Below are 44,190 nucleotides of genomic sequence, written 5' to 3' on the forward strand. Positions count from 1 at the left end.
CCTTCCGCCGCGTAGCGCGCGAGGACGCCCCCGGTCCCGGTCGCCTCGTCGTCGGGGTGGGCGTGCACCGCCATGAGCGTCAAAGGCCGGTCAGTCATGCAGTCCTCCTGTAGGCATACGTCCTGCTCCTCGGTCGGTCCAACTCGCCGGACGGACCGGCTGTTCCCGGCACTCGGAGGACGTCCGTGACCGGGCGGTGTGCCGCTGCGGTGGTGCGGGGACGCGTCAGGAGGGCTTCCCCGGTGCCGCTGCGACGCCTGTGGGGCCGTCGCCCACGGCCACCGTGTCCGTCACGCGGGCTGTCGGGGCGTCGATGACCGACAGGCTGTCCGAGTCGAAGTTGCTGACGTGGACCAGGGAGCCGTCGGGGCTGACGGCGAGTCCGTTGGGGCCGTGGCCCACGGCGACGGTGTCCGTGACGGCACGGCGTCGGGTGCTGATCACGGACACGGTGTCGGACCCGATGTCGGCGACGTACACCCGGCGGCCGTCCGGTCGGACCCCGATCCCCGCGGGCCGGTCCCCCACCGGGATGCGCGCGGCTTCCGTGCCGGTGCGGACGTCGACCACCGACACGTCGTCCGACGTCAGGTTGGTGACGTACAGCTCACGGCCGTCGGGGGTGAGCACCAGGGCGGTCGGGCCGCTGCCGACGGGGATGGTTCGGGTGACGGTGCCGCTCGCGGTGCGGACCACCGCGACGGTGCCGGAGGCGGCGTTGGCGACGTACAGGGTGCATCCGTCGGGCGTCACCGCCAGGCCCAGCGGTGCGTCGCCCACCGCGATGGTGTCGGTCACGGTGCGGGTGCGGGTGCTGATCACCGACACGTCGTCCGATGCGACGTTGGCGACGTAGACGTTCCGGTTGTCCGGGGAGACCGTCACCCTGCTCGGTTCGTCCCCGACGGCGACGGTGTCGATGACCTTCCTGGTCCGGGCGTCGATCACCGACACGGTGTCCGCCGCGGAATTGGTGACGTAGAGACGGGATCCGTCCGGGCTGACCGCCACGCTGTCGGGCCCGTCACCGACCGGAACGCTGTCCACGACGGTGCCGGTGCCGGTGTCGACGACCGATACCGTGTCGGAGTGGAGGTCGGCGACGTATACGAACGCGTCGGGCCGCGGGGACGGCGGTCCGGCCGGCCGCGGCGCGGCAGATGCGCCGGCCGGGTTGCCCGGCCCCACGAGCGCCGCCGTCACGCAGAACACCGCGGCCGCTCGCAGCCTCCTGTACTGGTTCCTCGTCATGGGGTTCCTCGTCATGGGGCCACGCTAGGCCGCCGGAACGGAACGGCCCGTGAGGCTCGCGCGCAGCCTGACCGCAGGCGCACCCCGCGCCGGTCGAGCCTGCCCGCGGTCCCGAGGAGGACTGTCAGTGCTGTCTGCGAGCGCCGGCCTGAGGGGCTCGCGCGGCCGGCTCGTCGTGCAGGAGAGGGGTCGGCGGGCGGTTCTGGGGGAAGCCTGCTCGCGATCGCCGCCGTCGTCCTCGGCGGCGCGGTCGTCGAGGGAGAACGCTGACGTGCGCACTTTGACCTTCGTCGTCGGTACGGGCCGTAGCGGTTCGACCGCGCTGTCGGGCATCCTCAACGCGCACCCGGAGGTGCTCAGCCTGAACGAGCTCCTGTCGTCCGTGCAGAGCCGGGGCTTCCCCGAGGGCCTCTTGGGCGGTGGGGAGTTCTGGCGGCTGCTCGCCGATCCCAATCCGCTGTTCGAGCGGATGATCCGCAACGGCGTGCCCATGCCGGAGTTCGTCTACACGCGCCGTCCCGGACGCTTCGCGACCGACACCACCGGCATCCCCGCGCTGTCCCTGATGGTGCTCCCGCACCTGAGCGACGACCCGGACGGCCTGTTCGACGAGCTGGAGAAGCAGGTGTCCGGCTGGCCCCACCGCACCGCCGCCGGCCACTACGAGGCCCTGTTCGGCATGCTGTGCGCGCGATTCGGGCGCACAGCGGTGGTCGAGCGGTCGGGCTATTCGCTGGAGCGGGTGCCGCTGCTGCGCAGGGTCTTCCCCGAGGCGCGCTTCGTGCACCTGTTCAGGGACGGGCCGGACTGTGCGCTGTCCATGAGCCGGCACACGGGCTACCGGTTGATCTTCCTGCTGCGGGACATCCTCGCCCGGACCGGCGCCGACCGTGTCGAGGAGCTGACCGAGGACCAGATCCGCTCGCTTCCGCCCGAACTGTCGCCGCTGCTCGGTGAACGGTTCGATCCCGGCCTCGTGCTGGACCGGGACCTGCCCCTGACCGGCTTCGCGGCACTGTGGTCGCAGCTCGTCGTCCAGGGTGTGGCTCATCTCGACACGGTGCCCGCACCGGCACGCACCACCCTCGCCTACGAGGACCTGCTCGACGATCCCCGGGAGGAGCTGACCCGGCTGGCCGGCTTCATCGGCGTCGAGCCGCTCCCGCACTGGCTCGACGCCGGGGCCGCACGCCTGGACGGCAGCCGCCGGGGCGCCTCGCGGCGGCTGCCGGCGGCGGAACTCGCCGCGCTGCGGGAGTCCTGTGCCCCCGGTGCACGGGCCCTGGCGGACCGCCACGGGCGGCGGACGCCGTGAGGCTCCACCGCCGCGGACGCGGCCGATGCCCGGTGGGGCGCAGGCCCCGGATCCGGCGCCACCGGGCCGCCACCGCCCCCGCCACCGCCCCAGCCCCCGGCCGTGGTCCCGTTCGTCCGTCGGGTCGGTGATCCTTGGAGGATGCGTGCCGCCCGTCTGATCCGTATGGCCCTCCTGATCCAGTCGAACCCCGGCCTGACCGCGTCCGCGCTCGCCCGTGAGCTGGAGATCTCCGAGCGGACCGTGATCCGCGACGTCCAGGCGCTGCAGGAGGCCGGTGTCCCCGTCCGGTCGGAGCGGGGGCGGGTGGGCGGCTACTTCCTCGCCGCGGGATACCGGACCCGGCTCACCACGCTCCATCCGAGCGAGGCGGAGACGCTCTTCCTGTCCGGTCTGCCCTCGGCCCTGCGGGATCTGGGGCTGTCGGACGCGGCGCAGACCGCCCGGCTGAAGCTGAGCGCGACCCTGCTCCCGTCGGTACGCCAGGCAGCCGAGTCGTCGGTGCGCCGCTTCCACCTCGACGCCCCGGCCTGGTTCCGTGAACCCGCCACCCCGGAACTGCTGCCGGAGCTTGCCCGCGCGGTGTGGGCGGACCGGGCCGTCCAACTGTCGTACGCGCGGCCGGGGCGGGGCGGTGCACCGTCCGCCGTCGTGGTGCGGGTGGTCGAGCCGTACGGGCTCGTGCTGAAGGCAGGCAGCTGGTACGCCGTCGTCCGCATCCCCGGTGCGCAGGGGGAAGAAGCGGAACACGACGGCGGCTGGCGTACCTACCGCGTCGACCGGATCACCGCTCTCGGTCCCGCTGCCGGGGCGGAGGAGCCGTTCGCGCGCGACCCGGACTTCGACCTGGCCGCGCACTGGGATGCCCGCTCGGCGGCCTTCGCCCGCTCCCTGCTGCGCACCACCGTCACGATCCGGCTGACCGGGCGGGGGCTGCGGCGGCTGCCCGCTGTCGTCGACGGGGCCGCCGTCGCGGACGCCCTCGCCTCCGCGGGCGCCCCGGACCCCGCCGGCCTGGTCACCCTCGACCTGCCGGCGGAGTCCGAGGACGTCGCCTTCGACCAGTTGTCCCGGCTCGGGGCGGACGCCGAGGTCCTGGCCCCGGCCGGCCTGCGCGCCCGCTTCCGTGAGCACGCCGGGGCCCTGGCCGCTCTCTACCGGGCCGACTCCCCGTAGCGCTGCCCGAGGAACGCGGCGAGCGGGTCGAGGGTCAGCGGTAGTCCTCCGGGGAGCCTTCCTTGCCGCCGAAGGTGACGTCCTCGAAGTACGCCCAGGCGTCCGGCCGGCTGCCGTCCACGTCCGTCACCCCGTACGCCCTGGCCAGTTCCGCGCTGGAGGTGGACTTGCCGTTCCACCTCTGGGCGCGGTCCGGGTCGGCGGCCAGGGCCGCGACCGCTCGGGCCAGGTAGTACGGGGACTCCGCGATCGCGAACGCCGGCTCCTGGGCGATCGCGTCACGCCAGTTCTCCTCGCTCACACCGAAGTGGGCGAGCATCTGCTCCGAGCGCAGGAAGCCCGGGGAGACCGCGACCGCCGTGCCCCCGTACTCGGCGAGTTCCTGTCCCAGCCCGAACGCGAGGCGGATCGGGGCGTTCTTCGCCAGGTCGTAGTACATGTTCTCCCGGTAACGGCGGTTGGAGTGCGCGGTCCCGTCGGTGACCTCGACGTGCAGCGGCGCGTCGGAGCGGATCAGCAGCGGAAGCAGCAGCGCCGCCGTGATCACGTGCGAGCGCACGCCGAGCTCCAGGATCCGCAGGCCGTCCGCGAGCGGCGTCTCCCAGCTCTTCTTCCCGAACACCGAGGTGGCCAGGAGGTGCTCGCCGCCCCACAGGTCGTTGACGAGGATGTCGAGCCGCCCCTGCTCCCGGTCGATCCGCTCGGCGAGGGCGCGTACGCGGGCTTCGTCGAGGTGGTCGGTGGGGATCGCGATCCCCGTGCCGCCCGCCGCGGTGACCAGTTCGGCGGTCTCCTCGATGGTCTCGGTCGTCCGGCCGACCTCGCTGGCCCGGGCCCGGGTGGTACGGCCGGTGACGTACACGGTCGCACCGGCCCGGCCGAGCTCCACGGCCTGGGCCCGTCCCGCTCCGCGGGTGGCCCCCGCGACGAGGGCGACCCGGTCGGCCGGCGGCGCGGCGGGGTGGTGGGTGGTCCGGGCGTTCTCGATGGTCCGGGTGGTGTTGTCCTCGATGCTCATGTGATCCATCGTTCCTGCCAAAACTGACAGAACGCGTCACCTTTTACCGGAGGGAGGACGAACTCGCCGAGCTCCGACAGCATCTCGGGCTCGGCCCCGAGCCCGGGATCCTCCGGATCGTGACCGGGTTCCCGTTTGGGCGAGGCCTGGAAGGTGGGGGGCGAGCTCGTCTCGACCCTGCTTCGCCGGGAACACGGCGCGCGCGGCGTATGGGCCCTGACCAGTCGGCAGGAGATCCACCCCGACCAGTTCGACCTCACCGGTGAACTGCTCCGCCGGCTCGCGGCCAGGACCGACGACCGCCACCGGCACTCCGACGGCAGCGTGGAGCTGGGGTGGACACGGTTCCATGAATCCAGCCGCACGGAGCCGCTGGTCGTGCGTGACGGCGCGGTCATCCGGCCGTCGTAGTCAGCCCCGCACGGCAGCCGCGTGCCGGGGTGGCTCGCGATAACCCGTTCGCGTCGTGTGCGCCCGGCCGCGTACGTTCCGGGTATGACGAGGACGACGCCGGCCAGGCCGGTCGCGGTGGAGGCCGTGTTCCCGGAGCTGGCGGCGTACCGGGGGCGGACCACGCGCCTGCATCCGCGGCCGGGGGCGCCCGGGCGGCACGACAGCCATGTCGGCGGGCCCTTGCTGTGGCCGGGCGACGAGCCGTGGCCGGTCTGCCACGAGCCGCACGAGACCGAGACCGAGGGGTACGCGCCGGACGACATCCGCGCCGCCCGGGCCGCGGGCGTATGGCCGCGGAGCCGCCCGTGGCCCGACGCCTGCAGCCCCGGGAAGGACGGGCCGGTGCCGTTCATGGCGCTCGCCCAGTTCTTCGGCCGGGACGTCCCCGGCCTGGCCGCGGGTCCCGGCGGCGCCGACCTGGTGCAGCTCTTCCGCTGCCCGTTCACCCACGGCCCGCACCTGGAGCGCCGGTATCTCCTGCGGTGGCGGAAGGCCGCGGAAACCGAACGTGCGAGCCGATTCCTCGACGCCGCGCCCGAAGTGCCGTTCGTCGGTTGGGAGCACGAACTCCCCGAACCCTGCGTCGTGCATCCGGAGGAGGTGGACACCTATCCGTGGGCCGAGGACGACACGCTGCCCGCGGCCCTGATCGCGCGCATCGACGCCTGGGACGACGCCCGGACGGCGGAAGACGGCAGCGACGCCTCGGACTACCAGGGCGCGCTCTCGATCCCGCCCGGCTGGCGGGTCGGCGGCTTTCCCAGCTGGGCGTCGACGGGCCCGATGGACATCACGTGCGCGTCCTGTGCGACCCCGATGCGACTCCTGCTGACCGCCGGGGGCGAGGAGATGGACCGCGGCTCGCACAGCTGGATGCCGCTCGAAGACCGCGATCCTTCCCTGCGGGGGATGGGCTCGATCCGGGGCGGCCGGTCGGTGGCCCAGCCCACCCGCCTCCGCTTCGGCCGCGACCGGGACCTCCACGTCTTCACCTGCCCGGCCGACCCGGGACACCCGCCCCAATGGGTGCTGTCCTGAGGTCCTTCGGGCGCATTTGATGATCGACTTCGGGATGACGTCGGGGTCGCCGGACGTTGTCGCGGCAGTGGTAGGCGCGAGGAGGGGGACCAGGAGTGCAGACGGTGTTCGACGAGTCCGAGCGGCGGGCGGGGGCGGGGCAGGCCGATGCCTACGCCGCGAGTTTCGCCAAGCTCTGCGCGTATCCGGTGCCTGAGCTCCTCGACGCCGCGGGGGTCGGCGAGGGTGTACGGGTCCTCGATGTGGGGACGGGTACGGGCGGCGCGGCCGCGGCCGCCTGTGCTCGGGGGGCGAAGGTGTCGGCGGTGGACGCCGAGCCCGGCATGGTGGCCCGGGCGGCACTGACGGCCCCGGAGGCCGACGTCCGGCTTGCCGCTCTGCCCCGCCTGCCGTTCGCCGACGACGAGTTCGATGCCGTGGTCGGCAACTTCGTCCTCAATCATGTCGGGCGGCCCCGGCAAGCCCTGAGAGAGCTGCGGCGTGTGACGCGGCCCGGCGGCCGGTTGGCCGTCACCGTCTGGGCGGTTCCCACGGCTCCGGGGCAGGCGTTGCTGGGCAGGGCGATCCAGGCCGCGGGCGCCACGCGGCCGGCCCACCTGCCGGCTCTTGCCCCCGAAGACGACTTCCCCCGTACGGAAGAGGGCTTCGCCGCGTTGCTCGGTGAGGCCGGTCTCAAGGACGTCGTATGCGACACCGTGGCATGGGACCACCTGACGACGCTTGAGGAATGGTGGAGCGGACCGGCCGCCGGTGTGGCGACGATCGGCCAGATCGTCACGAGTCAGGAGCCGGCGGTGATCGCCGGGATCAGGAGCCACTTGGAGGTGCTGTCCTCGGAGTTCGCCGGGCCTGACGGCGTCCTGCGGTTGCCTCACACCGCGTTGCTGGCCCGCGCCCGGGCATGAGGCGTCCCTCCGGACCGGCCGCCGGTTCACGGCAGGCTGGTGAGCGGCCACGGGTTCGGGGCGTTGCGGCGGATCGCCGCGGCTATGTGGACCATGGCCAGGACGGCGCTCATGTCCGTCTTGCCCTCCGTGTACCGGACGTGGTCCTGACAGAACCAGAGGGCGTTCTCCGGATGCCCCTCGTGTCCGAGCGGTGGCTCCACCGCCCGGAAGTACACGAGCGTGAAGGTCTCGTAGTCACGGTTTCTGGAGGACGCGCGGCAGACCGCGCAGCTCGGGGGCATCACGGCCGGTCGCTCCACTCCGCCGGAGGAATCATGATCGCAAGCCTACGCTCGCCGTCGGCGTCGGCGGGCGTCTGTCACAGACTCCGTGCCGCCCCGCGCTCCGGCGCCTTCCGCAGTCTCACCCCGCCTGCGATGAGCGCCGTCCCCACGGCGAGGATGCCCAGGTACGCGGGGGACGGAAGGTCGACGATCTTGTGGATCCAGCCCCACTCCGTGCCGAAGAAGGTCTGCGAGGCGAAGCCGACGAGCCCCTGGGCTCCTACGACGTAGCCGAGGCTCTCGATGGTGTATCCGATGGTTGTCCGCACGGATCGATCTTCCCGCGGCGGGGCCTCACGATCGTCCTCCGCAGGGCCGAGATCACGGTAGGCCGAAGGATGCAGTGACGATGCACCACGCGTCGCCGACGCGTCGGAAAAGTTTGACGCGTCGGAGATTTCCGACGCATACTTCCCTCATGCCTACGGATGTGTTCGGCGTGCTGGCCAATCCGGTGCGCCGCAGACTGCTCGAGAGCCTGCGCGAAGGTCCCCGCTCCACCGGTGAGCTGGCCGGAATGTTCGAGCTCGGGAGGCCCGCCGTGTCCGAGCACCTGGCGGTGCTGCGCACCGCCGGACTGGTACGGGAGGAGCCGCGCGGCAGACACCGCTTCTACCACCTCGAACCGGCCCCACTGGCCGAGGTGAGCGCATGGCTGCATCCGTTCGAGCACTACTGGAAGCAGCGCCTGGAGGCGCTGTCCGATCTCCTGGACGAGGAAAACGGGACATGACCGTCGAGAACGACACGATCACCTGCGAGAAGTTCCTGCCCCACCCCCCGGCCGCCGTGTGGAAGGCCCTGACGGACCCCGTGCTCCACGCCCGCTGGTGGGCCGCCGGCGACATCAAGCCCGTCGTCGGGCACCGCTTCACCCTGGACATGGGCAACAACTTCGGCCTTCAGCCCTGCGAGGTGACCGAGGTGGACGAGGAGCGCCTGCTGGCCTACCGGTTCGCCGAGGGCACCCTCGACACCACCATCACCTGGACCCTGCACCCGCAGGACGGCGGCACCCGCCTCGTCCTCACCCACGCCGACTTCGACCTCGACTCCCCTATGGGGCGACAGGCCATCGCCGGCATGGGCAAGGGCTGGCCCCATGTCCTGGACAACCTGGCCACGACCCTGGCCGCGGCCTGAGTCCTCCCGGCGGATCCCGGCCGCACGCGGCGGGCGGGATCCGGCCGATGCCGTCCGGGGGGCGGCGCATCGCGGGTGGGCGCGCTACCCTCCCCGCCATGATTGACATGGACACGACTTACGGAGGTGCCGCCTTCGGGCGTCCCGGCACCTCAGCGGCCCGCAGAACCGGCCTCCGCCTCCTGGTGTGCCTCTTCCTGCTGACGCTGCTCGGCGCGTCGGGCACCGCCGCGGCCATGCCGCCGCCCCGCTCCCCCGCCGCCGCCTCGGCCCCCGCCTCCGCCCCCGCACGGGCGGCCGAGGCCGCCGCGCGCTGGGGCGACCGCCGCCTCGACGAGGTCTCCTTCCTGACCACCCACAACGCCTTCACCAACTACGAGGACTCCCGCTGGAGTTCGGTGAACCAGTCCGAGTCGGTGCGCGCCCAGCTCGACAACGGCGTCCGCGGCCTGAGCCTCGACACGCACTGGTACGAGCACAGCACCTGGCTCTGCGTCATCAGCTTCGGCAGCGACTGCTACCCGAGCGACGTGTACCTGTGCCACGGCGACTGCAAGACCTTCGCCGGCGCGACGTACGCGCTGCCGAGGCAGTCCTTCGCGGGCACCATGCAGACCGTGGTGGACTTCCTGGCCTCCCACCCGCAGGAGGTGGTGACCGTCTTCCTCGAGGACTACGTCAGCGCCGAGCAGCTGGGGCAGTCCCTCGGCAGGGTGCGCGGGCTCGACGAGCTGCTGTTCCGGGCGGACCAGTGGGGCGTCCGGCAGAAGGGCTGGCCGAAGATGGCCGACCTGGTCAACGCCGGCAAGCGCCTGCTGGTCTTCTCGGACAGGTCCGACCGCGAGCAGCTGGGCGTCATGTACGACAGGTCCTGGACGGTGAGCAACTACTGGAGCCTCGGCGACCTGGGCAACGACCTCGGGTGCGTCACCCGCTGGCCCGACGTGCCGCTGGACCGGCAGGAGCCAGGCTTCCGGAGGCTGTTCACGATGAGCCACCACCGCAACGTGCCCACGGTCCTCACGGCGGCCCTGGACAACGGCGCCAAGCTCCGGAACCGCATAGCGGACCAGTGCCGGACCGCGACCGGGGGCCGCAGTCCGAACTTCGTCTCCGTCGACTTCCACCGCCTGTCCGACGGCAGCGGACACACCCCGGCCTCGGTCGTGGCGGAACTCAACGCGGGGCCCTGAGCCAAAGCCCCGCCCCGGCCCCGGCCCCGCCCCCGGCCCCCGCGGCGGCCCGGCGCACTGCCTCACATGTGCGGCATTCCGCCGTAGTAGCCGCCGATCTGGTGCCGGTAGTCCTGGTCCTGCAGGTGCTGGTCCCGCACGAACTCGGGCGCGTTCTTGATCTGTTCCTTGGTCAGCCCCACGTGGATCTTCTCGTCCTCGGTGTCGATGCCGACGACGGTGCTCGCCGGGAGGAGGACCTCCTTGCCGAAGATCCACGGCCCGGTGTCCACGACCAGGTAGGCGGATCCGGCCTCGTCGGAGTGCTTGTCGACCTTCCCGATGCTGCCGTCGGTCGCCTCCACCTTGTAGCCCGACAGGTCCGCACCCGCGATGCGGCCGACGGTCGCCCGGTAGCCCCAGACGTCTTCAGTCATGGCGAACAGCTCCTTCGTCGTTGCCGTGTGCGTTCATCGCCCGCCTGCCCGGACTGACCGGGGATACGCACACGGCGGCTCGACGGAGTCAGCGGGCGCGTTCGACGAGGGTGACCTGGAGCTCGCCCACCTGGGTGGTCTCGACCGGCTTGTAGCGGTCCTTCAGCGCCTTCTCCCGGTCGGGCGGGAACTGGCTGAACGGATCCGGGGTTCCGCTCCCGGTGACCAGCCATATCCTCCGGGTTCCCTCCAGGCACGGCTCGGGCCGGGCGCACTCCACCGGGAAGAGGTCGGCGTTGGCCACAGCCGCACGCTCGACGAAGACGTCCTTCGGCCGCACGCGCCGGGGCAGGTAGTACTCGACGATCGCATCGACCATGTAGACCCGGCTGGCCGCCACCGCGATGCCGTCACCCGGTGCGTAGTGCGCGGCGATGACGGCGGCGACCTGCTTGCCGTCCGGCCCTCCCTTGGCGTACTCGGTACGCAGCTGCCGCTGGTCGGTGGCGCCGAGCAGGGCGAGGAGCACCAGGCCCGCCGCGCCCAGCGGCCGTGGACGCAGCGCGCCGAGGCCCGCGGCGGCCAGGACCACCCAGGCGGGCAGCGTGAAGAGCAGGTAGCGGTCGAGGAAGTACGAGGTCGTGCCCTGCGAGAGCAGCCAGGCCAGCGGGATCGGCAGCGCGGCCACGACGCCGATCTCCACGGCCGGCCGCCGGCCCCGGGGCCAGGCGAGCGGCAGCGCGGCCGCGGCGAGCAGGGGCAGGGAGAGCAGCAGTGATGCGCTCAGGGTGGTCCACAGGCCGGCCAGGTCGCGCAGGTGGGGGACGGCGAGCCAGCTGATCTGCCGGCCCACCTGGCGCCTGCCGAGCACGAGCAGCGGGATCACCGGCAGCAGGGCGGCCAGGACGGTGACGGCGTACGACACCAGCAGCCGCCGGGAGCGCGAGTCCCGCAGGCGCCCGAGCACGATCACGCCGTGCGGCACCAGGAAGAGCAACGACACGACGTGGAAGAGCCCGGCGGCGGTGACGGCCAGCGCGTACGGCAGCCAGCGGCGCGCGGTCGGCCTTTCCAGCGCGCGCAGCAGCAGCCAGGTGGCCGCCGCGGCGGCCAGCACCACGAAGGCGTAGGACCGGGCCTCCTGGCCGTACTTGGACACGGCGGGCACCAGGGCGAAGAGCACTCCGGCGAAGACGGCGGTCCGGCGGTCGAAGAGCCTGCGCGCGGCGAGCACGACGAACGCGGCCGCACCGGACATGGCCAGCGCCGAGGGCATGCGCAGCGCGGCCGGTGAGTCGCCGAGGACGGAGACCCACCCGTGCAGCAGCAGGTAGTAGGCACCGGATACGGCGTCGACGTTGCCGAGCATCGCCAGGAGGTCGCCGGTGCCGCGTTCGGCGGCCCTCCAGCTGGCGAGTTCGTCCCGCCAGGGCCGGGCGCGGCCGATGCCCGTGCAGGTGACGGCGAACGTCAGCAGGGCGGCCAGGAGCGGGTCGAACCGGGCGGGCAGCCTGCGGGCCGGGGCGCTGCCGGGGCCCTCTGCCGCCGGGATCGCGGGGGTCGGCCGGCGCGGTGGCGCGGAGCTCCTCACCTGCGGGGTCCGCAGGCTCGGTCCGCCGGACGGGAATCGTCCGTCTTCGACGTCGTGGCCGGGCCCTCGTCCGAGGGCTGCGCGAGCGTGGCCGGCCGCGGACGGGAGGCGGACCGGCGGAGCTTCCACGGCATGACGACGGACTCCAGCTGCACCGCCAGGTTCATCTTGGACTCGCCGATGGTCCGGTCCTCGAAGTGGATCGGGACCTCCATCACCCGCACCTCGCGCCGCAGGGCCGCGTACTTCATCTCCACCTGGAAGCTGTAGCCGGCGCTGCCGACCGACGCGAGGTCGATCGCGCGCAGGACCTCCGCGCTCCACAGGTTGAACCCGCCGGTGATGTCCCGGAGGCGGCTGCCCAGGACGGTGCTCGCGTAGGCGTTGGCCCATCGCGAGAGGAGTCTGCGGTGGACGCCCCAGGCGTCGGACAGGGTGCCGCCGGGGACGTAGCGGCTGCCGACGACCAGGCCCGCGCCGGTGGACAGGGCCACGCCCAGCATTCCCGCGATCCTGTCCGCCGGGTGCGAGCCGTCGGCGTCCATCTGGAGCACGTACTGCGCGCCGTCCTCGACCGCCCTGCTCATGCCCGCGGCGTAGGCCCGGCCCAGCCCGTCCTTCGTGGCACGGTGCATCACCGAGATCCGGGCGCTGCCGTCCTCGGCCCGGAACTTCTCCGCGAGCTCCTCGGCGATCCGTCCGGTGCCGTCCGGGGAGGAGTCGTCGACGACGAGCAGGCGCAGGCCGGGCAGGCCCAGGTTCATCAGCAGGTCGGCCATGACCGGCAGATTGCCCGCCTCGTTGTACGTGGGCATGACGACGACCAGAGGGGCACGCGCCCAGTCCTCGGGGAGCGCTCCGGGCACCACGTCGTACGCGCCCTGCGCGCTTCGCTCGGCTATCACTTGTTTCCTTCCACGAGGACGGCGTCTTCAGGCGGAACGGGCCGTGCGGAGAGGGGCCCCACCGACGGGTGGGCTCTCAGCGAACCCCGGGGCACACCGTCGGGAGACAGCGGGCCGGCCACGGGTGTTCGCGGTGGTGGCCGGCGGTGGCCGGCTCGCACGCATGGTGCGGCCGCCCACGTCAACGGCCTCTCGCCGGCGACCAGAACCTGTGGGCCTGGGGCTGACGGGACGCCTTCTCGCGCGACGTGATCGCTCCGGGTGTTCTATTACACATCACGCACCGGGGCCCCCGGTGTGCGGGGCGTGCACGAAGACGACGCAGGCCCTGCACGGAGTGGACCGCTCCGCTGGTCAGGGGGCTGCGGCGCCCGGCGGGCCGTCGGCGAGGAGGCGCCACGCAGTCAGGGCGAGCCCGGCCCGGGCCGCTCCGGCGGGCGCGGTGAGGTCCATGCCGAGGCTTCGGCCGATGTGTTCGAGGCGGCGGGAGACGCTGCTGTGGTGGAGGTGGAGGAGCTCGGCGGCGCGCCGCAGCGAGCCCGTGGCGCAGTAGGCGTCCAGGGTTTCCAGGTCGTGCCCGTCGGTGGCGAGCCGGGCGACGGCGGCCACGTCCGGGTTGTCCCGTACGGCCTCCTCAGGGATCTCCGCCAACAGGGCGAACGCGCCCAAGTCGGCGTAGCGGACGACGGGTTCGCGCGGGCCGGTGAAACGCAGGGCCGCGCGGGCCTGGCGCCAGGAGCGGGCGGGGCCGCCGTCGCTCCCGATGCCCGCGCGGGCGTCCGCCGGGAGCCGGGCCGGGTCGACGCCGGTGGCCAGGATGACGCCCACGTCGCCGATGAGCGCCGCCTTGACGGGGCCCGCCGGGCACACCAGCGCGCCGATCCGGTCGAGCGGCAGCGGCGAGCGGACGGCGAGGACCCGGACCGGCACCCCCGCCGCGAAGCCGAGCAGCCGTAACGCGCGGGCGCGGTCCGCCTCGTCGGCGTCGGCGCTGACGACCAGTTCGACGAGGGCCGGGTCGGCCATGGTGGTCCGGGCCGGACCGTAGCGCTCGACGACTCCGGCGGCGGCGAGGGCCAACCGGTCGAGGAGCAGTTCGTCGAGCGGGCCGGCGGGGCCGGGGCGCTCCAGCCACACCGTGCCGATCTCCTCGTCGTCGAGCGTGATCGGGACGGTGGTGGACGCGGGCGCGGGAAGGGCGGGGGCGGGCCGGCCGTCGGGGGTCGCGCGGACGACGCCGCCCGTGCCGTGGAGCCGCAGCCCCACGACGCATTCGGCGAACGCGGCCGAGGCCCGGCCGAGGGCCGGCAGGTCCACCCGGCGGCGCATGAGCGTGTCGTAGAAGGCCACGATGCGTATCGCGCCGTCCACGTACGGATCCAGTCCTGACAGTCGTACGGCCAATGCCTCCATGCGTGAAGGATAGGAGGAGGGGCCGCGCCGTTCGGTGCGCGCGCGGGGTGCGATGCGCGACGGTCGGCGGGCGACGCCGCGGGGCGCGGCCGCCAGGATGGTCGCCATGGACCCCGAACTCGAAGCTTTCGTACCGCTGTTCCCGCTCAGCGACTGGACCGATCCGGTCGCCGACCGCAAGATCTACGCGGACATGGCGGCCGCACGGCCGGCCGTGGACCCCTCCGGCCTGCTCGTCGAGGACCGCCTGGTGCCCGCCGACCCGCCCGTGCCGGTCCGCCTCTACCGACCGCAGCGGCCGCAGGGCGCCGTCGTGTGGATGCACGGCGGCGGGCACATCGTCGGCGACCTGGACACCGAGGACAAGTGGGCCGTCCGGATCGCCGTGGCCACCGGTGCGGTGGTGGTCTCGGTGGGCTACCGGCTTTCGCCCGAACACCCCTATCCGGCCGCCCTGGACGACGTCTGGGCGGTCCTCGGCTGGACCGCGGACCAGGCGGCGGACCTCGGCGTCGACCCGGCGCGGATCGCCGTCGGGGGCCACAGCGCCGGTGCGAACCTCGCGGCGGGGGTGGCCCTGCGGGCCCGCGACGAACAGGGCCCGGCGGTCCGCTTCCAGCTGCTGAACGAACCGGGGCTGGACGACCGCCAGGAGACCTGGTCGCAGCGGCGGTTCACCGACACCCCCTGGCTGAACCGGGCCAAGCTGAGCGCCTCGTGGCGGCACTACCTGGGTGCGGAGCCCGCGACCGCGTACGCCGCGCCCGCCCGCGCCGCCGACCTGTCCGGGCTGCCTCCGGCGTACATCGCCACCGCCGAGCTCGACCCGAACCGTGACGAGGGGATCGAGTACGCGCTGCGCCTGCTGCGGGCGGGCGTGTCGGTCGAGCTCCACCAGTGGCCCGGCACCTTCCACGGCTCCCAGGCGATCCTGTCCGCCGAGGTGTCGCAGCGTCAGATCACTGATGTCGGCGCGGCCCTGCGGCGCGCCCTGGCCCCGTGACCGGAGAAGGGAGGAAGAGCATGACGAGGACCAGGAGGATCCGGCTCACGGTGTGCGCGGGTGCGGCGGCGGCCGCACTGGGCGTGACCGCGAGCGCGGGCACGGTCGCGGCGGCCCCGGAGCCCGGCGGCGGTCCGGCGGGGGTGGCGGCCGCGCTCGGCAGCGCCCTGGACGGCGTCCACCGGGCGGGTGTGCCGGGCGTGTTCGCGCAGGTCCGCGACGGCGGCCTGACGTGGCGCGGTGCCTCGGGGGTCGCCGACACCGCGACCGGGCGCCCCGTCACTCCGGGCATGCGCCATCGCGTCGGCAGCGTCACCAAGACGTTCACGGCGGCGGCGGTCATGCAGCAGGCCGAGCAGGGCCGGATCCGCCTGGACGCACCGGTCGGCGACTACCTGCCGCAGCTGGTGCCGGGGGACCGCGGCCGCAGGATCACCGTACGGATGCTGCTGAACAACACCAGCGGCATCCCGGACTACATCCCGTACGCGTTCCCGTCCCTCCAGGGGTTCCCCTCCCTGCCCGACATGTCCTCCCGGAGTCTCGACGAGAACCGTTTCCGGCAGTTCGACCCCGACGAGCTGATCGGGCTGGGGCTGTCCGCACCTCCCGCCGGCGAGCCCGGGGCCGTTCCCGGCGTGTATTCCAACACCAACTACCTGCTGCTGGGGCGGCTGCTGGAGCGGGTGACGGGCACCACGGCCGAGGAGTACATCACGCGCAACGTCATCGAGCGGGCCGGGCTGCGCGACACGTCCTTCCCGGCCGGGCCGTGGATCGAGGGTCCGCACGCGCGGATGTACGAGTCGTTCCACGGCCTGCTCGACCCGCCGCGCGACTACAGCGTCTACAACATGTCCTGGACGTGGACCGGCGCCGCCCTCGTGTCGACCATGGACGACCTCAACCGCTTCTACGCCGCGCTGCTCGACGGCGGGATCGTCAGCCCGTCGTCGCTGGCCCGGATGCAGCAGACGGTGCCGGTCCGGGCCCTGGACGGCTCCACCATCCAGTACGGCCTCGGGCTGCAGCGGGTCGAGACCCGCTGCGGCACCTTCTGGGGCCACGGCGGCACGGTGTGGGGCGCCGGGACGATCTCGCTGACCCGGGCCGACGGCCGCCGCCAGATGTCGGTCGCCGTCAACCTCCAGCGGTGGAACGTCATCGACGCCTCGGGCGTCCCGCGGCCCCACCCGATCGACGGGGCCCTTTCGGCCCTGTACGACCGGGCGATGTGCGGCGGTTCACAGGATGACATGATCAGCAGGTGATCAGTGAACCCCGCCCGTCCGGTGCGACGAGGTACGTCCTGTTCGATGTCGACGGCACGTTGATCGACGCCCTGGACAATCAGCGCCTGGTCTGGCGGACCTGGGCGGAGCGGTACGGCCTGGACCCCGACGAGGTCTACCGGGTGGCGCTGCGGACCCGGCCGGTGGAGACCTTCGCGCAGGTCGCCCCGGACCGGGACGGTCAGGAGTGCCTCGCCGCACTGCACGAGCTGGAGGACGAGGACGCCCGCACCGGCGCCTACGGGGCCTTCGACGGCGGCCCGGAACTGCTCGGTGCGCTGCGGCCCGGCACCTGGGCGCTGGTGACGTCGAACTACGAGCACCGGGTGCGCGGCCGTTTCGCGCGGACGGGCCTGCCGCTGCCGGAGGTCGTGGTGGACGCGGCCGCCGTGGAGGAGGGCAAGCCGTCGCCGGTGCCGTACCTGCAGGCGGCCGCACGCCTCGGCGCCCGGCCGGAGGACTGCCTGGTCATCGAGGACGCCCCGTCCGGGGTGCAGGCGGGGCTGCGTGCCGGGATGACGGTGTGGGGCGTCAACACCGTCGCGGCGGTGGACGGTGTGCACCGCCATTTCCGCACCTTGCGCGAAGCGGTCGGCGAGATCCTCGCCTTCGCCTCGGGCTCCCTCCCCGACAGGCCGGCCGGGGCGGCCGCAGCGGAATGATCTCGCTGCGGCCGGATCCGTCGCGGGACGGCCCTCAGGAGGCGGCGAGGGTGGCCGCCAGGGCGGGGCTCAGGCCCGTCACCACCGCCTCCGGGGACAGGGCCGTCACCCCGGGGAGTCTCAGCAGGTAGCGGGTCAGAGCCAGGCCCAGGAGCTGGGCCGCGACCAGGCCCGCCGCCCGCGCGGCCCGCTCCGGGCCGAGGGCCGCCGCCAGTGCCGGGGCCACCTGCGCCGCGAACACCTCACGCATCCGGGCCGCCGCCTGCTCGTTCGTCACCGCGGAGCGCAGCAGCACCAGCAGTGCGTCGTCCGCCGGGTCCCCCTCCCACCGCTCCACGAAGTGCCTCACCAGCGCCGCCGGCAGCTCCTGCGGCGGCACGGCGGCCAGATCCGGCAGCCGCAGGTCGATGGCCAGGCTGGCGCCGAAGAGCTGCTCCTTGCTGCCGAAGTACCGCATGACCATGGAGGGGTCGATCCCGGCGTCCGCGGCGATGCCCCGGATGGTGGTGCGCTCGTATCCCTGGACGGCGAACCGCTCGCGCGCGGCCCGCAGGATCGCCGCCTTGGTGTGATCGGAGGTGCGTCGTGCCGTCATGCCAACAACTGTAGGCCAACGACTGTTGACACACCAGGACGCCTGGGCGCATCGTGGAGTCAACAGCCGTTGGCCAACACGCGTTGACCTACTGGAGGAGGCTCGTCATGACCGGCACCGCCCCGCTCCCGCTCCCCGCCACCACCGACGTCGCCGTCGTCGGCGCCGGCCCCACCGGCCTCGCGCTCGCCGTGACCCTGGCCGAGGCCGGCATCGACTTCGTACTCCTCGACCGGCAGGCGGAGGGCGCCAACAGCTCCCGCGCCGCCGTCGTCCACGCCCGCACCCTCGAGGTCCTCGACGAACTCGACGCCACCGGCGCACTCTCCGCCGAGCTGATCGGCCTCGGCATCACCGTCGGCACGTTCCGGATCCGCGACGGCGCCCGCCCGCTCGCCGCGGTCACCTTCGACGGCCTGCCCACCGCCCACCCCTATGCGCTGATGGTCCCGCAGGACCGGACCGAGGCCGTGCTCCTCGCCCGCCTGCGCGCCCTCGGCCGCGACGTCCACCGTCCGTACGAGGTCACCTCGATCACCCAGGACGCGGACGGCGTCACCCTCACCACCGCCACCGGCGAGACCCTGCGCGCCGGCCACGCCGTCGGCGCCGACGGGATGCACAGCATCGTCCGGGAGGCCGCCGGGATCGACTTCACCGGCAGTGCGTACGAGGAGTCCTTCGTGCTGGCGGACGTCGTCATGGACTGGGCCCCCGGCGCCGGCGAGGTCTCCCTCACGCTCGGCCGGGCGGGGCTGACCGTGGTCGCCCCGCTGCCCGGCGGGCGCTTCCGGGTGGTCGCGAGCGTCGCGGAGGCCCCTGCGGAGCCGGACCTCGCCTTCGTACAGGGGCTGCTGGACGAGCGCGCGCCCGGCCGGGCCGCCGTCCGCGAGCTGGCCTGGTCCTCCCGGTTCCGGATCCACCACCGTGTCGCCGACCGCTACCGGGCCGGCCGGCTGCTCCTGGCCGGGGACGCGGCCCACGTCCACAGCCCCGCGGGCGGCCAGGGCATGAACACCGGCATCCAGGACGCGTACGCCCTCGGCCGTGCCTTCGCCGAGGGGGACCTCGACCGCTACGAAGCCCGACGCCGGCCCGTCGCCCAGCGGGTGGTGGCCCTCACCGACCGGATGACCCGCATGGCGACCACCCGCAACCCGGTCCTGCGCACGGCGCGCAACACGGTGCTTCCCGTCGCCTCCCGGATCCCCGCCCTGCGCCGCCGTCTCGCCACCGAACTCGCCGAGCTGAACTACCGCGGCTGAGGCGGCCGCTCGCCCCCGGGGCGGGCGGCGTCCTCCTCCGCGCGCGGCCAGTACCGGCCTTCGAGGGCCTCGGCGCTGCGGTTGAGCCGGACCAGGACGTCCTCCAGCTCGCGGATCTCCTCGGGCGACCAGTCGGCGACCACCTGGGCCAGGCAGGAACGGTTGGCCTCGCGGTCCCCGGCGAGCCTGCGCCCGCCTTCGGCGGTGATGCGCAGCTTGCGGGCCATGCCGCCGTCCGGGTCCGCGACGCGCTCGGCCAGGCCGCAGCGCAGAAGTGCGGCCGTCTGGCGGTTCACGGTCGAGGTGTCGAGTCCGAAGGCCTCGGCCAGCTGTCCGATGGACATGGGGCCCTGGGTGTCGATCCGGCTGAGCAGCAGGTACGCCGACCGCTCCAGGCGTTCGGGGTCGCGCTCGCGCCGGGCCAGCACCTGGTGCCGCGAGAGCAGCATCAGCTCCCGCTCCAGTTTCTCCAGCACCGCGCCTCCCGCTCCGTCCGGCGCCCATTATCGCGGACCCGGGGCCGCCGGCCGCGATATGCATGATACATAACATGTGTACTATGCACTCCACGCTGTCGTCCTGACGAGCCACGAGTCACAGCCCCCACCCGGAGGTCCCGCATGACCGTCACCACGTCCACCGCCTCCCGCGCGGCCGAGATCCTCTCCCGGCCCGTCACGCTGAACGGCCTGACCGTCCCCAACCGCATCGCGATGGCGCCGATGACGCGGATGTTCTCCCCCGGCGGCGTGCCCGGCGAGGACGTCCGGGCGTACTACTCCAGCAGGGCCGCCGCGGGCGTGGGCCTGATCGTCACCGAGGGCACCTACGTCGGCCACGCGTCCGCCGGCCAGAGCGACCGGGTGCCGCGGTTCCACGGCGAGGACCAGCTGGCGGGGTGGGCGAAGGTCGCCGCGGCCGTGCACGAGGCGGGCGGCACGATCGTGCCGCAGCTGTGGCACATCGGCATGGTCCGCAAGCAGGGCGAGCCGCCGTACGCGGACGCGCCCGCCGTCGGCCCCTCCGGCATCCGCGTCGACGGAACCGAGGGCGCCGGCAAGGCGATGACCCGCGCCGACCTCGACGACGTGATCGGCGCGTTCGCCGACGCCGCCGCGGACGCCGAGCGGATCGGCTTCGACGGCGTGGAACTGCACGGCGCGCACGGCTACCTGCTCGACCAGTTCCTGTGGGAGCGGACCAACCGCCGCACCGACGGGTACGGGGGCGACGCGGTGGCCCGTACGAAGTTCGCCGCGGAGATCGTGGCCGCGGTCCGCGAGCGGGTCTCGGCCGGGTTCCCGGTGATCTTCCGCTACTCGCAGTGGAAGCAGGAGGCCTACGACGCACGGCTCGCGCAGACCCCGCAGGAGCTGGAGGCGATCCTCGCCCCGCTGGCGGCGGCGGGCGTCGACGCCTTCCACGCCTCCACCCGGCGCTACTGGCTCCCGGAGTTCGAGGGCTCGGACCTGAACCTGGCGGGCTGGACCAAGAAGCTCACCGGCCGGCCGGCCATCACCGTCGGCTCGGTCGGCCTCGACGGCGACTTCATCCGCGCCTTCGCCGGTGAGGGCGCGGCGCTCGGCGACATCGACAACCTCCTGGACCGCATGGAACGCGAGGAGTTCGACATGGTCGCCGTCGGCCGGGCCCTGCTGCAGGACCCCCAGTGGGCGGCGAAGGTCCTCGGCGACCGCTTCGACGAACTGAAGCCGTACGACCCGGCGGCGCTCACCTCCCTCAGCCGGTAACGGCGGCGGCCGTCCGGGGATCGCGGCCCGTTCGGGTCGTCCCGATCGCGGGGCGGGTGCGCCGGTCGAGGACGATCGTCCCGATTCCCGCCCGCCCCACCGGGTGCGCCGGCACCGGACCGGCCGGGCCGGCGCCGCCGGCTCTCAGCCGGTCGGGCGGGTGCGTCGGCCGAGTTCGTCGGAGATCCCGTACGCGGCCCTCAGCAGCGGTTCGCGCAGCCCGCGCGCACGGTCCGCGCTGCGCATGGTGATCACGATCCCCAGAGCGGCACCGACCGGCCCGCTCCGGCCGATCCGTACCGGTGCGGCGACCGCGACCGTGCTCTCCGAGAGCTGCCGGTCGCTGACGAAGACCTGCTCGCGGCGGATGCGGTCCAGCTGCGCGCGGAGCGTCCTGGGGTCGGTGACGGTGTGCGGGGTCCAGGCCCGCAGCGGGGATTCGAGCACCTCGTCCTGGATGTCCGACGGCGCGTGGGCCAGCAGCACGCGCCCCATCCCGGTGGAGCCGATCGGGAACCGGGTGCCCACCATCGTCAGCAGCTCCACCGACCGGTGCCCGGCGATCCGCTCGACGAACACGAGCTCCGTGCCCTCGCGCACCGCCAGCTGGACGTTCTCGTGGGTCGCCTCGTAGAGGTCCTGCATGAACGGCAGCGCCACGTCGCGCAGGATCTGGGTGCGCGGACACCCCGAGGCGATCTCCCAGAGCCGCAGCCCGACGTGCCACGACCCGTCCTCCGCGCGCTCCAGCGCCCCCCAGTCCGCCAGTTCCGCCACGACCCGGTGCGCCGTGCTCAGGGCCAGGCCGGTGCGCTGAGCGATCTCCGACAGTGTCTGCGAGGGGTGCTCGCGGTCGAAGGCCGAAAGAACCTCGAGGACCTTTCCGGCTGCCGTGCTGCGGGTTGTGCTCACGCGGTCAGTCTCGCAGACCCGCGCCGAGGCCCCACGGCGAGCGCCGTACGATCCGCCGCACACCCGCCGGGCGTCGTCAACGCCGGGCCCGCGCCTCGTCCGGTTCCCTGCTGGGCGCCGCCGCCCCGGTTCCCCGTCCGGGCCGGGTGCGCGTGCCCCAGCGTGCGAGCGGGGGGCCGGCCGCGCCCACGGCGGCGAAGAACGCGCCGAGGAGCAGCCAGCCGGCCGTACCGGCTCCGAGCACGATGGTGGTGAGGATGGCGGGGGCGAGTGCCTGGCCCGCGCTGAAGCCGAGCCCGAGGAGCCCCTGGTACTCGCCCTGGGCGTGGTCCGGTGCCAGGCCGAAGCCGAGGGCGAAGCCGGCCGAGGACTCCCAGATCTCGCCCAGACTGTGCACGAAGATCGCCACGACCGCGAGGCCCACGGCCGCCCACCCCGGGGTGTGCGCGGTCAGCGCCATCATCGGGCAGCTGAGGAGGAAGAGGAGTCCCGCCGTGCGCAACGCCCTGCCGCCGTCGCGCGGGGTTTCGATGCGCGACCCGATCCTGGTCTGCAGGAGGACGCAGACCCCGGAATTGATCGCGGACACCGCGGCCACGGTCCAGCGCGGCGCGTTCGTGTGCTCGGAGATCCAGATGGGCAGGAGCAGGGACACCGTCGCGTACTGCAGCCCCATCGCGCCGTAGAGGACCGTGAAGGTCACGTACGGACGGTCGGCGAGGGCCGTCCGGCGTCGCTCCTGCGCCGGCGGCGCCGAGGGCTTGTAATCGGGCAGCAGCAACAGCAGCAGGGAGCAGAGCGCGAAGCTGGCCGCGTTGCCGAGGATCAGAACCAGGTAGGCGGTACGGCTGTTCGCCGCGACCGCGAATCCGGCGCCCGCGGTTCCCAGGACGACGCCGAGGTTGACGTACGTACGGAGCTTCGCCCGGAACAGCGCCGGCCGGTCGGTGCCGACCCGGCTGACGAGGGCTCCCCAGGCCGCGCCGCCGACGGCCGCGGCGAGCTGGTCGAGGGTGGCGACGACCGTGAGGCCGGACCAGCTCTCGACCAGCACGAGGGCGGACATCGCCAGCGCCTGGACCGCCAGGGCGAGCATCATGACCGTGCGCGGGCCGCGTCGGTCGGCCAGGCGGCCGCCCGGTATCCCCGCGAGCAGGCCGACCAGGCCGGCGACGGTGAGGGCGGCGCCCACCTGGGCCGCCGGGAGCCCCACGACCAGGGTGAAGTAGAGCGCCGACGCCGTGTTGAAGAGTCCGTTGCCGACGCGGTTCACGAAGCTGGCCAGGATCAGGACGCGCTCTGCCCCGTTGCTCCCCGCCATGGCGGCCATCCGGCCCGGCGATCTCCCCCTGGTCATGGCCGCAGACTAGCAGTGGCCCTTACGGCGTCCGACTGGGCCCGCTCCGGCACCCTTTAGGCTGTCCCCCGGTATTCGATCAAGGAGCGGGGCGAAGGTGCGGATAGAGCGTCACCAGGTGGGCGGGGCCGCCGTGTCGGCGGCGCGGGAGGACTTCGCGAACCGGATCGGGGGTCAGGTGCGGTCCATGTCGAGGGGTGGCCGGATGGCCACCTACGAGTGGCAGGCGATCGCGGACGAGTTCCTCGACTACCTGGGCGCGCTCTCCGTCGAGACGCCCGGCCTGGACACCCCGGAGGCCGCCGCCGCCCTCAAGGACGCCTCCGAGGCCGCCGCGGGCGCGGTCGCCTATGCGGCGTACCACCCGCACTGCAGCTTCCAGGTCTTCCTGGAGTACGTGAACTTCGGCATGAGCTACGACCCCGGTGACGACGAGCCCGAGGAGAGCGTCACGCCCGGCGAGTGGACCGACGCGCTCTGCCTGGCGGTGCTCCGGGACAAGGCCAAGTGGCACGGCGAGGCCTTCCACTTCGCCCGCGACAAGTTCGCCTCGCGGACGCGGGGAACGCCCGTCGGGGAGCTCGTCACCGGGCTGATGGCCGTGGTCCTGGACGACACCGGCGACGACGAGGAGTACCCGCCGAGCGCGCGGGCCAAGCTCGCCGCCGTCGACGCGGCCCTGGACCGGATCCGGGGCCGCGCCGAGGAGACCGGCGAACCCCTCCTGGACCGGCCGGACAGCGCCGCGCTGCAGACCCTCCGCGCCCTGGCCGCCGAGGACCGGGACGCCTTCGAAGCCTCGCTGGCCGGCCTCCTCACCCGGCACGCCGCCCTGCACGGCTCGACGACCTCCCCTCGCACCCTTCTCCCGCTCGTCCCGATCGCGCTGGCCGCGCTCGCGTACCGGACGCTGGGCTGGGCGCCGGCCGTCAGCAGCGACTACCTCCCGCACGCGCTGGTCACCGGCTTCGAGACGCGGCCCCCGCGGGTCGGGGGGTTCGGCCGGGACCGGCGGCCGGACGCGGTCGCCGAACTGGCGGCGGGCCCGCTGGTGGTGGACCGGCCGGACTGCGAGCGGGCGGTGAACCCGCAGAGGGAGGCCCGGTACGCGGCATACCTCGAGGAGGCCTTCACTCCCGTCGACGGCGAACCCCTGCAGGTCTGGCGGCTCGAGAGCGTCATGGAGGACCAGGAGCGCCTCTTCAAGTGGCGGGCGCGGGTCCCCGGTGGTATCACGGACGCCCAGCTCGCGGCCCTCGGGCTGGTCTCCCAGATGGGTGCGGCCCTCTTCCGCATCGCGCTCGCGGAACCGGGCACCGAGACCGAGGTGACCGTCGACGGCCGCAGCCTGCGCTACCCGGCCGCGCGGAAGAAGGGGGCCGGAGCCGGCACCTGGCAGACCGCCGTCGCCTTCGCCCTGATCACGGGCGCCCGCGAGGACCTCGCCCCGCTGGTCCTCACCGGCCCCGCCTTCGCCGGCCCCGACGGATCCGCCTTCGGCCCGTACCGCGAGGCCCTCCACGCCTACCTGAAGGGCGACGACCCGGAAGCCGCCGCGCAGCGGGCGCTGGAGCAGGCCGAGAAGGCCAGGGACTGGGGCTTCGCCATGCCGCCGGCCGTGCTGCTGTCGCAGCTCGTCGAGGGTGACGAGGAGAGCTTCAACCTGGCCCTGGCAGACGCGCTCGAAGCCCACCGCGCCCACTACCAGGTCGCCGACCGCGCCGACGATCCGGATGCCGCCGTCAACATCGACATCCTCGCCCTGGCCTGCCACGCCCGCCGGCGCGGCTGGGCGATCCGGGTCGAGTCCCCCTACCTGCCACAGGAGATCCTGCGGGCCGCCGAGCCCTTCTAGGGGGTATTGCGACCGGAAAGGTTTGCCGGGGGCTGCGGACCCCGGCGGCCGGCTCCCCCGCGCCCGGCGGCGAAGGTATGTTGGACAGGTGATCGATTTCCTCCGGGGCGCCCCGGTCGCGGGCAGTCTCGACGTCGTCTGGCACGCGGGCTGGCCCTCCCCGAAGCACGACCCGGCCCCGGAGATCCAGGTCCACGCCTACTCCGAGCACACCGTGATCCTGCGCCAGAACAAATCCGTGCACTACGAAGCCCCGTTCCTCTTCCTCCTCTTCGGCAATGAGCGGGCGCTGCTCCTCGACACGGGAGCGTCCGCCGACCCGGCCCATTTCCCGCTGCGGGAGACGGTCGACCGGCTCGTCGCGGACTGGCTGGAGCGGCATCCGAGGGCCGCGTACCCGCTGCTCGTGGCCCACACGCACGGCCACGGCGACCACGTCGCGGCGGACGGCCAGTTCGCGGACCGGCCGCACACCACCGTCGTGGGGCCCGGGCTGGACGAGGTCAGGGCCGCTTTCGGCCTCGCCGACTGGCCGGACCGGACCGGCGAACTGGACCTGGGCGGCCGGATCCTCGACCTGATCCCCGGCCCCGGCCACCAGCGGGCCGCCCTGGTCTTCCACGACCGTCACACCGGCCTCCTGCTGACCGGTGACTCCGTCTACCCCGGGCGGCTCTACATCGAGGACCGGACGGCCTACTCGGCCACCGTCGACCGCCTGCTGGACTTCTGCGCCACCCGGCCGGTCCGCCATGTCCTCGGCTGCCACATCGAGATGACCACGACGCCGGGCGAGGACTACCCCCGCGGCACCACGCACCAGCCGGACGAGCCGCCGCTCCAGCTCACCACGGCCCACCTGCGGGCCCTTCGCGCGGCCCTCGACGAGACGGCGGACCTCCACGGCACACACCCCTACGGGGAGTTCGTCCTCGTGTACCGGGACTGACGGCGGTCCGGCAGGATCCACGCCGAGGCCCCGCACGGGGATCCGCGGACGTGACCCGCCACGGCCACGATCGGCCGGTTCCCGCGAATCCGGGGCGGGCTGCGGTAGTAGGTGGGGCTACATCCGTACCCCGTCCGAAGGGAACCATCGTGTCCGCTGAGCTCAGCAACCGGCTCAAGGAGCTGCTCGACAGCCCCGTCTTCGTCACCATCGCCACCATCCAGCCCGACGGAAGCCCCCAGGTGTCACCGGTCTGGGTGAAGCGCGACGGCGACGACGTGCTGATCTCGACGACCGTCGGCCGGCGCAAGGAGAAGAACATGCGCCGCGACCCGCGCGTCACCGTCCTGCTGCAGCCCTTCGATTCCCCGTACGAGTACGCGGAGATCCGCGGCACCGCCCAGCTCAGCACCGAAGGCGGCCAGGAGCTGATCAACGAGCTCTCGCTGAAGTACACCGGCAAGGAGTACCGCGACTTCAACCCGGCGTCCGTCGACGACGCCCCGCGCGTGGTCGTCCGCGTCTCCGCCCGGAAGGTCGTCGGGGCGCTCTGACCCCCGGTCACCACCACATCCCGTTCCCCCGCGGCCCTCAAGGGCCGCGGGGTCCCGGAGCCCGTGGGGCGCCGGCACTAGGGGGTGAACTCGTCGGCGAGCATGCCCATGATGACCAGGTCACGGTGTCCGCCGGCGGCGAAGACGCGATCGCGGAGGCGGCCCTCCTCCACGAAGCCGAGCCGGTGGTGAAGCGCCAGCGATGCCTCGTTGTGGGCGAAGATCCGCGCTTCGCACTTGTGGTAGCGCCGCTCTTCGAACATGAAACGCAGCAGCATCACGACGGCTTCCGCCGCATACCCTCTGCGCCGGTGGTCAGCGCCGATCGTGACGCCGTACTCGAACCAGCCGGCCCGCGGATCGGCCTGCGCCACGCCGACGGCACCGACCATCTCCCCCGTGTCGACGGCTTCGACCGCCAACCCGAAGCAGTCGCCATCGGACGTGGCCGCGGCCTGCTCCTTCGCCCGGCTACGGAAGGCCTCGGCGGAACGGGGCGGGTGCAGCAGATCGCCCATCCGCTCCTCGTCCACGGACAAGCGCATGAACGCGGTCCAGTCGTCGGGCTCGATGCCGCGCAGGCGTATCCGTTTGCCGATCCAGAACGATGTCATCCCCTATTCGATCACGATCGAGCCCACCGGTACAGACGCTTTTCCATGGGGCGGGAGCTATACGACACCGGGGATCTGCCGGGCCGCGAAGGCGGCCCGCACGGCGTCCGCCTCGGGGGTGCCGTACATCCGGCGTGCCGTCTCGATGGTCGTCAGGGCCGCGTCCTCGAAGCTGGTGTCGGGCGCGAAGCCGAACTGCGCGTTCACGATGATCCGGTCGGCGACGCGGGCGCCCAGAGCGTTCCGGATGTCGAACAGTGCCCGCGACCAGATCTCCCCGTCGGCGTGCACTTCGCCCTCCAGGTCCCCGTACACCTTGTCGCCGTCCACCCGGCGCAGGCAGTGCGGGGCGGTGGTGTAGGAGACCGCGTCCCAGTCCGCGACGCACGCCAGGTCCGCCCGGCGCGGCCAGCCGTGCGCCTGCACCGCGTTCTCCCCCACCTCGACGGCCAGGTAGTCCCCGAAGGCCTCGCCGATCGCCCCCGCTTCGGGGGAGGACCCGAAGCCGGGCACCTGCGCCTGGTGCACCGCGTGGCCGTACTCGTGGACGATCACCTCGGCGTCCTCGGCGTCGTCCACGCCGCCCTTGCCGAAGCGGATCTCGCCCCTGCGGTCGGTGAAGAAGGAGTTGTCCCGGCCCCACTGGTTGATCCGCACCGCCTGCCGGCGGTCGTTGGCTCCCGGCAGTTCGCTGCCGAAGCCCAGGCCCTGCAGGTAGTCCTGCGCCTCGTTGATCCAGAAGTACGCCATCACCTGCTCGAACTGGTCGTCGCCGCGGTCGTACGTGGCCGCCGCCGGGACCGAGGCCGGGGCGCCGGTCTCCGAGCGGATGTACGCCCACCTCCCTGTGAGCCGCCCGCTCGTGTCGAGGTTGCGCAACTCGGCCAGGGCGTAGGCGGAGTCCGGGACGGCGGTGGCGGAGTCCCGCCGGTCGGTGAGGCTCTGGTCGCCCGTCGACTGGACGGGGTTGACCATGAAGATCCGCGCCTGGGGAAGGGCCGCGGCACCCTCCGTGGGTGCGGCACCGACCGGTGCGGCCGGTACGAGCATCGCGACGCCGGCGGTGGCGGCGGCGACGAGACCGCGAACGGGGGTGCGGCGGGCCATCGACATCCTCCTGGGTGGGTGCTCGGCACGAGGGCGGGCTCACCGTACGCATGGGCGTTCGTGCGGCGACCGCGTGGACGATCGAAACACGCGGCCCGGGGATGACCAAGGAACGCGGCGGGTGAAGTCCCCCGCTCCGACGGCCGGATGGCCGTACGGCGGGCGGGCGGGCCCTACGCGGTGGCCGCGGGGTGCGCGGATAGGTCGATGGTGAAGACCACCCGGTCGAGTCCGGGGCCGTCGTAGTCCACCCGTACGGCCGAGGCCGTGAAGCCGAGCCGGGTGTGGAACGCACGTGAGGCGGTGTTCTCCGGGCTCGTGACGCAGTGCACGTGACGACGGCCGTGCGAGCGGGCGAGCGTGAAGAAGGCCCGGTACAGGGCGCGCCCGACGCCCTGGCCGCGCAGCGCCGGGTCCACACCGACGAAGTGCACGTACGCGGTTCCCGGTTCCGTCTGCGACAGGAATCCGACGAGGAAGGCCGCGACCTCGCCGTCGCCGTGTTCGACCAGGAAGCTGGTGGTGGTGAAGTGCTGGAAGTACAGCCGGGGCAGGAGCAGCGCCCGCTCCCTCGCCCCCGCCTCCCCCTTGAGCCCGCCCCACCACGCGTCCAGTACGGCGAGCACGCGCGGATGGTCCGCACCGCCGGGGCGACGGGCCCTCAGGCCGACGGGAAGATCATCGATCACTCAGGCAGTGTGCCATCCCCCGCCCGGCGCGGGTACGGCCGTGCCCTGCCGGGCGGACGCCGTTGCCCCGGCAGGGCACCGGTACCGGAACGCACCGGCACCGGAACCGGCCCGTGCTACCGCTTCGTGTAGTCCTCGCGGAGCGCGTCGAGGATGTGTGCCGCCTCCGTGAGTCCGGCCGCGCGGCAGCGGGCGGCGGCCGCGGTCAGGCGGGCGACCGCCTCCTTGAAGCGGGCGAGGCCGTTGCCCTCAATGAGGGCCGCGATCCGGACCGCTTCGGCGCGCGGCACCTCGCCCTGTTCCCCGCCCTCCTCGTGGGCGGCGACGGCGGCCTCCGCTTCGGCGAGGGCCTGTTCGAAGCGTTCGGCCTCCGCGAGGACGCGTGCGCGGCGGTAGTGCACGCTGCCTCGCTGGTACCAGGCGGCGAAGTCCTCGATGTCCGGCGGCAGGGCGGCCAGGAGTGCGTCGGCCCGCGTCAGGTGCGCGAGGGCCTCGTCCAGCGCTTCCGGTCCCCTGGCCTGGACGGTGAGCCGGGCGAACTCGCAGATCATATGGTTGATCAGGGGCGGGTTGGGTGCGTCGGCGTGCGCGGCGAGGGCCCTCTCGTACGCCGTGGCCGCGGCGTCCCACCGGTCGGCCAGTGCCAGCGTGGTGGCCGCCTCCGCCGCCACCAGGGTGAGGGTCTGCCGGTCCTGCTCCTCCCAGGCGGCGACGGCGTCCGCCAGCCTGAGGAACTCCTCGGCCGCGGGCAGGTACTCCCCCAGTTCCCGCAGTCCGCGCGCCAGTGTGAGGCGGGCCTGGGCGAGCGCCCGTTCGTCGCACGAGGCCACGCCGTCGCCGGCGAGGACGGATTCCAGGACGGCGACCGCGTCCGCCGGCCGGCCGCCCCGGGCCAGTACGTCCGCGAGCTGGAACCGTGCGTCCGTGGCCTCATCGTGCGCGCCGTCCTGGTCGAACCGGGCGGCCGCCTCCGACAGGTGGCGCACCGCGCCGCCCAGATCGTCGAGGTGCGAGGCCGCGTGCCCGAGGAGCACGTACGTCGGAGCCACCGCGAAGTCCGTGTCGTCGTACCGGGCTGCGTCGGCCAGCGCCCGGTGCAGGAGCTCCACTGCCTCCGCGGGCTCGCCCTTGCCGAGCATCACCTGGGCGAGCATGGCCCGCGGGCGCGCGCCGCGCCAGGGCCGGTCGGAGGCGTCCACGGCGGCGAGAGCGGCCCGCAGGTGCTCCTCGCCGCGTGCGATGTCACCGCTGCGGCCGGCCAGGTCCGCGGAGAACTGGAGCGCGTTGGCCACCTGGTGGGGCACCGACAGGCGCTCGGCCTCCGCCTGCAGTGTACCGGCGCGCTCCTCGAAGCGCCGCATGGCGGGGACCGCCGGTTCCGGCAAGGTCCGCGCCGCGTCCTGGTAGGCGGCGAAGGTGGCCGCGTAGAGCACGATGAGGTACTCCAGCTCGGTGTCCGACGGCCCGTCGGGCGCGGTGGCAGTTCGCAACGGGACTTCGACCGCCAGCTGTCCAGCCTCGGCCAGGAGGGCGTCGAGGCCGGTCCGGATGGCCTCGTGGTCGGCGTCGTCGGAGGTGCTGAGCCACGCCAGACCGCGGGCGCGTGCGGAGAGCGCGTGCCAGGGCATGCCCAGGCCCTCGTACAGCCCGGCGGCCCGCTCCAGCTCGGCGGCGCTCTCCTCGTGGCGGTCCTCCCGGGACAGCCGGTAGGAGCGCTGCTCGGCGCGTTCCGCCGTCAGCAGTTCCTCAGGACCGAGCGCGTCGTCGTACGCTCCGCTGCCGTCGGTGAGGCGCTCCTCGACGCGGGTCCAGAGCCGGGTGGCGCCCGGGTGCCCCGTGAGGTCCAGGCGGCGTGCCTCCCGCACCAGGGCGACAAAGTCCTCGGGGACGTCCGGCGCCGTGGAGGGGACGGGGGCCGCGTTCGCCGCGGCGGGGCGGGCCAGGGACGTACGCAGTCCGAGGGGCAGCGGCTCGGCGAGCAGCGGGCGCTGTTCGAGACGCCTGCGGCGCGTGTCGCCCACCGTGGTGGTGGCGTTGCGGGTGTCGAAGGCCGTGGTGAGCCGGTCCGCCTCCGCGCGGACGTGGGCGAGGAGTTCGCCGGCGGTCCAGTTGCGTCCGGGCGGGCCCGCGACGGCCGTGTCGCCGTGCCCGTCCTCGGCCAGGCGGGCCAGCAGGACCTCGGCGCCTGTGAGGAAGCCGAGGCGGGCCAGGGGTGCGCCGGTGGCCTCGAACAGCGGCCTGTTCTCCGCGAGGATCTCCAGCCCGCGCCCCTCGTTGCGGGAGAGTGTGCAGAACTCGAGATGGAGGCCGACCTCGTCCTGCATTCCGGTGTTGCCCCGGACCAGGCGGTAGCCGGTGAGGTGGTGGGAGCGGGCCTCGTCGGTGCGGCCGGCGCGCAGCAGCGGCAGCAGGGCGCGGGCCTGGCTCATCTGCGGCTCGTCGCTGCAGCTCGTGGCCCCGCCGAGGACCGGCTCCCAGGTGTCCAGCGCTCCCGCGTCGTCGCCCGAGGTGACCCGGTGCACGGCGAGGGTCCGGATCTCGCAGGCCTCGCAGTCGCTCAGTCCGGTACGGGGTCGGGTGGCCCAGAGGTCGTAGGCGTCGGCGAGGCCGTCACCGGTGTGGTGGGCGAGGTGGTAGCGCATCGCCGCGACCGGTTGCATGTCGTGGTCGGCGTCCGCGTAGCGGGTTCGCATCTGCTCGATCCACCCCCGGATGGCGGTCAGGGGCATCTCGGGCACCTGGAGCAGGGAGGTCGTGACCCACTTGAAGCGCCAGAAGACCTGGTGGGCCTCCCATCGGTTGAAGGATTCGGGCGCGGTGTCCCAGAGCTTCAGCACCCGGGCGAAGACCACGGGCGACTTGCGGTGCTCTCCGGTGTGCTCGTACGCCTCCATCAGTTCCAGGAGGGCGGTGACGAGCACGTCCGGCTTGTCGAACGCTTCGGCCGCCTCGACGAGTTCTTCGGCGGTGATGGTGCGCTGCAGGCCGTGGGGGCGGTCGTTGTTCTCGCGGAGCGCTTCGACGACGGCCTCGGGAGTGTCCAGCATCTAGAGTTCCTTCCGGGGCTCGGAGCCCGGTGCCGCCGTACCGGGGTGGTGCATGGCGTGGGTGAGCAGGCCGATGAAGGCCCGGTTCAGCAGCGCGCTCTCACTGGCCCGCAGGGGGCGTCGGCTGAGGAGGAGGGCCTGGCCGTAGAGGGACTCGGCGGTCGTGACGGCCAGTCCGCGCTCCGTGATGGTGATGGCCTGGCGGATCAGCGGGTTGAGGTGGTTCAGGACGAGCTGGGCCCGCGGCGTCTCGTGGCGCAGCGAGCCGAGGATGTCGGCCCAGAGGCCGTCGCTCTCGGCTGCGAGGCTGGACCGGGTCCGCTCGTGGCGGGCGTCCCGGTTGTCGAGGAGCAGGGCGGGGGCGGTGACGGGCTGGAAGTCGCGCAGGACGACGTCGCAGTCGTGGACGCCGATGGTCTCGCGTGCGACGGCGAGGAACGCGGCCGCGCGCAGCTCGGCGGACGGGTCGACGGCGTCGAGGTGTGCCGTGACGGTGGCGGGGTCGAGGTCGGTGACGGACGTGCCGGGGCGGACCTCCGGCAGCCGGTGCACGAGGTCGCGGTCGTAGGTGTAGCCGCCGTTGACGACGCCGAGGCCGGCGGCCGAGGCGATGGGCGCGACCTGGCGGAACTCCTCGACGCTACGGGTGACCAGCAGCGCCCGGTGCGTCCGCGCGAACTCCTCCAGCGTGACGTTGCCGTCCGTGGTCTCGAACGGCAGCCACGGCAGCACGATGCGCAGCAGCTCGTCGTCGTAGCGGGCGAGGGCCTTCACGGCGAGGTGGTGCGTGTCGATGAAGCGGTGCAGCAGCGACGGGTCGCTGGCGGCGAGTCCGGTGAGCCAGTCGCGGATCCGGTCGCCGAGGGCGTCCCGTACGGCGGACAGGGTGCCGTCCTCGTACAGGGCCTCGCGGGAGGCGGTGGGCCGCAGGCTGGTGGTGTCGACGACGCAGCGTACGAAGAACGCCCACTCCGGAAGCAGTTCGGGCGCCTGGTCGGTGAGGAGCATGCCCTTGAGGTGGACGCGGTGGCCGGCGCGCTGTGCCGGGCTCATGGCCGTGGGCAGTACGTACGCGACGCCGCGCAGCCCGGCGGCCGGCAGGTCGAGCTCGATCGTGTCGAGGGGGGTGAAGTCGAAGACGGTGCGGCAGTAGGCGGTCATCGCCTCGCGGCGGGCCAGCGGAGAGCGGTGGGCGAGTTCCCACGGGGGTGCTTCGTTGATCCGGTGGGTCTCGCCGCGCGGGTCGACGACGGTGACCTCGTGGCGCAGCAGTCCGCCGTAGTGGCGGGCCAGGGAGACGACCTGCTGTGGGGCGGTCCACTCGGCGTTGTCGGCGCGCGGGGTGAGGCGGACGGTCGTACCGGGCTCGGGCACGGTGGAGGCGGGCAGGCTGCGGATGGTGTAGCGGCCGTCGGAGTGGCCCCGCCATTCGACGGCCGGTGCCGAGGGGTCGGCGGCGGACCGGCTGACCACGGTGATCTCGTCGGCGACGACGAAGCAGGCGAGCAGGCCGATGCCGAACTGGCCGATGAAATCACCGCGGGCGGCGTCGAGGCCGGCGCCGTCCAGGACGCCGTCGGGGGTCCGCTTGGAGCTGCGGCCGATGGTGGCGAGGAACCGGTGGACGTCGGCCTCGGTCAGTCCGACGCCCGTGTCGGTGACGGTGAGGGTGTCGCCGGTGCGCACCGTGATGGCGGCGGGCGCGGAGGGGTCGGCGGCCTGCCGGGCGGTGATGGCGTCCACGGCGTTCTGCAGCAGCTCGCGCAGGTAGACGCGGGGGCTGGAGTAGAGGTGGTGGGAGAGCAGGTCGACCAGGCCGCGCAGGTCGACCTGGAAGGTGTGGGCGGTCTCTGAGTTGGGCACCTGACGGAGCCTTTCGGTGGTCACGCGGCCCGGCGGGGCCGGGCGGAGGCGTACGGGAGTCGGGGCGGCTGCCCGGGGTTGGGGGCGGGTGCGGGGACGGATGCGGATGCGGATGCGGGTGTCGGCGCGGGTGCGGTTGTTCGGGAACGGGGGTGGGTGCGGGGGTTCCTGCGGATGCGAGGAGCGGCCGGGTACGGGGGCGGGTGCGGCGGTTCCGACGCAGGGTGCGGCCGGGTGCAGGGGCGCCGGCGCCGACGCCGGGCAACGACCCTCGGAGCCGGAACGGGCTGCCGTGGGGCGATGGCCCGAGGGGCCTCGCAACCCCCCGTTCCGCCGGGCCCCCCGTGGCCCTACGGTTCCCCACGCGGCCCCCGATTCCGCGCGGTCCCCGGCCATTCGTGGTCCGCCGAGCCCTTGCGGTCCCCGGTCCCTCGTCGGTTCCCGGTCCCTCGTCGGTCCCTGGTCCCTCGCGGCCCCAGCCCCTCGTTGGCCAGCATCACGCTGGTCCCCAGCCCTCGTGGTCCCCGGCCCCAATGGTTCCCGGTCCCTCGCGGACCCCGGTCCCTCGCGGCCCCCGCGGCACGCCGGCTCACGCGGAACCAGGGCCCGCGCCCCCGCGCTTCAGCCGCCGGTTGCCGAGCGCCGCTCGCGGTAGGCCGCGGCCGGGTCGGAGCCGTTCAGGTAGTACCAGGGGAACTTCGTCACGCGGCCGTCGGTGATGCGGAAGCACTCCCGCGCGGCGTCACGGTCCCCAGCCAGTGAGAAGGCCATCGCGAAGGTGTTGAGGACCTGGAGCCCCCCGCCGGCGACGGTGAAGTCCGGGTGGCGGAAGGAGTGGTCGGCAGCCTCCCGCAGGGATGCGGCGACCTCGGGCCGGCGCATGTAGGCGGCGTCCGCTCCGGAGTCGAGGGAGAGCCAGTGTTCGAGGTGGGCGATGGCGACGAGCTGGCCCAGCCGGCTGCCGGCGGGCGCGCCGAACGCGGACGCCCGGGCGAACGCGTGCATCTCCTCGTGCGACCCGCCCCACTTTTCGCAGAGCTGCTGCAACTGCTGCTGGTGCGCTCCCAGGTGGACCGGGTCGCGCCGCACCGTCGCCTCGAAGCGGCGGCGTGCGACCGTCTGCCCGACCTCGAGGCCGCGGCCGGTGATCTGGAGGCCGTACCAGGGCGAGGTCCACCGCGGTTCGCGCTCCGCCACCGCGTAGAGGTGCTCCTCGGCGGTGCGCAGCCGCGCGTGGAATACCTCGAACTGCTCGCGCGAGACGTCCTTGGCCCGTGCTCCGGTCCGCGCCTCCCAGCCCCAGCTGATGTGACGGATCCCCGCGACGAGCCGGGGCAGGGCCGCCTCGGGATCCGCTTCGAGGACCCGGGCGATCCACCGCTCCACCCCCGCTGTGTCGGCAACGGCCCACAGCAGCTCGGTCCGGTCCTCGCTCTCGGGGCGTCCTTCGAGTACCTGGCGCACGGCGGCCCAGTCCGCTGCCGCGGCGGCGTCCCGGACGCGCCGTACGTCGGGATCGCCCGAGTCCTCCTGGACCCGCGCCACGGGCTTACCAGCCCATTTCCCCAGCGTGAGTCCCCATTGACGGAGCAATGCCATGCCCCCACCCCTAGTTGCGTTCGAACGGGGAGGGCACTGATCACCTCCCGTGGGTTAGTGACTATCACGCCGAACCGACAATCACACAACCGTTTCCCAGGGGCCTCGCCGGGACCCGGTCCGGGTCAGGGGAGAGCACCCCCACCCCCGCTCTGACCTCGCCTTATCGTATGGGGGCCGAGGTATTGCGTGGAGTGATCGCTTCGGGGATCATTCCCCGCCGTGACCTTCTTCCTCGCCGTCCTGCTCGGCGTGCTCCCCATCGCCCTCTACCGTGTCCTCCTCAGTACCGGCCGTGCCGACGCCTGGGTCGGCAAGCACTTCGTGGCGCCCGCCTACGGCCTTCCACCCCGTGACGTGCTCGACAACCGGCGCGCCGGTCCGCCCCCGTCGGCCCACCGGCTGGAGGAGCGGCAGGCCGTCGCCGACGCTGCGTGGGACGGGGACTGGAAGGCCGCCGAGCGGTACGTCGGGGCGGCGGGCGAGGACTGGGACGAGCGCTGGGCCCGGCTGGAGTTTCTCCAGCACGTCGCCCGGAGGGACGACGCCTGGCTCGGCGCGTGGCGTGCGGCTGAGCCCGGGAACTGCGACGCGGCGACCCTTCTCGCGAGCCTGATGGTCCACCGCGCCTGGGAGATCCGGGGAAGCGGCTACGCCCACCAGGTCATGACCTCGGACATGAACCGCTTCCGTGCGATGCTCCCGGCCGCGATCGAGGAGGCCCGGAAGGCGGCGCTGCTCGATCCCGCGAACCCGGGGCCCTGGGTCGTCATGATCACGGCGGCCCGCGGAGCGAAGTACTCCCGCTCGCAGTTCAGGCCGCTCTGGAAAGAGCTCGTCACCCGGGCGCCCCACCACTACGAGGGCCACTGGCAAGCGCTCCAGTACTGGTGCGCCAAGTGGTTCGGCAGCAACCGGCTGATGATGCGGTTCGCCCGGCAGGCGGTCCGCAAGGCCCCGGCCGGCAGCCCGCTCGCCGGGATCTACCTGCACGCGCTGGACGAGCTCGCCGAACGGTCCACTTCCGTCCCGCCGGCCGTGACGCCCATGAACCGGCGTCGGCTGAAGCGGATCGCCGCCTCGTTCGACCAGGTGGCACCCGATGACGAACGTCTGCCGGTCCTGCGTCACCTGCTGGCCCACCGCATGGTCGAGTCGATGCTGTACACGGCCGCTCTGGAGCAGTTCCGCCGGATCGGACCGTGGTGCGGGGCGGAGCCCTGGCGCTCGGCCGGGAACCCGGTGATGGCGTTCGAAACGGCCCGCGGCAGGGCCGCGAAGCTGTCCCGGACCCGCCCCGCCCCGACGCAGCAGGTCTACGGGATGGCGCGCTAGCCTGCGGCCGTCATCCGGCCGCGACGACCTCGCCGGCCGTGACCTCGGGAGGGTTGGGGAGGAGTGACGCCAGGCTCTCGCGTACGAACGCGGCCGCCCTGGTGATCGATTCCTCGGCCCCGGCACGGTCCTCGTAGACGCTGGTGGAGACCATCACGCCGTCCCCCGCGTCGATCCAGTAGTAGGCCACGAATCCGGGGACCCGGCGCAGGAGGGGCACGAAGCCCTCGTCCACCCGGCGTCCCGCCTCGGCGGGGTCGGTCACCCCTTCGTACCGTCGGACCACTGCGTACACGGCTGATCTCCTCACGTCCCGGGGCGGTCTCGCGCGGAACGACATACCCGCGCCGGTCGCCGCCCGCCCGCAGGGCGCCCGGATGGCACCCGGACAGACGCACGCTGACCGGCCGCGACCGGCCGCGCACCCCGGGTGCGGGGTCCGCGGTGTCCTGGAGCGTTGCCGGGTCATCGAACATACGATGGGCGGGAACCGGCGCGGACGGCTCCCGCTGCCGGCCGCCCAGAGCACTCGGGGTGGAGACGTATGGCACAGGCTGCCGATGCAGGCAGGACCGTCATCCTGACGGTGGACGACGACCCGGGGGTTTCCCGTGCCGTCGCGCGGGACCTGCGGCGTCGGTACGGCGCCGGGTACCGGATCGTGCGCGCCGAGTCCGGGGAGTCCGCGCTGGAGGCCCTGCGCGAGCTGAAGCTGCGGGGCGACCTGGTGGCGGTGATCCTGGCCGACTACCGGATGCCGCAGATGAACGGCATCGAGTTCCTCGAACAGGCCCTGCAGGTGTACCCGGGCGCGCGGCGCGTGCTGCTCACCGCCTACGCCGACACCAACGCGGCGATCGACGCCATCAACGTCGTCGACCTCGACCACTACCTCCTCAAGCCGTGGGACCCGCCGGAGGAGAAGCTCTACCCCGTCGTGGACGATCTGCTCGCCGCCTGGCGGTCCAGCGACCACCGGCCGGTGCCCGCCACCAAGGTGGTCGGGCACCGCTGGTCGGCGCGTTCCTCGTACGTGCGGGAGTTCCTGGCCCGCAACCAGGTGCCGTACCGCTGGTACTCGTCCGACGAGCCGGAGGGACGGCGGCTGCTGGAGGCGGCCGGGGCCGACGGACAGCGGCTGCCCGTGGTGGTCACCCCGGAGGGCGCCGTGCTGGTCGAGCCGGACGCCCCCGAACTGGCCGCCCGCGTCGGGCTCGCGACCACCCCGACCGCCGACTTCTACGACCTCGTCGTGATCGGCGGCGGTCCGGCCGGGCTCGGGGCGGCCGTGTACGGGGCTTCCGAGGGGCTGCGCACCGTACTGGTCGAGCGGTCGGCGACCGGCGGGCAGGCCGGGCAGAGCTCGCGCATCGAGAACTACCTCGGCTTCCCGGACGGCGTGTCGGGCGCACAGCTCACGGAGCGGGCCCGCCGCCAGGCCGGCCGGTTCGGCGCCGAGATCCTCACCGCGCGCGAGGTCACGGGGCTGGAGGTGAACGGCGCGGCGCGCGTGGTCCGCTTCTCGGACGGGTCGGCGGTGGCCGCACAGAGCGTCATCCTGGCGACGGGCGTGTCCTACCGGCAGCTCCAGGCGCCGGGCTGCGAGGAGCTGACCGGCTGCGGGGTGTACTACGGCTCCTCGCTGACCGAGGCGGCCTCCTGCCAGGGCCATGACGTGTACATCGTGGGCGGCGCCAACTCCGCGGGCCAGGCCGCGATGTACCTGGCGCGGGGTGCCAAGTCGGTGACGCTGCTGGTGCGCGGGGAGTCCCTGACGGCCTCCATGTCGTACTACCTGATCCAGCAGATCGAGGAGGCGCCGAACATCACGGTGCGGACCCGTACCGTCGTCGAGTCGGTGCACGGCGACGGGCACCTGGAGCGGCTGACGCTGCGCGACGTGGACAGCGGTGCGACCGAACTCGTCGACGCCCAGTGGATGTTCGTGTTCATCGGCGCGGCCCCGCGGACCGACTGGCTGGACGGTACGGTGCTGCGCGACGAGCACGGGTTCATCCTGGCCGGGCCGGACCTCACACCGGACGGGCGACCGCCGGCCGAGTGGGAGCTGGACCGGCCGCCCTATCACCTGGAGACCAGCATTCCCGGCGTGTTCGTGGCGGGCGACGCACGTGCCCGGTCCGCGAAGCGCGTCGCGTCCGCCGTCGGAGAGGGAGCCATGGCCGTGATGCTCGTCCACCGGTACCTGGAGCAGTCATGAGCGGGCAGGTCATGCCGTGCAGCCCGCAGGAGATCACCTCGCTGTTCCTGTTCGAGAAGCTCTCCCCGGAGCAGCTCGGGTGGCTGTGCCGCGAGGGGCGGGTGGAGCGGTTCGAGGCGGGCCCGGTCTACACCGAGGGCGACCCGGCCACCTGCTTCTACGTGATGATCGAGGGCACCGTCGTCCTCTACCGCCGGGTCGGGGGCGACGACGTCGAGGTGAGCCGCACCTCGCAGCGCGGCGTGTACGCGGGAGCCATGCAGGCCTACCTCGGCGACCGCGTGCCCCAGACGTACAACAACTCGATGCGGGTGACCGAGCCGACGCGGTTCTTCGTCCTGCCCGCGCAGTCGTTCGCGGACATGATGCGGGAATGGTTCCCGATGGCCGCACACCTGCTGGAGGGGCTCTTCTTCGGTTCGAAGCAGACCCAGCGGGCCATCGGGCAGCGCGAACGGCTGCTGGCGCTCGGATCGTTGTCCGCCGGGCTCACCCACGAGCTCAACAACCCGGCCGCGGCGGCCGTCCGGGCCACCGCGACGCTGCGGGAACGGGTGGGCAAGATGCGGCACAAGCTGGCCCACATCTCCCAGGGCCAGTACTCGCGCGAGGCAATCGCCGACCTCATCGAGATCCAGGAGCGGACCGTCGAGCGCGTCGCGAAGGCGTCGGCGCTCAGCCCGCTGGAGGCCTCCGACCGGGAGGACGAGCTCGCCGACTGGCTCGACGACCACGGCATCCCGGAGGGCTGGCGGATCGCGCCGACCTTCGTACAGGCCGGTCTGGACACGGACTGGCTGGAGCACGTCGCGGCGACCGTGTCGGAGGAGATCCTCCCGGCGGCCGTCGGCTGGCTCAACTACACGGTCGAGACCGAGTTGTTGATGGACGAGATCGACGACTCCACCGCCCGCATCTCCCACCTCGTGGACGCGGCCAAGCAGTACTCGCAGCTCGACCGCGCCCCGCACCGCGTCGTCGACGTCCACGAACTCCTCGACAGCACCCTGCTGATGCTGTCCGGGAAGATCGGTCCCCAGGTGCGGGTGGTCAAGGCCTACGACCGCTCCGTGCCGGACGTGCCCGCCTACCCGGCGGAGCTGAACCAGGTGTGGACCAACCTCGTCGACAACGCCGTCTTCGCTATCGGGAGCACCGGCGGCGAGGGCACTCTGACGGTCCGCACGGCGCGCGAGGGGGACCGGCTGCTGGTGGAGTTCCGCGACACCGGCCCCGGCATCCCCGCGGACATCCGCAGCCGCATCTTCGACCCCTTCTTCACCACCAAGCCGGTCGGCGAGGGCACCGGCCTCGGCCTCGACATCTCCTGGCGGATCGTCGTCAACAAGCACCACGGGAGCCTCGAGGTCGAATCCGCCCCGGGCGACACCCGCTTCCGGGTGCTGCTGCCGCTGACCGCCCCGCCGCAGGAGACCTCCACCGACACGGAAACCGCCGAGGAGCAGGTATGACCGAGATCGCGGGAATCGACCCGACCGTCCCGCCCGGCGGCACGGGCTGCGCCGAGTGCGAGGCGGTGGGCGGCTGGTGGTTCCACCTGCGGCGCTGCGCCCAGTGCGGCCACATCGGCTGCTGCGACTCGTCGCCCGCGCAGCACGCCACGGCCCACTGGAAGTCCACCGGCCACCCCCTGGTGCAGAGCTTCGAGCCGGGCGAGGAGTGGTTCTGGAACTTCGACACCGGTGCCCTGTACGAGGCGGGGCCCGAACTGGCACCCCCGCACGGACATCCGGCGGACCAGCCGGCGCCGGGACCGGCCGACCGGGTCCCGCAGGACTGGACGACGCGACTGCACCGCTGAAGGCGCGTGGCCCGTGGCGTGGAGGGGCGCGAGGATGGAGGGATGACAGACACCTTCACCACCCGGACGATCGAGGTCACCACCGGCTCCGCCGAGACCGTCCACGATCTGACCGCCGCGTGCGCCCGATTCCTCGGCGAGGTCGCCCGGGGGCGCGACGGGCTCCTCAACGTGTTCACCCCGCACGCCACGGCCGGGCTGGCCGTCATCGAGACGGGCGCGGGCAGCGACGAGGACCTGCTGGACGCCCTGCGTACGCTGCTGCCCGCCGACGACCGCTGGCACCACCGGCACGGTTCCCCCGGGCACGGCCGCGACCACGTCCTCCCGGCGCTCGTACCGCCGCACGCGACGCTTCCGGTCGTGGGCGGCGAACTCGCCCTGGGCACCTGGCAGTCGGTCGTCCTGGTCGACACCAACGGGGACAACCCACGGCGCACCGTACGGCTGTCCTTCCTCGCCTGAGACTCCGGGACAATCCCCCGGCCGGGTGACCCGCCCCTGTTCGAGCGAGTTTCAACGCCGCCACCGCAGCCCCGCCAAGGCGACCGCGCCCCAGGGGAACATTCGTTCGCCGCCCGCCGCGGATCCGGCCGTGACGTACCCCGATCGGTTGTCGTTCCTGGAGCACCAGTACTGGTCGTGCGTCCATCCGGAGGACCCCGTGCACCTGCCGCAGCCCGGCCTCTCGAACCCCGCAGCAATCGAACACCCCGGGGACCGGGTCACCTCCCGCCATCCCGGCGCCGCGACGTGAGCGGCGGACCCCGGCACACGGTGCCGGTCGACGTCCATCTCCTCCTGCGCCGGGACGGCGGGGCGGGCCCGGAGGTGCTGCTGTCCCGGCGGGCCGGACCCGTCTACGCGACGGGACTGTGGCACCTGCCCTCCGGGCACCTCGACCCGGACGAGGACATGGTCGAGGCGGTGATCCGGGAGGCCCGCGAGGAGACCGGCGTGCTCATCGACGGCGAGGACGTGACCGCGGCCGTCACCGTGCACCACCGCCCTCCCACGGGCTCCCGCTCCCGTCTGGGCGTCTTCTTCGAGGTGCGGCGGTGGGCCGGGCGGCCCGGGATCATGGAGCCGGACCGCTGCGACGCCATGGGCTGGTACCCGATGGACGACCTGCCGGGGCCGATGGTGGCGTACTGCCGGGCCGGGCTGGACGCCTACCGGGCCGGGCTGCCGGCCGCGGTGCACTTCCAGCGGCCGGACGACGCCGTCGAGCACGCACCGGACGGCCCGGACCGCGCCCGCCTGCTGGCCGGCCCGGCCGCCGACGGGCCCGTACTGCCGTACCCGCTGCGGGTGTTCGCAGAGCGGGCCGTGGGCCGGATCACGCGGGCGACGGAGGTGTCCCGGGTGCGCACCGGCAGCCGGGTATGGCGGCTGACCGGGGCCGAGGGCGGCACCTGGTACCTGAAGCGGCACCGCGGCGCGGAGTCCCACGCCCGGGAGGTGGCCGCGTACCGGACGTGGGCACCGGCGCTCGGGCCGCGGGCCCCGCGCCTCGTCGCGGCCGACGCGGCGACGCGGGCCGTCGTCGTGACCGCGCTGGCCGGGCGCCCGCTGCACGGCACGGTCCTCGACGCGGCCGCCGAGGCGCGCGTCCAGCACGCTCTGGGCCGTCTGGCCCGCGCCCTGCACCGCTGCGCCCCGGCGCGGAGCGCCGGCGTCCCGGCGGCCGTGGGCGCGGTGGGCCGCCATCTGGCGGAGGCCCGGCCGTACCTCGCCGACGGCGACGAGGAGCTGGTGCTGGCCCTGGTCCGGGCGTACGAGGCCCTGCCGCAGCCCGTCCTCGTCCCCACCCACGGGGACCTCCAGTACCGCAACGTCCTGCTCTCCGAGGACGACGAACCGCGGCTGCTCGACTTCGAGCGGGCCGAATACGCCACCGCCACCCGGGACATGGTGCGCCTCGACGACACCTGGACCGGCCGTCCGGACCTGCGTGCCGCGTTCCTCGGCGGCTACGGCAGACCGCTCACCCCCACCGAGGAACTCCGCCTGGACTGCGAGGCCGCCTTCGACGCCGTCTCGGGCATCGCCTACGGCACCGGGCACGACGACCCGGAGGTCACAGAACGCGGCCTGCGCACCCTACGCCGCCTCCGGGCCGGCACGCACACCCTGCCCGACGGGAGGAGTCCCGTGCCCGGCCCCCGCCGTACCGCCCTCGCCGACGCCACCGAGGGGGCACGGCCACTACGCGGCGGGGCGTGACTTCCGTCCCCTGCGCGGCGCCGGGAAGTCCCTCCTCGAACACGTGACGGGCCTGCGGCGACGGTCCCCCGAACGGACGGTTCGGCGGGCACCCGTCCACGGCCGACCGGAGGATGAGCCGGGGAACGCGCGACGGGAGCCGACCACGATGCCGAACACCGCCAGTCAGGCGCACCGGGCGCGCAGCGCCCTGGCAGGAGTGCTGGTCCTCGCCGGGGTCGCCGTCACCGGGTGCGGGAGCGGGAGCGGGGAGCGCGACGCCGGGCAGGGCCCCGGAGGAGGACCCCGCCCGCAGGGGACGCCCTCCGGCAGGGTCACCGTCGTCTACGAGGACCGGACGGTCCCGCCGGAGGACCGGCAGGTCGTGGCACTGGTCCGCGACTCCCGGGTGCTCGAGCGGACCGCCGACTGGGTGAACCGGACACTCACCCTTCCCCACGACCTGGTCGTGAAGGTCACCGCTGCGGTGCCACCCGGCGTCACCGACGCCGTCACACAGCCGGACGGCAGGACGGTCTACATCCCGCCGTCGTTCCTGGCCCAGATCGAGGATGCCTTCGACGACGTCGTGAAGACCGTCGAACGGCCCGCCCCGTTCCCCGCGTCCGAGTACAACACCGACGATCTGACCGCGCTGGCGACCGAGTTCATCTTCGGCCACGAGATGGGCCACGCCCTGCAACGCCAGCTCCTGCTGGCCAACCTCGGCCTCGAAGAGGACGCGGCGGACGGCTTCGCGTCCTTCTACACCGTCAACGAGGTCGGGCCGGGCCCGTCGCTGGCCGCCGCGATCCTCTTCGACGAGATCGCCCGCAAGGAAGGCAGGCTGACCCTGGAGAACCTGGCCAGTGACCACCCCGTCACCCAGGCACGGGTCTTCAACTTCCTGTGCTACCTGGAGGGCAGCGACCCGAAGAAGTACAAGCAGCCCCTGGTCGACGGCGGCTACCTCCCGAAGACCCGCGCCCCCCTCTGCCCGCAGGCGTGGGCGATGCTGGACTACGGCTGGTGGACCCAGCTGCAAGCGCACTTCGGCGCGGCGTACAAGCCGCGCGGAGACCAGGAGCAGAAGCGGGCGCAGGTGCGGCTGGTCGCGGAGACGGAGGCCTTGACGAAGGTCCTCGACGAGATCCGCAGGAGCGAAAGACCCCGGTGACGCGCAAAAGACGCCCGGCGGGAGTCCCCGCCGGGCGTCTTGCGTGCGACTGCTGCCTGTGCTGCTGCCTGTGCTGCAGGCGGCTCAGTACCAGTGGTTGGCGGACCAGAAGTTCCAGGCGCCGACCGGGCTGCCGTAGCGGGAGTTCATGTAGTCCAGGCCCCACTTGATCT

The 44,190-nt window shown here is 73.3% G+C and carries 45 protein-coding genes (1 of these 45 running past the window's edge); 24 read left to right on the forward strand and 21 right to left on the reverse strand.

From position 1 onward, the window contains the following. Together ACZ6Y1_RS20295 and ACZ6Y1_RS20300 are read right to left on the reverse strand one after the other, a co-directional pair. A protein-coding gene (locus tag ACZ6Y1_RS20295) for a PIG-L family deacetylase (protein WP_469631314.1) crosses the window boundary here: on the reverse strand, positions 1–98 show its beginning. Its footprint begins 736 nt before the window's first position; only the first 98 of its 834 coding nucleotides appear in the window; its start codon is at positions 96–98; its stop codon lies off the left edge, out of view. A gap of 127 nt (positions 99–225) precedes the next feature. Then, positions 226–1,266: a YVTN family beta-propeller repeat protein gene (locus tag ACZ6Y1_RS20300; protein ID WP_469631317.1), complete on the reverse strand. Its 1,041-nt coding sequence runs from the start codon at positions 1,264–1,266 to the stop codon at positions 226–228. Positions 1,267–1,522: 256 nt separating this feature from the next. Here ACZ6Y1_RS20300 and ACZ6Y1_RS20305 point away from each other — a divergent pair, with 256 nt between their 5' ends. Next, positions 1,523–2,566: a sulfotransferase family protein gene (locus ACZ6Y1_RS20305; protein WP_469631320.1), complete on the forward strand. Its 1,044-nt coding sequence runs from the start codon at positions 1,523–1,525 to the stop codon at positions 2,564–2,566. A gap of 141 nt (positions 2,567–2,707) precedes the next feature. Continuing rightward, on the forward strand, positions 2,708–3,742 hold the full coding sequence (locus ACZ6Y1_RS20310; protein ID WP_469631323.1) for a helix-turn-helix transcriptional regulator: 1,035 nt from the start codon (positions 2,708–2,710) through the stop codon (positions 3,740–3,742). Positions 3,743–3,776: 34 nt separating this feature from the next. Here the strand turns inward: ACZ6Y1_RS20310 and ACZ6Y1_RS20315 are convergent, their stop codons facing one another. Next, complete coding sequence (locus ACZ6Y1_RS20315; RefSeq protein ID WP_469631326.1) at positions 3,777–4,760, reverse strand: SDR family oxidoreductase; 984 nt, start codon at positions 4,758–4,760, stop codon at positions 3,777–3,779. Positions 4,761–4,895: 135 nt separating this feature from the next. Here ACZ6Y1_RS20315 and ACZ6Y1_RS20320 point away from each other — a divergent pair, with 135 nt between their 5' ends. From ACZ6Y1_RS20320 to ACZ6Y1_RS20330, 3 genes are all read left to right on the forward strand, one after another. Next, positions 4,896–5,171 (forward strand): hypothetical protein, encoded by a 276-nt coding sequence (locus ACZ6Y1_RS20320; RefSeq protein WP_469631330.1) that lies wholly within the window; start codon positions 4,896–4,898, stop codon positions 5,169–5,171. An 84-nt stretch (positions 5,172–5,255) separates the two neighbouring features. Then, on the forward strand, positions 5,256–6,251 hold the full coding sequence (locus ACZ6Y1_RS20325; RefSeq protein ID WP_469631333.1) for a hypothetical protein: 996 nt from the start codon (positions 5,256–5,258) through the stop codon (positions 6,249–6,251). Between the two features lie 95 nt (positions 6,252–6,346). Continuing rightward, positions 6,347–7,156, forward strand: coding sequence for a class I SAM-dependent methyltransferase (locus ACZ6Y1_RS20330; RefSeq protein WP_469631336.1), 810 nt, complete (start codon positions 6,347–6,349; stop codon positions 7,154–7,156). A gap of 26 nt (positions 7,157–7,182) precedes the next feature. Here ACZ6Y1_RS20330 and ACZ6Y1_RS20335 read toward each other — a convergent pair whose 3' ends face one another. Both ACZ6Y1_RS20335 and ACZ6Y1_RS20340 read right to left on the reverse strand, forming a co-directional pair. Next, positions 7,183–7,443, reverse strand: coding sequence for a hypothetical protein (locus tag ACZ6Y1_RS20335; RefSeq protein ID WP_469631338.1), 261 nt, complete (start codon positions 7,441–7,443; stop codon positions 7,183–7,185). A gap of 74 nt (positions 7,444–7,517) precedes the next feature. After that, positions 7,518–7,751, reverse strand: a complete 234-nt coding sequence (locus tag ACZ6Y1_RS20340) for a hypothetical protein (RefSeq protein ID WP_469631340.1) — start codon at positions 7,749–7,751, stop codon at positions 7,518–7,520. A gap of 149 nt (positions 7,752–7,900) precedes the next feature. Here ACZ6Y1_RS20340 and ACZ6Y1_RS20345 point away from each other — a divergent pair, with 149 nt between their 5' ends. The 3 genes from ACZ6Y1_RS20345 to ACZ6Y1_RS20355 all read left to right on the forward strand — a co-directional run bounded on the left by ACZ6Y1_RS20345 (position 7,901) and on the right by ACZ6Y1_RS20355 (position 9,818). After that, positions 7,901–8,215: an ArsR/SmtB family transcription factor gene (locus ACZ6Y1_RS20345; protein WP_469631342.1), complete on the forward strand. Its 315-nt coding sequence runs from the start codon at positions 7,901–7,903 to the stop codon at positions 8,213–8,215. Continuing rightward, positions 8,212–8,625, forward strand: coding sequence for an SRPBCC family protein (locus ACZ6Y1_RS20350; RefSeq protein ID WP_469631344.1), 414 nt, complete (start codon positions 8,212–8,214; stop codon positions 8,623–8,625). Before ACZ6Y1_RS20345 ends, ACZ6Y1_RS20350 begins: the two co-directional genes overlap by 4 nt. Before the next feature lie 98 nt (positions 8,626–8,723). Further along, positions 8,724–9,818 (forward strand): PI-PLC domain-containing protein, encoded by a 1,095-nt coding sequence (locus ACZ6Y1_RS20355; RefSeq protein ID WP_469631346.1) that lies wholly within the window; start codon positions 8,724–8,726, stop codon positions 9,816–9,818. A gap of 62 nt (positions 9,819–9,880) precedes the next feature. On the opposite strand, the gene ACZ6Y1_RS20360 is transcribed toward ACZ6Y1_RS20355, so the two are convergent. The 4 genes from ACZ6Y1_RS20360 to ACZ6Y1_RS20375 all read right to left on the reverse strand — a co-directional run bounded on the left by ACZ6Y1_RS20360 (position 9,881) and on the right by ACZ6Y1_RS20375 (position 14,143). Beyond that, positions 9,881–10,234 carry a PRC-barrel domain-containing protein gene (locus ACZ6Y1_RS20360; protein WP_469631349.1) on the reverse strand — a complete coding sequence of 118 codons (354 nt, stop codon included), beginning with the start codon at positions 10,232–10,234 and terminating at the stop codon, positions 9,881–9,883. Positions 10,235–10,322: 88 nt separating this feature from the next. Next, entirely contained in the window at positions 10,323–11,825 is a 1,503-nt protein-coding gene (locus ACZ6Y1_RS20365; protein WP_469631352.1) for a glycosyltransferase family 39 protein, read from the reverse strand. Next, the gene (locus tag ACZ6Y1_RS20370) at positions 11,822–12,640 is read right to left on the reverse strand and encodes a polyprenol monophosphomannose synthase (protein ID WP_469631451.1); all 819 of its coding nucleotides are present in this window, start codon (positions 12,638–12,640) and stop codon (positions 11,822–11,824) included. Before ACZ6Y1_RS20370 ends, ACZ6Y1_RS20365 begins: the two co-directional genes overlap by 4 nt. 444 nt (positions 12,641–13,084) lie before the next feature. After that, positions 13,085–14,143, reverse strand: coding sequence for a PucR family transcriptional regulator (locus tag ACZ6Y1_RS20375; protein ID WP_469631355.1), 1,059 nt, complete (start codon positions 14,141–14,143; stop codon positions 13,085–13,087). A 106-nt stretch (positions 14,144–14,249) separates the two neighbouring features. On the opposite strand from ACZ6Y1_RS20375, the gene ACZ6Y1_RS20380 reads away from it, so the two are divergent. From ACZ6Y1_RS20380 to ACZ6Y1_RS20390, 3 genes are read left to right on the forward strand one after another with little or no spacing between them, the layout of a single operon-like run. Next, positions 14,250–15,146, forward strand: coding sequence for an alpha/beta hydrolase (locus ACZ6Y1_RS20380; RefSeq protein ID WP_469631358.1), 897 nt, complete (start codon positions 14,250–14,252; stop codon positions 15,144–15,146). A gap of 20 nt (positions 15,147–15,166) precedes the next feature. Beyond that, positions 15,167–16,417 carry a serine hydrolase domain-containing protein gene (locus ACZ6Y1_RS20385; protein WP_469631363.1) on the forward strand — a complete coding sequence of 417 codons (1,251 nt, stop codon included), beginning with the start codon at positions 15,167–15,169 and terminating at the stop codon, positions 16,415–16,417. After that, positions 16,414–17,100 carry an HAD family hydrolase gene (locus ACZ6Y1_RS20390; RefSeq protein WP_469631366.1) on the forward strand — a complete coding sequence of 229 codons (687 nt, stop codon included), beginning with the start codon at positions 16,414–16,416 and terminating at the stop codon, positions 17,098–17,100. Before ACZ6Y1_RS20385 ends, ACZ6Y1_RS20390 begins: the two co-directional genes overlap by 4 nt. A gap of 34 nt (positions 17,101–17,134) precedes the next feature. On the opposite strand, the gene ACZ6Y1_RS20395 is transcribed toward ACZ6Y1_RS20390, so the two are convergent. After that, positions 17,135–17,695 carry a TetR/AcrR family transcriptional regulator gene (locus ACZ6Y1_RS20395; protein WP_469631369.1) on the reverse strand — a complete coding sequence of 187 codons (561 nt, stop codon included), beginning with the start codon at positions 17,693–17,695 and terminating at the stop codon, positions 17,135–17,137. A gap of 107 nt (positions 17,696–17,802) precedes the next feature. Here ACZ6Y1_RS20395 and ACZ6Y1_RS20400 point away from each other — a divergent pair, with 107 nt between their 5' ends. Further along, entirely contained in the window at positions 17,803–18,960 is a 1,158-nt protein-coding gene (locus tag ACZ6Y1_RS20400) for an FAD-dependent oxidoreductase (protein WP_469631374.1), read from the forward strand. Here ACZ6Y1_RS20400 and ACZ6Y1_RS20405 read toward each other — a convergent pair. Next, the gene (locus ACZ6Y1_RS20405) at positions 18,948–19,409 is read right to left on the reverse strand and encodes a MarR family winged helix-turn-helix transcriptional regulator (protein ID WP_469631454.1); all 462 of its coding nucleotides are present in this window, start codon (positions 19,407–19,409) and stop codon (positions 18,948–18,950) included. The genes ACZ6Y1_RS20400 and ACZ6Y1_RS20405 overlap by 13 nt on opposite strands. Positions 19,410–19,580: 171 nt before the next feature. On the opposite strand from ACZ6Y1_RS20405, the gene ACZ6Y1_RS20410 reads away from it, so the two are divergent. Next, the gene (locus tag ACZ6Y1_RS20410) at positions 19,581–20,711 is read left to right on the forward strand and encodes an NADH:flavin oxidoreductase (protein WP_469631377.1); all 1,131 of its coding nucleotides are present in this window, start codon (positions 19,581–19,583) and stop codon (positions 20,709–20,711) included. Between the two features lie 144 nt (positions 20,712–20,855). Here ACZ6Y1_RS20410 and ACZ6Y1_RS20415 read toward each other — a convergent pair whose 3' ends face one another. Together ACZ6Y1_RS20415 and ACZ6Y1_RS20420 are read right to left on the reverse strand one after the other, a co-directional pair. Then, on the reverse strand, positions 20,856–21,623 hold the full coding sequence (locus ACZ6Y1_RS20415) for an IclR family transcriptional regulator (protein ID WP_469631380.1): 768 nt from the start codon (positions 21,621–21,623) through the stop codon (positions 20,856–20,858). 76 nt (positions 21,624–21,699) lie between these two features. Next, positions 21,700–22,980: an MFS transporter gene (locus ACZ6Y1_RS20420; protein ID WP_469631385.1), complete on the reverse strand. Its 1,281-nt coding sequence runs from the start codon at positions 22,978–22,980 to the stop codon at positions 21,700–21,702. 118 nt (positions 22,981–23,098) lie between these two features. Between ACZ6Y1_RS20420 and ACZ6Y1_RS20425 the strand changes: the two genes are divergently transcribed. From ACZ6Y1_RS20425 to ACZ6Y1_RS20435, 3 genes are all read left to right on the forward strand, one after another. Next, a complete protein-coding gene (locus ACZ6Y1_RS20425) occupies positions 23,099–24,835 on the forward strand; it encodes an immunity 49 family protein (protein ID WP_469631457.1) in 1,737 nt (578 codons plus the stop codon). An 88-nt stretch (positions 24,836–24,923) separates the two neighbouring features. Further along, a complete protein-coding gene (locus tag ACZ6Y1_RS20430; protein WP_469631387.1) occupies positions 24,924–25,784 on the forward strand; it encodes an MBL fold metallo-hydrolase in 861 nt (286 codons plus the stop codon). Between the two features lie 149 nt (positions 25,785–25,933). Further along, positions 25,934–26,338 (forward strand): PPOX class F420-dependent oxidoreductase, encoded by a 405-nt coding sequence (locus ACZ6Y1_RS20435; protein WP_469631390.1) that lies wholly within the window; start codon positions 25,934–25,936, stop codon positions 26,336–26,338. A 77-nt stretch (positions 26,339–26,415) separates the two neighbouring features. Here ACZ6Y1_RS20435 and ACZ6Y1_RS20440 read toward each other — a convergent pair whose 3' ends face one another. From ACZ6Y1_RS20440 to ACZ6Y1_RS20465, 6 genes are all read right to left on the reverse strand, one after another. After that, positions 26,416–26,952 (reverse strand): GNAT family N-acetyltransferase, encoded by a 537-nt coding sequence (locus ACZ6Y1_RS20440; RefSeq protein ID WP_469631394.1) that lies wholly within the window; start codon positions 26,950–26,952, stop codon positions 26,416–26,418. 57 nt (positions 26,953–27,009) lie between these two features. Beyond that, positions 27,010–28,059, reverse strand: coding sequence for a M4 family metallopeptidase (locus tag ACZ6Y1_RS20445; protein ID WP_469631397.1), 1,050 nt, complete (start codon positions 28,057–28,059; stop codon positions 27,010–27,012). Between the two features lie 173 nt (positions 28,060–28,232). Next, the gene (locus ACZ6Y1_RS20450) at positions 28,233–28,748 is read right to left on the reverse strand and encodes a GNAT family N-acetyltransferase (RefSeq protein WP_469631400.1); all 516 of its coding nucleotides are present in this window, start codon (positions 28,746–28,748) and stop codon (positions 28,233–28,235) included. A gap of 116 nt (positions 28,749–28,864) precedes the next feature. Beyond that, positions 28,865–31,795: a hypothetical protein gene (locus ACZ6Y1_RS20455; protein ID WP_469631404.1), complete on the reverse strand. Its 2,931-nt coding sequence runs from the start codon at positions 31,793–31,795 to the stop codon at positions 28,865–28,867. Next, positions 31,796–33,658: an HSP90 family protein gene (locus ACZ6Y1_RS20460; RefSeq protein ID WP_469631407.1), complete on the reverse strand. Its 1,863-nt coding sequence runs from the start codon at positions 33,656–33,658 to the stop codon at positions 31,796–31,798. It abuts the gene before it with no gap. Positions 33,659–34,279: 621 nt separating this feature from the next. Further along, entirely contained in the window at positions 34,280–35,257 is a 978-nt protein-coding gene (locus ACZ6Y1_RS20465) for a hypothetical protein (protein ID WP_469631410.1), read from the reverse strand. 222 nt (positions 35,258–35,479) lie between these two features. Between ACZ6Y1_RS20465 and ACZ6Y1_RS20470 the strand changes: the two genes are divergently transcribed. Next, entirely contained in the window at positions 35,480–36,592 is a 1,113-nt protein-coding gene (locus tag ACZ6Y1_RS20470) for a hypothetical protein (RefSeq protein ID WP_469631413.1), read from the forward strand. A gap of 10 nt (positions 36,593–36,602) precedes the next feature. Here the strand turns inward: ACZ6Y1_RS20470 and ACZ6Y1_RS20475 are convergent, their stop codons facing one another. After that, on the reverse strand, positions 36,603–36,887 hold the full coding sequence (locus ACZ6Y1_RS20475; RefSeq protein WP_469631415.1) for a hypothetical protein: 285 nt from the start codon (positions 36,885–36,887) through the stop codon (positions 36,603–36,605). A 249-nt stretch (positions 36,888–37,136) separates the two neighbouring features. On the opposite strand from ACZ6Y1_RS20475, the gene ACZ6Y1_RS20480 reads away from it, so the two are divergent. From ACZ6Y1_RS20480 to ACZ6Y1_RS20510, 7 genes are all read left to right on the forward strand, one after another. Beyond that, positions 37,137–38,813 carry an NAD(P)/FAD-dependent oxidoreductase gene (locus tag ACZ6Y1_RS20480; RefSeq protein ID WP_469631418.1) on the forward strand — a complete coding sequence of 559 codons (1,677 nt, stop codon included), beginning with the start codon at positions 37,137–37,139 and terminating at the stop codon, positions 38,811–38,813. Then, the gene (locus ACZ6Y1_RS20485) at positions 38,810–40,285 is read left to right on the forward strand and encodes an ATP-binding protein (protein ID WP_469631421.1); all 1,476 of its coding nucleotides are present in this window, start codon (positions 38,810–38,812) and stop codon (positions 40,283–40,285) included. Before ACZ6Y1_RS20480 ends, ACZ6Y1_RS20485 begins: the two co-directional genes overlap by 4 nt. Beyond that, positions 40,282–40,635: a UBP-type zinc finger domain-containing protein gene (locus tag ACZ6Y1_RS20490; protein ID WP_469631424.1), complete on the forward strand. Its 354-nt coding sequence runs from the start codon at positions 40,282–40,284 to the stop codon at positions 40,633–40,635. Before ACZ6Y1_RS20485 ends, ACZ6Y1_RS20490 begins: the two co-directional genes overlap by 4 nt. A gap of 42 nt (positions 40,636–40,677) precedes the next feature. Then, entirely contained in the window at positions 40,678–41,100 is a 423-nt protein-coding gene (locus ACZ6Y1_RS20495; RefSeq protein WP_469631427.1) for a YjbQ family protein, read from the forward strand. Between the two features lie 130 nt (positions 41,101–41,230). Next, positions 41,231–41,392 (forward strand): hypothetical protein, encoded by a 162-nt coding sequence (locus ACZ6Y1_RS20500; protein WP_469631430.1) that lies wholly within the window; start codon positions 41,231–41,233, stop codon positions 41,390–41,392. Then, complete coding sequence (locus ACZ6Y1_RS20505; RefSeq protein ID WP_469631434.1) at positions 41,389–42,861, forward strand: phosphotransferase; 1,473 nt, start codon at positions 41,389–41,391, stop codon at positions 42,859–42,861. Before ACZ6Y1_RS20500 ends, ACZ6Y1_RS20505 begins: the two co-directional genes overlap by 4 nt. A gap of 148 nt (positions 42,862–43,009) precedes the next feature. Beyond that, the gene (locus tag ACZ6Y1_RS20510; protein WP_469631436.1) at positions 43,010–44,017 is read left to right on the forward strand and encodes a DUF4344 domain-containing metallopeptidase; all 1,008 of its coding nucleotides are present in this window, start codon (positions 43,010–43,012) and stop codon (positions 44,015–44,017) included. Positions 44,018–44,101: 84 nt separating this feature from the next. On the opposite strand, the gene ACZ6Y1_RS20515 is transcribed toward ACZ6Y1_RS20510, so the two are convergent. Beyond that, positions 44,102–44,190 (reverse strand): aggregation-promoting factor C-terminal-like domain-containing protein (locus tag ACZ6Y1_RS20515; protein WP_469631460.1); only part of this gene is annotated, 89 nt, incomplete at its 5' end.

Source organism: Streptomyces sp. NPDC053432, assembly GCF_055585365.1.

Bases quoted from the DNA above. Each gene is read 5' to 3' on its own strand.
- ACZ6Y1_RS20400 (WP_469631374.1), top strand. From the start codon at position 17,803: ATGACCGGCACCGCCCCGCTCCCGCTCCCCGCCACCACCGACGTCGCC.
- ACZ6Y1_RS20445 (WP_469631397.1), bottom strand. From the start codon at position 28,059: ATGGCCCGCCGCACCCCCGTTCGCGGTCTCGTCGCCGCCGCCACCGCC.
- ACZ6Y1_RS20405 (WP_469631454.1), bottom strand. From the start codon at position 19,409: ATGCTGCTCTCGCGGCACCAGGTGCTGGCCCGGCGCGAGCGCGACCCC.
- ACZ6Y1_RS20370 (WP_469631451.1), bottom strand. From the start codon at position 12,640: ATGCCCACGTACAACGAGGCGGGCAATCTGCCGGTCATGGCCGACCTG.
- ACZ6Y1_RS20455 (WP_469631404.1), bottom strand. From the start codon at position 31,795: ATGCTGGACACTCCCGAGGCCGTCGTCGAAGCGCTCCGCGAGAACAAC.
- ACZ6Y1_RS20375 (WP_469631355.1), bottom strand. From the start codon at position 14,143: ATGGAGGCATTGGCCGTACGACTGTCAGGACTGGATCCGTACGTGGAC.
- ACZ6Y1_RS20420 (WP_469631385.1), bottom strand. From the start codon at position 22,980: ATGACCAGGGGGAGATCGCCGGGCCGGATGGCCGCCATGGCGGGGAGC.
- ACZ6Y1_RS20385 (WP_469631363.1), top strand. From the start codon at position 15,167: ATGACGAGGACCAGGAGGATCCGGCTCACGGTGTGCGCGGGTGCGGCG.
- ACZ6Y1_RS20355 (WP_469631346.1), top strand. From the start codon at position 8,724: ATGATTGACATGGACACGACTTACGGAGGTGCCGCCTTCGGGCGTCCC.
- ACZ6Y1_RS20310 (WP_469631323.1), top strand. From the start codon at position 2,708: ATGCGTGCCGCCCGTCTGATCCGTATGGCCCTCCTGATCCAGTCGAAC.
- ACZ6Y1_RS20495 (WP_469631427.1), top strand. From the start codon at position 40,678: ATGACAGACACCTTCACCACCCGGACGATCGAGGTCACCACCGGCTCC.
- ACZ6Y1_RS20395 (WP_469631369.1), bottom strand. From the start codon at position 17,695: ATGACGGCACGACGCACCTCCGATCACACCAAGGCGGCGATCCTGCGG.
- ACZ6Y1_RS20350 (WP_469631344.1), top strand. From the start codon at position 8,212: ATGACCGTCGAGAACGACACGATCACCTGCGAGAAGTTCCTGCCCCAC.
- ACZ6Y1_RS20410 (WP_469631377.1), top strand. From the start codon at position 19,581: ATGACCGTCACCACGTCCACCGCCTCCCGCGCGGCCGAGATCCTCTCC.
- ACZ6Y1_RS20300 (WP_469631317.1), bottom strand. From the start codon at position 1,266: ATGACGAGGAACCCCATGACGAGGAACCAGTACAGGAGGCTGCGAGCG.
- ACZ6Y1_RS20490 (WP_469631424.1), top strand. From the start codon at position 40,282: ATGACCGAGATCGCGGGAATCGACCCGACCGTCCCGCCCGGCGGCACG.
- ACZ6Y1_RS20480 (WP_469631418.1), top strand. From the start codon at position 37,137: ATGGCACAGGCTGCCGATGCAGGCAGGACCGTCATCCTGACGGTGGAC.
- ACZ6Y1_RS20440 (WP_469631394.1), bottom strand. From the start codon at position 26,952: ATGACATCGTTCTGGATCGGCAAACGGATACGCCTGCGCGGCATCGAG.
- ACZ6Y1_RS20380 (WP_469631358.1), top strand. From the start codon at position 14,250: ATGGACCCCGAACTCGAAGCTTTCGTACCGCTGTTCCCGCTCAGCGAC.
- ACZ6Y1_RS20315 (WP_469631326.1), bottom strand. From the start codon at position 4,760: ATGAGCATCGAGGACAACACCACCCGGACCATCGAGAACGCCCGGACC.
- ACZ6Y1_RS20360 (WP_469631349.1), bottom strand. From the start codon at position 10,234: ATGACTGAAGACGTCTGGGGCTACCGGGCGACCGTCGGCCGCATCGCG.
- ACZ6Y1_RS20345 (WP_469631342.1), top strand. From the start codon at position 7,901: ATGCCTACGGATGTGTTCGGCGTGCTGGCCAATCCGGTGCGCCGCAGA.
- ACZ6Y1_RS20465 (WP_469631410.1), bottom strand. From the start codon at position 35,257: ATGGCATTGCTCCGTCAATGGGGACTCACGCTGGGGAAATGGGCTGGT.
- ACZ6Y1_RS20485 (WP_469631421.1), top strand. From the start codon at position 38,810: ATGAGCGGGCAGGTCATGCCGTGCAGCCCGCAGGAGATCACCTCGCTG.
- ACZ6Y1_RS20510 (WP_469631436.1), top strand. From the start codon at position 43,010: ATGCCGAACACCGCCAGTCAGGCGCACCGGGCGCGCAGCGCCCTGGCA.
- ACZ6Y1_RS20325 (WP_469631333.1), top strand. From the start codon at position 5,256: ATGACGAGGACGACGCCGGCCAGGCCGGTCGCGGTGGAGGCCGTGTTC.